Genomic DNA, 56,505 nt, shown 5'->3' with positions numbered 1-56,505 from the left:
CGGACACGGCCGGTCCGGTGGCGCTGTTCGCCATGGGGCTCAGCCTGCGCCGCTTCGGCATCTCCGGCAATATCAGACCGGCGCTGGCGCTGTCGGTGCTGAAACTGTTCGTGATGCCGGCGCTGGTGCTGGCCTTCGTCTGGCTGCTCGGCCTGCCGCCGCTGACGGCCAAGGTCGCGGTGGTGGTTGCGGCACTTCCTTCGGGCATCAACTCCTATCTGATCGCCGTCCAGTTCAACACCGGCCAGGCGCTGGCCTCGAACCAGATGACGCTTGCCACCGCAAGCGCGGTGGTAACCACCTCGTTCTGGCTGACGGTGGTGATCCACGTCTTCGGATAGAGCCGCTGAACGCGGCTCGCTTTTGCTGGCCCAACCCCTATATGCCATCTTGTGATTGCTTGCCCGCCTTTCCCTAGGTAAGAGCAATGCGCCGGCGTGCGGCTCTTGAAGCACGCTTCAACGGATATCCAGAAAAACGGCCGATCAGCGCGCCGAACGGAGGCCAGACCATGCTTCAGAAAACCAGCCATTTCATGCGCCAGGCCAACCTCATCAATGGTGAATGGGTGCAGGCCGACAGCGGCCAGACCATCGACGTCAACAATCCGGCGACCGGCCTCAAGATTGGCACCGTGCCTAAGGCCGGCAAGGCCGAGACCCGCCGCGCCATCGAAGCCGCCGAGGAAGCCTTCAAGAGCTGGCGCAAGACCACCGCGCTCGAGCGCTCGAAGCTGCTGCGCAAGCTGCATGACGCGATGATGGATAATCAGGACGTGCTCGCCGAATTGCTGACCATCGAGCAGGGCAAGTCGCTCACCGAATCCAAAGGCGAGATCGGCTCGGCCGCCAGCTATATCCTCTGGTTCGCCGAGGAAGGCCGCCGCGTCTATGGCGACATCGTTCCGTCGCCATGGGGCGACCGCCGCATCCTGGTGACCAAGGAGCCGGTCGGGGTGATCGCCGCCATCACGCCGTGGAATTTCCCGTCCTCGATGCTTGCCCGCAAGATCGGCCCGGCTTTGGCCGCCGGCTGCACCGCGGTGGTCAAGCCCGCCTCGCAGACGCCCTATTCGGGCCTCGCCTGGGGCGCGCTTGTCGAGGAGGTCGGTTTCCCGAAGGGCGTCGTCAACGTTGTCACCGGTTCGGCCGGCGAGATCGGCGACGAGATCTGCGCCAACCCGCTGGTCAAGAAGATCACCTTCACCGGCTCGACCGAGGTCGGCAAGATCCTGATCCAGAAGTCGGCCGCGACGGTCAAGAAAGTGTCGATGGAACTCGGCGGCAACGCGCCGTTCCTGGTCTTCGACGACGCCGATGTCGATCGCGCGGTTGCCGGCGCCATCACGGCCAAATACCGCAATTCCGGCCAGACCTGCGTGTGCACCAACCGCTTCCTGGTGCAGGCCGGCATCTATGACAAGTTCGTCGAGAAGCTGGCTGCCGCCAGCAACAACCTCAAGGTCGGCTCGGGCCTCGAGGAAGGCGTGCAGCAGGGGCCGCTGATCGACGAGAAAGCGGTCGAGAAGGTCGAGGAATTCATCGCCGATGCGACGTCGAAGGGCGGCAAGGTCGTCGCCGGCGGCAAGCGCCATGCGCTCGGCGGTTCGTTCTTCCAGCCGACGGTGATTTCTGGCGCCACGCCAAACATGCGCTTCATGAAGGAAGAGATTTTTGGGCCGATCGCGCCTGTGTTCAAATTCGAGACCGAGGAAGAGGCGATCGCGCTGGCCAACGACACCGAGTTCGGCCTTGCCGCCTATTTCTACACCGGCGATCTCGGCCGCGCCTTCCGCGTCATGGAAGGCCTGAAATACGGCATGGTCGGCGTCAATGAAGGCCTGATCACCACGCCCGAGGCGCCGTTCGGCGGCGTCAAGGAATCCGGTCTCGGCCGCGAAGGCGGGCATCAGGGCATCGAGGACTATCTCGACACCAAATATGCCTGCTTCGGCGGCCTAGGGCTCTGATATCGATCCCCGGAACAGGGGCAGGCGCGCCCAGCAGTCCACCGTTTCAGACAACGGTGGACTGCTCTATAGCCTTGTCTTGGCGCAAAGCCGCTGCGCACTTTTCCTGGAATTGCCTTAGCCTGCGCTTGCCGGATGATACGCAGCCGGCCTAAATCCACGGATCGGAAATGACATTTCGGGCATGGCAATGAAAGACGGCGAGGTCTTCGGCACGACGCAGGTGGGCGAGGCCGTGCGCCGCTTCACCATCCGCGGCGGCGGCATCACGGCCAACATCATCGGGCTCGGCGCCATCATTCAGGACCTCAGGCTGAGCGGCCATGACGCGCCGCTGGTGCTGGGCTACGACCGATTCGAGCCCTACGAGACCGACCGCGCCTTCTTTGGCGCCGTCGTCGGCCGCTTCGCCAACCGCATCGGCGGCGGCCGCTTCACCATCGCCGGCAACCGCTTCCAGACCGAGCAGAATTTTCTCGGCAAGCACACGCTGCATGGCGGCTCGGAAGGCTTTTTCCGCCGGCCATGGGCCGTCTCGCTGCATGGCCGCGATTTCGTAACGCTGACGCTGCACGATCCGGACGGCGCGATGGGCTTTCCCGGCGCGCTCGACGTCACCTGCACGTATCGGCTGAAGATCCCAGGCACGCTCAGCATGGAGCTGACCGCGACCTGCGAGGAGCCGACGCTCTGCAACCTCGCGCAGCATTCCTATTTCAATCTCGACGACGGCGGCGCCGGCGACATCCTCGACCACCGGCTGATGCTCAACGCCGGCGCCTACACGCCGGTCGATGATGAGATGATCCCCACAGGTGTCGTGAAGCCGGTCGACGGCACGCCCTACGATTTCCGGCAGGCGCGGCCGCTGCGCATGGAAATGGAAGGCGAGCAGCTTCGCTACGACCTGAATTACTGCCTGGCCTCGAGCCGCGGGCCGCTGCACCAGGCTGCCTGGGTGCAAGGCGCCAATTCCGGCGTCGAGATGGAAGTCTGGACCACCGAACCGGGACTGCAGCTCTATAGCGGTCAGTTCGTCGCGCCGACATCGCCGGGGCTCGACGGCCGCCGCTACAAGGCGTTTTCAGGCCTCTGCCTCGAAGCGCAGACATGGCCGGACGCGCCGAACCGGCCTTATTTCCCGCAGGCGACGCTGTGGCCGGGGCAGATCTATCATCAGGTGACGGAATATCGGTTCCGTCTGCCTTAAGGTTTGACGGTATTGAAGTGATGGCCCGGCCTAAGCTTCGATGCTGTTTAACTATCGAATGCAGCTCTCAACGTCTCGAATGGAGCCAACGCGCCGCGAACCTGCACAACCGCGGCAGCGACTTTGTGCGCGCGGCGAGCGGCGGCGGCAGGCGCGTGGCCGGCAAGCCGGGCGGCGAGATAGCCGCCGTTGAAGGAATCGCCGGCCCCCGTGGTATCGACGGGGGCGGCCACATGCACCGCGTCGACAGCTTGTGAAGCGCCGTTCAGCGCAATCAGGGCCGGCTGCTCGCCATTCTTGACCACGACCTCGCCGGTTAGCTTGCGCAGGCGCTTGGCTGTGACCTCCGGGGTCTCATCGCCGAACAGCATCTGCTCGTCCGGAAAAGTCGGCAGCGCAATGTCGGCCACCGCAAGCGCTTCCAGGATCGCGGCCTGCGCCGCTTCGCGGCTCGGCCACAGACGCGGCCGGTAATTCGGGTCGAAGGCAACGAGCGAGCCGGCCTTGCGGGCAGTCGCCACGGCCGAGAGGAGGGTTTGGCGCGCCGCCGCGTCCAGAATTGCCAGGGTGATTCCGGAAAAATAGACAAGCGCCTGGTTTTCAAGGCTTTTTGCCAGTGCTGTCGGATCCGAGGCGAGCTGGCGCGCGGCCGCGTCGCTTCGCCAGTAGGTGAAGGCGCGCTCGGCTCCTGTAAGCGTTATGGCGTAAAGGCCGGGGCGCGCGCCGGCAATGACCGGGCTGTTGCCTATGCCGATGCCGTTCTCGGCAAAGAAAGCGATCTGGTCGTGCGAGAAGGGATCGTCGCCGAAGGCCGTCACATAGGTCGCGGGCCGTTCCGGGCTCAAGGCGTGCAACGCCCAGAGGGTGTTGAAGGTGTCGCCGGCAAAACCCAAGCGCCAGTCCGAACCGCTCCGGCCCGACAGTTCCAGCATGCATTCGCCGATCGATGCGATACCATTGGCCATGCGGGCTTATCCCTTCCTAAGATATTGTTGCTGTAGCTTTTTGCGGCCGGCAGCGCCATGCTTGGCTACCGGCGAATTTTGCGCCAGAAGCGATTTCCCACAGGCAGGGCGGGACGCGACAAGCGGCCCGCGACGTTAGCAGCCGAAGAGGAACGGGCTTGGTATCGATATGGCGTTACATTCTTGCGGGTCTCGGTCTGGCCGTGCTGCTGGTCGGCATCGTGGCCGCAGTCTATCTGACGCTGCCGCAATCGGCGCCCGGACCGGACCTGTCGCGCTCGAAGAAGACGGCGTACGGCCTGTTCGTCGCGAGCTTCGAGCCGGAGCGCGGCGTGGTCCGGCAGGGCGAGCTGCAGTCCTGGCTGCTGACGCTGAAGACCGCCGCCGGCGCGCCGGTGGAGGGAGCCGCCATCACCGTTTCCGGCGGGATGCCGCGGCACGATCACGGCCTGCCGACCAGTCCGCAGGCGACCGACTATTTGGGCCAGGGGCGCTACCGCATCGATGGCGTGAAGTTCACGATGAGCGGCTGGTGGCAGCTGCACTTCGGTATCTCGGCGGCGGCGGGCTCCGATTCCGTCGTCTTCAACATCGTGTTGTGAGCGGGCGATGAGGCGGCTGAACAGCGTTGCGAGCCTCTCGGCCTTAGCCGCTCTCGCCTTGCTGGGCGGCTGCGGCGAGCCGCAGTTCAGCGACGCCGAGAAGAAGACCATCGCGTCGCTGGCGCTGAACACGCTGCCTTCGCTCAAACTCGACACCACCAACCAGTATGCGGATGTGCCGGCGGCTGCCGCGCTCGGCTCGACGCTGTTCTTCGATGCCGGCATGAGCCGCGACGGCACGGTGTCCTGCTCGACCTGCCACAAGATCGACCGCCAGTTCCAGGACGACCTGCCGCAGGCGGTCGGCGTCGGCCATACCAACCGCCGCACGATGCCGCTGGCGGGCGTGGCGCGCGATCCATGGTTCTTCTGGGACGGCAGGCGCGACAGCCTGTGGGCGCAGGCGCTGACGCCGCTTGAAAACCCGCTCGAGCAGGCCGGCAACCGGGCCGCCTTCGCGCATTACATCAAGAAGCGGTTCGGCGAGCGCTATGAGCGCATCTTCGGACCGTTGCCGGACCTTTCCGGCGTGCCGGCCAATGCCACCCCACTCGGCAGCGATGCCGAGAAGGCGGCGTGGAACGCCATGCCCGCCGGCCGGCAAGACGACGTCAACCGCGTCTTCGCCAATATCGGCAAGGCGATCGCCGCCTTCGAGCGATCGATCGAGCCTGAGCAGACGCGCTTCGACCGCTTCGCCATCGATCTGGCCACTGGCGCCAAGCCGGAAGGGAATGCGGCGTTCTCGCCGGAGGAAGTCCTTGGGCTGAAGCTGTTCATCGGCAAGGCCAATTGCATGACCTGCCACAACGGCCCGCGCTTCACCGACAACTCCTTCCACAACACCGGCGTGCCGCCGGTCGACGGCCTGCCGCCTGACCGCGGGCGCGTCGATGCCGTGGCGCAGGTCGGGGCCGATCCTTTCAACTGTCTCGGCAAGTTCCGCGACGGCGACGAGAGCGCCTGCCGCGAGCTGCGTTTCATGGTCAAGGACGGTCCGCAAATCATGCGTGCCTACAAGACGCCGTCGCTCAGGGGGGCCGCAAGCCGGCCGCCCTACATGCATGCCGGCCAGTTCGCGACACTCGAGGAGGTGGTGGCGCATTATTCGAAGGCGCCGCCCAGCGTGGAAGGGGTCTCCGAAGTGCACCCGCTCGACCTGTCCGAGCGCGAGCGGGCCGCGCTGGTGGCTTTCCTCAAGACCTTGTCCGAGTAGGTTAGCGATCCTTTACCGTCTCCATCGCCACGAAGGTCGACGTCTGGGCGACGTGGGGCAGGGCGGAGATGCGCTCGCCGAGCACCCGGCGGTAGGCGGCGATGTCGGTGGTGCGGATCTTCAGCAGATAATCGAAGCTCGACGCCATCATGTGGCATTGCTCGATCTCAGGCACGCCCTGAACGGCGCGGTTGAAGGCGTCGAGCGCTGCCGAGCGCGTATCCGACAGCTTCACCTGGACGAAGGCGACATGGCCTTCGCCCATGCGCTCGCGGTCGATGACCGCGCGATAGCCTCTTATGTAGCCGTCCTTCTCCAGCCGCTTCACGCGCGCCTGCACCGGCGTCTTCGACAAGCCCACCTTCAAAGCGAGTTCAGACATCGAAAGCCGACCGTCGCGCCCGAGCGCGGACAGGATGTTGCGGTCAATGCGGTCCAATTGGTCTTCGATCATCAAAATTGCAGTCGAAATGATGGGATTGGTCGCTATATGTTAGATCGATCAGTCTGCCATGTCGATTTCTTTGGACCGACTGGAATCCGCAGCTGTGCTAGCTTGCGCCATTCGGTCCGGCGACCGCCAGACCGTTCGCTCACGCTCGCTTTCATGGACCCCAACATGCCGCTCGACGCCATCCGCCAGCAGATCCGCGCCAATTATTTGCCCGACGAAGACGAGGCGGTGAAGCGCCTGTCGGCGGCGGCCGGGCTTTCGGCGGAAGAGCGCAAGGCGATCTCGGCGCGCGCGGCCGATCTGGTGCGTGCGGTGCGCGGTTCCACCGATCCAAGGCTGATGGAGGTCTTCCTCTCGGCCTACGGCCTGTCGACCAAGGAAGGCGTGGCGCTGATGTGCCTGGCCGAAGCGCTGCTGCGCGTGCCCGATGCCGAGACGATGGACGATCTCATCGCCGACAAGATCGCGCCGCATGACTGGTCGGCGCATTCGGGCGGCTCGAGCTCCATCTTCGTCAACGCCTCGACCTGGGCGCTGATGCTGACCGGCCGCGTGCTCGACGAGGGCGAGGGCGGCATCGAAGGCACGCTGCGCGCCATGGTGCGCAGGCTTGGCGAGCCGGTGATCCGCAAGGCGGTCGCCGCGGCAATGCGCGAGATGGGCGAGCAGTTCGTGCTTGGCCGAACCATCGCCGAGGCCGTCAAGCGCGGCCGGCCGATGACGCAGAAGGGTTATCTCTATTCCTTCGACATGCTGGGCGAGGCGGCCCGCACCGAAGCCGACGCGCTGCGCTACCACCGCGCCTATGCCGATGCGATCTCCTCGCTCGATGCCGGGTCGAACGGTCCCGACATCCGCTACAATCATGGCATTTCGGTCAAGCTCTCGGCGCTGCATCCGCGCTACGAGGTAGCGCAGCGCGAGACCATGCTGCCGGTGATGACCGAGCGGCTGCTGTCCTTGGCGCTTGCCGCCCGCCATTCGCGCATGGGCCTCAACATCGATGCCGAGGAGGCGGACCGGCTCGACCTGTCGCTCGACGTCATCGAACGCGTGCTGGCCGAGCCGGAACTTGCCGGCTGGGACGGTTTCGGCGTCGTCATCCAGGCCTATGGCCCGCGCGCGGCATTCGCCATCGACTGGCTCTATGCGCTTGCCAGGAAATACGATCGCAAAATCATGGTGCGGCTGGTGAAGGGCGCCTATTGGGACACCGAGATCAAGCGGGCGCAGACGCTCGGCCTGTCCGGCTATCCGGTCTTCACCCGTAAGGCCAACACCGACGTTTCTTATCTCGCCTGCGCGAAGAAGCTGCTGTCGATGACCGACCGCATCTATCCGCAGTTCGCCACGCATAACGCGCACACGGTTGCCGCGATCCTGTCGATGGCGAAGGACCGCGACAGCTTCGAGTTCCAGCGCCTGCACGGCATGGGCGAGGCGCTGCACGAGACGGTGCGGCAGGCCGAGGGCACGCGCTGTCGCATCTATGCGCCTGTCGGCGCGCATTCGGACCTGCTCGCCTATCTGGTGCGGCGCCTGCTGGAAAACGGCGCCAACTCCTCCTTCGTGCACCAGTTGACCGACGAGGAGGTCGAGCCCGAGGAGATCGCGCGCGATCCGCTCGCGGTGGTCGAGACGCAGGGGCCGGCCGCCAATCCGGCGATCGCGCGCCCGGCCGCGATCTTCGGCACCGGGCGCCGCAATTCCAGGGGCTTCGACATCACCGATCCGGTGACGCTCGCGGCTATCGACAAGGCGCGGGCGGCGTTCGCCGGAACGGATCGCTGGCACGCCAAGCCGGTGACGCGCGCCGCCGGCTACGGCCAGCCGCGCCAGATCGTCAATCCGGCCAAGCCCGACGAGATCGTCGGCACGGTGCATGAGGCGGCAGCCAAGCAGGTGGCGACCGCCGTGCGCATCGCCGTCGACGCGCAACCCGCCTGGGCGAAGCGTCCGATTGCCGAGCGCGCCGCGATCCTCAATCGCGCCGCCGACCTCTATGAGGCCAATGCGGTCGAGTTCTTCGCTCTCGCCACCCGCGAGGCCGGCAAATCGCTGGCCGACGGCGTCGCCGAAGTGCGCGAGGCGGTCGACTTCCTGCGCTACTACGCCGCCGAGGCGGCCAATGCCGAAGCGGGCACGCAAGCGCGCGGCGCGATCGTCTGCATCTCGCCGTGGAATTTCCCGCTGGCGATCTTCACCGGCCAGATCGCGGCAGCTTTGGTCACCGGCAATTCGGTCATTGCCAAGCCGGCGGAGCAGACGCCGCTGATCGCCTTCCGCGCCGTGGAAATGCTGCGCGAGGCCGGCGTGCCGGAAGACGTCATTCAGCTTTTGCCGGGCGATGGCGCCTCGGTCGGCGCGCCGCTCACCGCTGACCCGCGCATAGCCGGCGTCTGCTTCACCGGCTCGACCGAGGTCGCCAAGCTGATCGAGAGGCAACTGGCCGAGACCGCTGCGCCGGACGCCATGCTGATTGCCGAAACGGGCGGCTTGAATGCAATGATCGTCGATTCCACCGCGCTGCCGGAACAGGCGGTGCGCGACATCCTCGCCTCGGCCTTCCAGAGCGCCGGCCAGCGCTGCTCGGCGCTGCGCGTGCTCTACGTCCAGAAGGACGTCGAGAAGAAGATGCTGGAAATGCTGAAGGGCGCGATGGAAGCGCTCAATGTCGGCAATCCTTGGGCGATTTCGACCGACGTCGGCCCCGTAATCGATGATGAGGCGCAAGCGTCGATCAGCGGCTATTGCAAGAAGAAGGGGCTGGAAGGCAGGCTGATCGCGAAATTGGAAGCGCCGACAAGCGGCCGTTTCGTCGCGCCGCATGTCTTCCGGGTCAAAGGTATCGAGGAGATGGAGCGCGAGGTGTTCGGCCCGGTGCTGCATGTCGCGACCTTCGACGCCGACGAGATCGACGCGGTGATCGCCGCCATCAACCGCAAGGGCTATGGGCTGACCTTCGGCCTGCACACCCGCATCGAGGGGCGTGTCCAGCATTTTGTCGATGGCATCCATGCCGGCAACATCTATGTCAACCGCAACCAGATCGGCGCCGTCGTCGGTTCGCAGCCCTTCGGCGGCGAGGGGCTTTCAGGCACCGGCCCGAAGGCCGGCGGACCGCATTATCTGCGCCGCTTCCGCAAGGGGCCTGAGGCCGGCACCGAGCTTGGGGAAGGCCACAAGGTGACCGCGACCGAGCTTGCCGACAATCTGCCGGATCCGGCGCTGGGCGGCTGGTCGACGCGGCCGGACCGCGTGGCGATCCTGAGGAAGCATCTGCGCGGCAAGGGCGCGGCGGCGATCGCCGCAGCTGCCAGCCTCGATTTCGGCCAGGTCGATCTGCCCGGGCCGACCGGCGAGGCCAACACGCTGTCGCTGGCACCGCGTGGCCGAGTGCTGTGCCTCGGTCCGGATGCCGAGACGCTGCTTGCCCAGACGATCCAGGCGCTTGCGGCCGGCAATGCGGTGCTGGCCGTGGCGCCGGGCGCGCCGGCGGCGCTGTCGGCGCTGACCGGCAAGGGCCTGCCGCTGGCGGCGATCGACGGCCGGCCCGATCCGGTCGAGGCGCGTTCGCTGCGCGTCGATGTCGTCGCCTTCTCCGGCACGCCGGAGGCGGCGCGCATCGTGCGCAAGGTGATTGCCGAGCGCTCCGGGCCGATCGTCCCGCTGGTCAGCGAGGTGCTCAACCCGGCGGCCTACGCGCATGAACGCGCGGTCTGCGTCGACACCACGGCGGCGGGCGGGAACGCTAGTTTGCTCGCCGCAGCATAGTTCCCAGTACGGCGATTTTGGCCAGTCGGCTATGTCTGCTTAGGCAGTTACATGCCTTGGCGATTGGCCGGAACGCTCATCGCGATCGTCATCCACGGGCGGAGCAAGGAGCGAAGCGACGCGCGGAGACCCGAGGATCCATTCCGTTACATCTGAGCGTTGCAGCGGTGCAGAATTCTGCTCCGCTGCACCCTTCGATAAAGGTCACGGAATGGATCCTCGGGTCTCCGCGACGCCGCTTCGCGGCTGCTTCGCCCGTGGATGACGAGATTGACCCGCCGACAACTTTGAGAATCCCTGTGTCAAGAAACTAGCTGGCGCGAAACAGTCTCGTTGGCAAAGGCATGTTCAAGCGCCCTCGACGACCGAGAAGCCTTCGAACTGCGGGTGGCCCAGATAGTGCACCTTCGAGCCGCCGGCATTGCGATGGGCGGCGCGGAAGTTCTCCGATTTCGTCCAGGCGACGAAATCCTCCTGGCTTGTCCAGACCGTGTGCGAGGCGAACAGCGTGTAGCCCTCGGTCTCATTGACCGGGCCGCGCAGCAGGTGGAATTCCTTAAAACCCTGCATTTCGGAGAGGCTTGAATCGCGGTTCTTCCAGACATTCTCGAATGCTTCTTCCGAGCCGTTCTGGACCTTGAAGCGATTCATGGCGATGTACATTGGCTTCCTTTCGAAATGGACGAATTCTTAGGATGGGAAGGTTTTAAAAGGGGCCGATCCGCGCCTTGAACACCCAGCTCGATCTCCCGGTCTCGGGCGGAATGGGAGGGAACGGTGCCTGCTTGCGCACCAGAGTCAAAGCGAACTGATCGAGCTCGGCGGACCCTGAACTTTCGGCGAGCTGCAGGTCGCTGACGCTGCCGTCGGCCGCGACGACGAAAACCACCCTGGCATTGTTGCGAGCCTTGGCCTGGATCGATTTGGAAACGCGACGGTTGGCGCGGGCAAGCTTCTTCTGGATTTCACCGCTGTAGCGGGATTCCAGGGCATTGCCGGCGGCCTGTTTCTTGCCCTTGCTGGCGACGACCGGCGCGTCGCGCGTATCGCCATCCGCCGTGCCTCGCGGTTCAACGGTTTCGCTTGGCCCCGCCGGCGCGGCTGATGCGCTCGATGTCGCGCTCGGGACCGGCGATTGCTCGGGCTCGGCAGGAGGCGCTTGTGGGCTTTGCGGCTCGATCGCAGGCGTCGGCTTGCTGTCCGTGGGGACGCTCTGATCATCCTGGCGCGGTGTGGCGGCCGCCAGGATATCCGAGGCCGGCTCGTTGACGGCTTCCGGCGGAGGCTGGCGCGCCACTTGCTTACTTGCCGGCTGCGTCGCCTCGGCCGGCGGAGCGGGTTTCGCGGCCTGGCGCTTCACCGGCTGCGGATCCGGGACCAGGGTAACATCCACCGCGCCAGACGCCTGGTCGTCCACGGCGCTGCCGATGACGTTGGCGCCGGACTGGTCGGCGCCCTCAGCCCTGATCGCGTCCGCAGGATCGAATGTCCCCGCGGGTGCGATCAGAAACGCCGCCGCGGCGGCGCCATGGAGCAGGCCGGAGGCGATGATCGCCACTGCCCATCTGCGGTCTCCCGCGGATTGCCGCGTCTGCATGAGCGGCGCGTCCGGCTTGATCGCCGGTTCACTGCCTGCATCGGAAAGGTGATTGATGTCCTGCATGTCTCGCGCCGAGACCTGCCGCACGCGACAAGGAGTTGTCAAATCAAGATCGGTTGCCGCCCATGGCGCTGGGCCGGAAGCAGGCCTCGCCACGGCGCCATGCGGAATGGCCGGATGCAATCCCATCCCTATACGCCGAAAGCGCCTCGGGCCGGAGTCGGCGCAGACTGGGCCCACGCCGGCGCCAGGCCGAGCGACATCGCCAGCGCCGAGGTCAGCAGGCCAAACGATGCCGTCAAGCTATTCATTCCTCAGCCTCCAAAGCGCATGGTTGCCGCCAGCTTCAGGGTGACGCCGGGCTCGTAGAGGACGGCGGTGGTGCCTCCGTTGAGCGGGTTGGTGTATTTGACGTCGAACAGATTGTCGGCGCGGAAGTCGAGCTTGAGATTGTCCGTCGCCTGGTAGCTGGCGAAGGCGTTGACCAGCGTAAAATCCTTGGCAACCGGATTGCCCTTCGGCTTGCCGTTGTACTGGACCTCGCCGCCGACGGTCAGCTTGTCCTGGAGGAAGCGCAGGCCGAGCTGGGCCGTCACCTGCGAGGAGGGGATGGTCGCGAGGTCGGCGCGCTCGCCTTCATAGGAGATGGTGTGGCCGTCGATGATGGAGGCCGACAGGCCGGCATAGCCCCAGCCGGCGTCATAGACGCTTTCCACCTCGAAGCCGTCGATCTTGGCCTTGGCGAAGTTCTGGTATTGGAAGCAGATCGGAATGCCCGGACCGAACGGGCAGCCGCTGGTCGGATCGAAGGGCGAGAGCGTCACGCCGTCGATGTAATCGTCGACATTGTTGTGGAAGTAGGCTGCCTTGAGCCGCAGCGCGTCGCCGCCCTCGATGATGTCGTTCTGCTGGTAGTTGACGCCGAACTCGACTGTCTTGCCGGTCTCGGGCTTCAGGTTCGGGTTGGGCAGGAACGGAAAGCTGACCCCGGCCGGATGGTTGCCGCTGATCAGCGTCTCGGTCAGCGAGGGCGAGCGATAGCCTTCGGCGTAGGTGCCGTAGAACTGCAGGCCGGCCAGACCGGCGCTTTCGAAGGGCGAGACGCCGACCGTGATGCGCGGCGATACTCGGTCGCCGGAGGTCTCATTCGTGTCGTCCTTCAGGCTGTAATGGTCATAGCGCAGGCCGCCAATGACCTCGAGCCACTCCCAAGTCAGCTTGTCCTGGATGTAGGCGCCGGAGACGTTGCGCTTGCCCGACGGCGTGTAGAAGGAGTCGCCGCCGGTCGTGCCGCCGGTCTCGACGTCGTCGCCGACCCAGTCACCGCCATAGGTCAGTTCGTGGGCGACGCTCGCCGTCTCGAAGCGCGACGTGTTCCAGATGTCGATGCCGGTCGTGCCGACATCGAAGGTCGACAGCGAGCCGGCGGGCAGCAGCACGGGCAGGCCGGTGACCGGATCGAAGCGGTTCTGCGCGGTAAGCGTCGTCAGGTCGAGATTGGTTCTGTTGTAGGAGGCGTTGATGTGGAGGTCGAGCCAGCTCCTGGCATCGTCGGTGATGTTGTAGCGAGTTGTGAAAGTGTTAGACTTGAGGTCGACGTCATTCGCCGGCACGCCGCCGCTGGTCTCGGTCCAGCCGTCCTTCGAGCCGACCCAGCCGAGCTTCAGCTCGCTGTTTTCGCTCGGGCGTATGGTGGTCTTGAGCAGGCCGCTCAGCACATTGAAACCGGTGCCGGCAACGGTGTCGCCGCCGCCGTTCTTGTAGTCGTCGTAGTCGCGGTAGACGATGTTGCCGAGAACATCCCAGTTCTCGTTGATCCGGTAAGCGCCGGTCGCGCTGGTGGTCCAGCCCTTCCCGTTGCTTTCATAGCGCCCGGTCAGCGAGCCGGCCCATGTCTCTTCGGGTCTGAGGAAATCGGCGGCATCCTTGGTGTCGAAGAAGACGACGCCGCCGATGGCGCCGGAGCCATAGGTGTTGGCGGTCGGGCCGCGGATGACGTCGACGGATTTGATCAGCTCGGGATCGACATAGAAGGTCGACTGCGTGCCATGGTCCGAGCGCTGGAAATCCTGCCTTGCGCCGTCGACGATCACCGCGACGCGGCCGAAATCCTGCAGGCCGCGGATGTTGATGCTGGAGCTGACGCGGCGCGCGTCGGCCTGCACGGTGACACCGGGCACGCCGAGCAGCATCTCGTTCGGCGTCGTCGCCATGCGGCGGTCGAGCTGCTCCTGGTCGACATGGCTGGCCGAGGCCAGCGACTGGATCGCCGTTTCGCCCGTGCGGCTGATGACGAGGATCTTGTCGAGAAGCGTCCCTTCGGTCGCGGCCTTCTCGTCAGCGTTCTTTTTCTGATCGGACTGCTGCTGGTTGGCCGGCTGCGCCGCTTGCTGCGCTTGCGCGGCGGGCGCGCTGAGCGCGATCGCCGCCGCTCCGGCCATCAATGCGGCGATTGTCTTTGCAATCGATCGAAAGCCCGGCCCCGCACTATTGCCTGCAAGGCCTGTCCGTCCCCAAGTCGCCAACCCCATTGCCCCAACTCCAGATTTCAGGCTCGCAGCTGGCTGGCCGGTGGCTCGCTCGCATTTTTGATCACATCCGGCGTCTTAAATCTTGACTCATTTACTCCGGTAATGCACGACTAGTAAACATGACTGTTAGAGTCAAGAATTGAATCGGCATTTTATGAGGCTGCGGCCAAGGTGGCCGTCAGAGGAAAGGACCGACCCGATGAACACGCACAATCCCAACGATTTCCGCTATCGCGTCCGCCGCCCGGAAGACACGCAGATGCATTACGAAAGGGTACCGTTGGCGGTGAGGACGCTCTCCAGCAACACGCTGTTCCAGGGCGAGCACGAGATCGGCATCGAGCATCACGGCGCGCTCTACCGCCTGAAGATCACCCGCCAGGGCAAGCTGATCCTCAACAAGTGATCGGAACCGGCGGGCGGCAGACGAGCAGAGATCAGACGATACAGGTGGACGAAATGGACCAGCGCGTGAAGCCATCGCCGGAGGAAATCCGGCGGGCGCGAGAAGAAAATCCGAAAATGCGGGAGCGCGATCTCTCGGCGCAACTGGGCATTTCGGAAGCGGAACTGGTTGCAGCGCACAGGGGCTTCGGCACTGTCCGTGTCGAGCCGCGCGTCAACGACCTTTTGACCGGCCTTGAGGCGGTCGGCGAGGTGATGGCGCTGACCCGGAACGAAAGCGCTGTGCACGAGAAGATCGGCGTCTACGACAAGGTCGTCACCGGCAACCACAACGCCATGGTGCTTGGCGAGAACATCGACCTGCGCATCTTCCCGAAGGCCTGGGCGCATGGCTTTGCCGTCGAAAAGCGCGACGGCGGCGAGATCCGACGCAGCCTGCAGTTCTTCGACGCGGCGGGCGAGGCAGTGCACAAGGTGCATCTGAAGCCCGCATCCAATCTCTACGCTTACCAGAAATTGGTGGCGAGCCTCGAATCGTCGAACCAGGAACCGACCGTCGCGATCCTTCCAAGCGCCGCGGAAGGAGAGGATGAAGGGCAGGGCGCGGCTGCCTCGATCGGCGATCTGCGCGACCGCTGGAGCCGGCTTACCGACGTGCATCAGTTCTTCGGCATGCTGAAGACGTTGAAGCTCAGCCGCCGCGAGGCCGTGCGCATGGTGGGCCAGGACTATGCCTGGCTGCTCGACAATGATGCGGTCATCGCCATGTTCCACCACGCTGCGGCAAGCGAGATGCCGATCATGTGCTTCGTCGGCAACCGCGGCTGCATCCAGATCCATTCCGGCCCGATCAAGTCGGTCAAGCCGATGGGTCCGTGGCTCAACGTGCTCGACGAGACTTTCCATCTGCATCTGAGGACCGACCACATCCGCGAAGTCTGGGCGGTGCGCAAACCCACCAAGGACGGCCATGTCACCTCGCTGGAGGCCTATGACGCCAATGGCGGCATGATCATCCAGTTCTTCGGCAAGCGCCATGAAGGCGAAGGCGAGCGGGAAGACTGGCGTTTTCTCGCCGAGAACCTGCCCCGCATTCCCAATCCGACCGCTGCGTGAGGAGGTAGCACCCAATGCGCTTTGCTCTCAGTTTCCGGGCAGCGCTCGCGCCGATGCTCGGCGTCCTGCTTGCCGTCGCCCTGCAGCCGGCCAAGGCGGACGAAGGCATGACAGTCTTTTCGGACAGCTCGCGGATCGTCTCCATAGGCGGCTCGATCACCGAGATCGTCTATGCGCTCGGCGAGGAAGGCCGCCTCGTTGCCCGCGACTCGACCAGCAGCTATCCCGAGGCGGCGGCGAAGTTACCGGATGTCGGCTATATGCGCGCGCTGTCGCCCGAGGGTGTCCTGTCTGTCAATCCGACCGGGATCCTTGCGCTGCAGGGCAGCGGCCCGAAAGAAGCGGTCGACGTGCTGAAGAAGTCGAGCGTGCCTTTCGTCGAGGTGCCGGACCACTACAATCATGAGGGCATTCTCGAAAAGATCCGCGTCGTGGGAAAAGCGCTAGGGGTCGAGGCCAAGGCGGAGAAGCTCGCCGCCGAGACGGACGCGAAGCTGACGGCGGCCGAAAAGCAGACGGCTGCGATCAAAGATCGCAAGCGCGTGCTGTTCGTGCTGTCGACGCAGGGCGGCAAGATCCTTGCCGCCGGCAGCGACACGGCGGCCGACGGCATCGTCAAGCTGGCCGGCGCGGTCAATGCGGTCGAGAGTTTTTCCGGCTACAAGTCGATGACCGACGAGGCGATCGTCAGCGCCAGGCCGGACGTCATCCTGACGATGAAGGGCGGCGGACCGCCGATCTCGGAAGAGGAGCTGTTTGCCAACCCGGCCGTCGCTTCAACACCGGCGGGCGCCGACCGCAAGATGATCAGCATGGCGGGCGGTTACCTGCTCGGCTTCGGGCCGCGCACCGCCGAAGCCATCCATGATCTTGCCGTTTCGCTTTATGGCAACCAGGTCGCGGACTGAGTGGCGATGGCCGAACAGTCCATTGCCGGGGCGGGCAGGGTGATGGCGGTCGATGGCGACCGCTCGGCCCGGGCAAGATTCGTCATAGCGCTCTTGTGCCTGGCGCTGGCCCTTTCCGTATTCCTGTCGCTGACATCGGGCGCCTCCGACGCCTCCGCAGTCCGCGTCATCCGCGGCTGGTTTACGGGCACCATGCCTGCCGACGCGGCGTTGGCCGCGCGCGACCAGTTGGTCGTCTATGATATCCGCATGCCGCGCGTGCTGCTCGGCGTGCTGATCGGCGCAGCGCTCGCCGTCGGCGGCGCGGTGATGCAGGGGCTGTTCCGCAACCCGCTTGCCGATCCCGGCCTGATCGGCGTCTCCGCCGGCTCCAGTCTCGGTGCGGTGGCGATCATCGTGGTCGGCACGACCTGGCTTGCGCCCGTCACGCTTGCGCTGGGCACGCTCGCTTTGCCGCTCGCGGCATTCTTCGGCGGGCTCGCGGTGACATTGCTGCTTTACGCCATCGCCACGCGCCAGGGACGGACGTCGGTCGCCACGATGCTGCTTGCCGGCATCGCCATCAGCGCTCTTGCCATGGCGCTGACGGGCATCCTCATCTTCATGGCCGACGACCGGCAGCTGCGCGACCTGACGTTTTGGCAGCTCGGCTCGCTTGCCGGCGCGACATGGCCGAAGATCGGCACCGTGGGGCCGGTGATCGCGCTGGCGCTATCGGCGACGCCGTTCCTGTCGCGCGGCCTCAACGCGCTGGCGCTGGGCGAAGCGACCGCGGGCCATCTCGGCATTGCGGTGCAGCGGCTGAAATACACGGCTGTTGTTGCGGTGTCGGCGGCGGTCGGGGCTTCGGTCGCGGTCAGCGGCGGCATCGGTTTCATCGGCATTGTCGTGCCGCATGTGCTGCGGCTGGCGATCGGGCCGGACAACCGTTATCTGCTGCCGGCCTCGGCCCTGCTCGGCGCATCGCTGCTTCTCATCGCCGACGCGGTCGCCCGCACCATCGTCGCGCCGGCCGAACTGCCGATCGGCATCGTCACCGCGGTCGCCGGCGCGCCGTTCTTCCTTTGGATACTGCTGCGCAAGCGCGGCGTCGTTGATCTATGAGTTCGCCATGATCGAAGCGCGCGACATTTCGGTGGCGATCGGCGGCAAGCGCATCGTGTCCCATGTTGACTTCGCGGCGAGGCCCGGCGAGGTGACGGCCATCGTCGGACCAAACGGATCCGGCAAGACGACTTTGCTCAAGGCACTGACCGGCGAGCTCGCCTATGCCGGCACCGTCACGCTCAACGGCCGCGACCTGTCAGCGATGAAGCCGGTCGAGGCAGCCACGCTGCGCGCGGTGCTGCCGCAGGCCACGGCGCTGTCCTTCCCGTTCACCGTGCGCGAGATCGTTCGCCTCGGCCTGATCGGCGGGCGCTCCGGCGTGCTGCCCGGCGAGGATGCGCGTTTGCCCGAACGGGCGCTGGCGTGTGTCGACCTCGACGGTTTCGCCGGCCGCTTCTACCAGGAACTTTCCGGCGGCGAGCAGCAGCGCGTGCAGCTTGCCCGCGTGCTCTGCCAGGTGTGGGCGCCGGTACTCGAAGGGCGGCCGCGCTATCTGTTCCTCGACGAACCGGTCTCCAGCCTCGACATCAAGCACCAGCTCATCATCATGAACATTGCGCGCGATTTCGCCCGGCGCGGCGGCGGCGTGGTAGCGATCCTGCACGACCTCAATCTGACGGCCATGTATGCCGACCGAATTTTTGTGCTGCATGGCGGCCAGTTGGCCGCCGCGGGGTCGCCAACGGACGTGCTCAATGACGAGCTGATCGAGAGGGTGTTCGACTGCCGCTTGAAGGTCGGCGCACTGCCTGCCGCGAACATGCCGTTCGTGCTGCCGCAATCGGCGGCGTAGGCTTGGCTGCGAGAGGGGCGCCATCGCTCATGACTTCGTCATTCTAGGGCGGAGCAAGGAGCGCAGCGACGCGCGCAGACCCTAGAATCCATTCCGTGACCTTCGTGCGCCGCGACGATGCAGAAATAGCGACCCTAAAGAGCCAGTGCCTCTTCTGGATCGCTGTATTCTTTGTTCGATGTAACGGAATGGATCCTCGGGTCGCCGCGTCCGCTTCGCTCCCGCTCTGCCCGTGGATGACGAAGTTGACGAGCCTTCCTCGAGAACCAAGCCGCCAGGGCCCGATCACGCTGCCGGGGCGCGCTGCTCGAGAAGGTCGATGCCGAGCAGGCTGCGCACATTCGGGCGCGCGGCGACGAGGTCGGCGATCGTGTAGCGGGAAAGCACGGCGAAGAAGGCGTTGAGCGCCTCGCGCAGCGCCGAATTCAGGGCGCAACTGTCGACCAGCGGGCATTCGGCTGCGTCGTTCTCGAAGCATTCGGCCATGGCGAAACTCTCTTCGGTGACGCGCACGACATCGAACAGGTTGATCTGTTCCGCCGAGCGGCCGAGCCGCACCCCGCCGTTGCGGCCGCGCACGGTCTCGACCAGGCCGGCCTCGACCAGCGGCTGCAGGATCTTGAAGAGGAACAGCTCGGACACCGAATAGGCGGCGGCGATCTCGGGGATGCGGCTCAGCCTTTCGGTGTTAGCGGCGCAGTACATCAGAATGCGCATCGCATAATTGGTCTGGCGCGTGAGCCGCATGATATCCTCGCGAAATATTAGCTTGAAGCCGAATATGGCCCATAGTTTGGAACAATTCCAGACTGGACCGGTACATAGCTGAATAATCGTGTCAACTTTTTGTGCATGCCGGCGCATATGGTGCTCCTGCGCTTCGAACGAGCGTTTTGCCGGCGCGGCCATTAGATAGAAACGGGTGCAAACAGGAAACGGCCTTTCCATGTCACAGTCAGCTTCGGCCCCCGCGCCGGTTAGATTCGACGCCGATGCCAAGGCGAAGCTCTCGGCGTTGCGGCGGACCAAGTTCGTCGCCGCCGCGGCGCTCGCGCTGTGCATCCTCGTCTTTGCGCTCGCCAAGTCCTTCGAGGGCGGCCATCCGTGGCTCGGCTTCGTCGCGGCCTTCGCCGAGGCGGCGACCATCGGCGGCCTCGCCGACTGGTATGCCGTGGTGGCGCTGTTCCGGCGGCCGCTCGGGCTGCCGATCCCGCACACGGCCATCATTCCGGAGAACCAGCACCGGATCGCCGACAATCTCGGCCGCTTCATCGAGGCCAATTTCCTGGCGCCGGAGCCGGTGCGCGAGAAGCTTGCCGAGGTCGATTTCGCCGCTTTGGTCGCAGACTGGCTGGCCGACGCCGAACGCGCCTCCGATCTGTCGCGATTCGTCGTACGCCTGGTGCCGCAGACATTGACGGCGGTGGAGCAATCCGGCTTGCGCGACTTCGTCACCAGCCGCATGCTGGAGCAGATCGAGAAGGTGCCGCTGGCGCCGCTCGCGGCCGATCTTTTGTCAGCGCTGACCGACGATCGCCGCCACCAAAAGCTGTTCGACGAATTCATCCGGGTCGTCGGGCGTTTCCTCAACGACGAGCAGGCGCTGGCGACGATGCGTGAAAAGATTCGCGAGGAACTGCCGTCGCTGTTCAACCTGTTTCGCGCCGACGCCTATCTTCTGAAGAAGATCGTCGCGTCGGCGGGTTCGCTGCTCGATGAGGTGCGGGCCGATCCCAACCATCCGATGCGTGCCGAATTCGACGGCTTCGTACTTGGCTTTATCGAGCGGCTCAGGACTTCGAAGCAATATGCCAGGCGCGCCGAGAAGCTGAAGCGCGATTTCCTCGGACGTCCGGAGGTGCGGGCGCTGGCCGGCGATGCATGGACAAGCCTGCGCCTGTTCATCGAGCAGGACGTCAATGCGCCGAATTCGACGATCCGAGAGCACCTCGCCAACATGTTCGTCGAGATCGGCAGGCATCTGGCCGACGACGCCCAGATCAGGGTCGATATGAACCAGGGTTTCGTCGTGGCGCTGGCTTCGTTCGTCGAGAGCCAGAAGAGCGGGGTGTCGACATTCATCGCCGATCAGGTCAAGCGCTGGGACCTGGCGCAACTGACGCGGCTGATCGAGCTGAACATCGGCAGGGACCTGCAATATATCCGCTTCAACGGCATGATCGTCGGCGGGCTTGCCGGGCTGGCGCTCCATACGGCAGAGCGGCTGTTCCTCGTCAATTGACGCCGGCCCAAGGAGCACTATTCTCCCTCAAGGGCGCCGCATGGCGGCCGGTAGGGAGGCAGAACATGGCAAGACAACCGGAATCGGACTCGTTCCTCGACATGTTCAGCAGGTTCGGCCGCGACCTCAAGCTACCGAATGTCGACGTCCAGGCGATCCTCGACCATCATCGCAAGAACCTCGAAGCCCTGGAAAAATCGGCGAGGGCAAGTGCGGCCGGCGCATCCTCGGTGCTGGCGAGGCAGCATGAGATGGTCCAGAATGCCATGCATGAGATCACGCGGATGGCGCAGAACTATCAGACGCCCGGCAATCCGCAGGACCTGATGAGCAAGCAGGCGGAGTTTGCCCGCAGGTCGTTCGAGACGACGCTGAAGAATGCCAGCGAAGTGGCCGACCTTGTGCGCAAATCCAGCACCGAATCGGTCGAGATCCTGCGCGACCGGATCCGGGATGCGATGGCGGAAATCCGCGCCGGCTACGAAAAGAAATAGGCTACCTGGCGATTTCGGACTCATCACCGACCGATATCCGATGCAACCGGCGCAGGCGTCCGAGCGTTCTCGGCCTGCCCCAAAGCATCAACTCTACCGGCGAAAATCGCGGGGCGGCGAATTGACAGAGGCCGCCGCTTCATGGTCGGGAGACAGGCAAGAGTGATGGGAAAGCCGGGATGACGGAAACACGGCCGAGAACGCCGCCGACCTTCGAACAGTTGCGCATGATGTCCGGGCAGGAGCTCGGCGTGTCCGACTGGACGACGGTCGACCAGCAGCGCATCGACCAGTTCGCCGAATGCACGGGCGACCACCAGTGGATCCATGTCGATCCCGAAAGGGCGAAACGGCAGAGCCCGTTCCGCACCACGATCGCGCATGGCTATCTGACCTTGTCGATCATCGGCGCGCTGGCGCTGGAGATGGGCATCGTGCCGGAAAACACCCAGGCCGCCTTCAACTACGGCTTCGACAAGGTGCGCTTCCTGGCGCCGGTCAAGGCCGGCGCGCGGATCAGGCTGCGCACCACGCTGCTTTCCATGGAGGACCGGGGTCCCGGCCAGTATCTGATGAAGGCGGCCAACACCGTCGAGATCGAAGGCGAGCAGAAGCCGGCGCTGACCGCCGAAACGCTGGTGATGATGTATGAGCGCCGCAAGCGGGCAGGGGCGTAAGGCCTGCCGAGACTGGACTACGCGGCCTTGCGACGAGACACGGCTATCGCCTTTTCGAGCACCTGGAAAATGCGTTCGTCGGCACACTGGGCCACGTTGAAGCGCATGAAGCGAGCGGCGGTATGCGACAGGCTGAAGACATTGCCGGGCGCTAGCACGACATTGTCCGAAAGCGCATGGCGCGCGACGTCGGCGGCGTCGATGCCGTCGGGCAGGCGGCACCAGAGGAACATGCCGGCAGGCTGGTCGATCCAGGGCACGATGCCCATCGCCTTCAGCCTGCCGGCGGTCTCGGCCATGGCGCGCGACAGGCGCGTGCGCAACTGCTCGACATGCTTGCGGTAGCTTCCGTCCTTCAACAGGGTCAGCACCAGTTCGGCCGCCAGCCGGGCGCCGCCGAATGTCGTGGCGATCTTGAGATCGGTCAGGCCTTCCATCCAGTCGGCTGGTGCCGCGATGAAACCGCAACGCACCGAGGCCGACAGCGTCTTGGAGAAGGAGCCGATCTGCACGACGCGCTGCAGCCCGTCGAAGGCCGCGAGCCTCGGAGCAGGGCTATCCTCGAAGTCGGCGAAGATATCGTCCTCGACAATGGTGAGGTCCGCCTGGTCGGCGAGCTTCAGGAGCCGATGCGCGGTGACCGGCGACAGGATCGCGCCGGTCGGGTTGTGGATGCCGGAATTGGTGATGTAGAGGCGTGGCCGGTGCTCGGCTAGCGCCTCGGCGAAAAGCTCGATGTCCGGCCCCGAAGGCGTGTAGGGCACGCCGACAACCTTGGCCTGATGCGCGCGCAGCAGCGCATGGAAGTTGAAATAGCAGGGATCGTCGACCAGGACCGCATCGCCGGGCTCGATCAGGAAGCGGCACAGAAGGTCGATCGCCTGGGTACCGCAGTCGGTCAGCATGATCTGGTCCGGCGAGACCTCGACGCCATGGTCGGCCATGCGCCTTGCCAGCAATTGGCGCAGCGGCGGCAGGCCGAGCGGCGTGCCATAGTCCGCAAGCGTCACGTCGTCGGCACGGGCAGCAGCGCGCAGCGCCCGGCGCAAGGCGGCCTGCGGCATCCAGGACGCCGGCAGCCAGCCGCAGCCGGGTTTCAGCATCTCCTCGCCGGCTTCGAGCGACTGCCGCGACACCCAGAGCGGGTCGACGGCTCGGTCCAGCCGAGGGCCGATCTCGGCCAGCGACAACGGCGCGAGCTGGCCGGCGGCGTAGAAGCCGGAGCCAGGCCGCGAACGGATCGTGCCTTCCGCCGCAAGGCGCTCATAGGCTTCGACCACGGTCGATTTTGAAACCTGCATGGATCTGGCCATGGCTCGTATCGACGGCAGGCGGGCTCCGGGCGTCAGCATGCGCGCCGCGATCCGCTGGCGGATTGCCGTCATGACGGTTTCGACGAGTGTGGCGCCACTGGCATTTGGGCCTGATGCGTCCATCTGTACTTCTCTGTAGGCCATTACAGTTTTGTCGAATTGTACTCCATTGTATCTGGCAACACCATGGCCCGCGCCGGTACGGGAGCACAAACGGAGCGGATGATGGAAAAGAGTTTTGACGGCTGGCTCAGCGGCTTCATCGGGGTGCTGATCTTCAGCGGGTCGCTGCCGGCGACGCGGGTGGCGGTGATGGATTTCGATCCGACCTTCCTGACGTCGGCCCGGGCGGCCATCGCCGGCCTTCTGGGTATCGCGATGCTGCTGCTGTTTCGCGAGAAGCGTCCGGAGCGCAGCGACTTGATCTCGCTGGCCGTCGTGGCGCTGGGTGTCGTGGTCGGCTTCCCGTTGCTGACGGCGCTGGCGCTGAAACATGTCACCTCGGCGCATTCCATCATCTTCGTCGGCCTGCTGCCGCTGGCGACTGCGATCTTCGGCGTGCTGCGCGGCGGCGACCGTCCGCGCCCGGCTTTCTGGCTGTTCTCGTGCCTGGGAAGCGCTTTAGTGGCGGGCTTCGCTCTGGCGCAAGGCGTGACCGCGTCGCCGGTCGGCGACGGGCTGATGCTCGGCGCCATCATCGTCTGCGGTCTGGGCTATGCGGAAGGCGCCAAGCTGTCGCGCAAGCTCGGCGGCTGGCAGGTGATCTGCTGGGCCTTGGCGCTGTCGCTGCCGGTGATGCTGGCGTTGAGCTTCGCGACACTGCCGCCATCCTTCGCCGCCATCGGTTCGAGCGCCTGGATCGGTCTCGGCTATGTCTCGCTGTTCAGCATGCTGATCGGTTTCGTGTTCTGGTATCGCGGCCTGGCACAAGGCGGCATCGCCGCCGTCGGGCAGCTGCAGCTGCTGCAGCCCTTCTTCGGCCTGGCGCTGGCGGCGAGCCTGTTGCATGAGCAAGTCAGCCCGCTGATGGTGGTCGTGACGCTTGGCGTCGTGGCCTGTGTGTTCGGGGCGAAGAAGTTCGCGCGGTAAAGCGCCTACGGATTTGTTTTGACGCAATTCCGGACGGAAAACCGTTTCACACTCTTCCTGGAATTGCTCAGAACTTCGTTACCACCCCGATGCCGATGCCCTCGAAGCCGCCCACGGCCATCAGCGCGGCGGGCGCCTCTTCGAGACTGATCTTCTTGCCCACCAGAAGCTCGGGCTTCAGCTTGCCGGTGCGGATCATCTCCATCATCGCGTTGTAGCGATAGGCCTGCATGCCGTGGCTGCCTAAGATTTCGAGCTCGAACGCGATCACCTTGTCCATCGGCACCTGCGGGCGGGCATGCTCGCCCAGCATCAGCCCGACCTGAACGTGGCGGCCGCGCCGGCGCAGATTCGAGATTGAGTTGAACGAAGTGGTCGGGTGCCCGAGCGCGTCCATCGACATATGCGCGCCGCCATTGGTGATCTGCTTGACGGCCTTGACGACGTTCGGCGTCGTCGAGGCGTTGATGGTCGCCACCGCGCCGATCTTTTTGGCGAATTCCAGCTTCTCGTCGGTGAGGTCGATGGCAATGACATTGGCGCCCATGGCGCTGGCGATCATGATCGCCGAGAGGCCGACGCCGCCGCAGCCATGCACCGCGACCCATTCGCCGGGCGTCACCCGGCCCTGGTCGACGATGGCGCGGAAGGAGGTGACGAAACGGCAGCCGAGGCTGGCGGCGGTGGCGAATTCCATCTCTTCGGGCAGGCGCACCAGATTGGTGTCTGCATGCTCGATGCCGACATATTCGGCGAACGAGCCCCAGCCGGTGAAGCCCGGCTGCGTCTGATGCTCGCAGACCTGATGGTTGCCCGACGTGCATTCGAAGCAGCGCCCGCAGCCGACGGCGAAGGGGACCGTGACGCGATCGCCGGCCTTCCAGCGGCCGACCTGCTTGCCGACGGCGACGACGATGCCGGCCAGTTCATGCCCGGGGACGTGCGGCAGCGTGATGCCGCCATCATGGCCCATCCAGCCGTGCCAGTCGCTGCGGCACAGGCCGGTAGCCTCGACCTTGATGACCACGCCGTCCGGGGCGGGCTTCGGATCGGGCACGGTCCGTATCGTCGGCGCCTCGCCGAATTTCTCGTAAACGACGGCTTTCATGGGGAGTCCTTCGATTCGTTACTCGGCATCGATCTGGTTCTGCGGCGCAGCCTTCTGGAACGCCGGCAGCGTCATGCAGGCGGCGTTGATGCGCGCAATCACCGGGTAGGGCGCCATGTCGACGCCGAAGCGGGCATTGTTGGCGACCTGGGCGGCGAGGCAGATGTCGGCAAGGCCCGGCGCATCGCCGTGGCAGAAGGTGCCGGTCTCAAGCGACGAAGCCAGAATCTTCTCAAGCGGCTGGAAGCCTTCGTTCACCCAGTGGCGGAACCAGTTGACGACGTCCTCGTCGCCGGCGCCGAACAAACTGCGCAGCGACGTCAGCACGCGCAGATTGTTCACCGGGTGGATGTCGCAGGCGATCATCTGCGCCAGCATCCTGACGCGGGCCCGACCCAGCGCATCTTTTGGCAGCAGCGGCGGCTCCGGTTGGATCTCGTCGAGATATTCGATGATCGCCAGCGACTGGGTCAGAAGCGTGCCGCCGTCCAGAACCAGCGCCGGCACCAGCCCTTGCGGGTTGATGGCGCGATAGGCGGGCTCGAGATGCTCGCCATGGCGCAAGTGGTGCGGCACATAGATGTAGCTCAGGCCCTTCATCTCCAGCGCGATCCGCACCCGGTAGGAGGTGGAGGAGCGGTAGTAGTTATGAAGGACGAGGTCGCTCATGGCCTCGGCTGCCCGATGGTCACCGCGATCTCGCCGATGCCGTCGACGCCGCCGGTGATCCTGTCGCCGGCCTGGACCGCGCCGACGCCGGCCGGCGTGCCGGTGAAGATCAGGTCGCCGGGCCGAAGCTCGACCGCTTCGCTGCAGATCGCGACGATGTCGGCGATCGGCCAGATCAGTTCGGCGAGGTCGCCGTCCTGCTTCACCGCGCCGTTGACGGCAAGCCAGATGCGGCCTTTTTCCGGATGCCCCGATTTCGCGGCCGGAACCAGCGGCCCGCAAGGCGCGGATTGGTCGAACGCCTTCGACCAATCCCAGGGCCGCGCCGCCTTCTTGGCCTGGTCCTGCAGGTCGCGGCGGGTCAGATCGACGCCGACGCCATAGCCCCAGACGTGGGCGAGCGCGTCTTCGCGCGGAACGCGGAAGCCGGCCTTGCCGACGGCCACGACCAGCTCGATCTCGTGGTGCAGGTTCGAGGTCAGCGGCGGGTAGGGGATCTCGGCGCCGCTGTCGACCACCGCGTCGGCCGGCTTGGTGAAGAAGAAGGGCGGGTCGCGCTCGTCATTGCCGAGCTCGCGCGCATGCGCAGCGTAATTGCGGCCGACGCAGAAGATGCGGCGCACGGCGAACCGCTCCGCCGAGCCTGCGACGGCAACCGAGGCAATCGCCGGGGGCGGAAGGACGAACTCTGGCATGGGCGGTCTCCGTGCTGGCATGAATCGTTCGCACCTTCAGCCGATTTCGACGGGCGAGCAAGGCTCGATGGCCGCGAACATGTTGGCCCTGTCGCTTCACCGACAATGCCGTATACCATTGGGCGATATACTATTTGCCAATAATCTGGCCATGGTCACGAGACTATCCTGTGCCGGCCGAAACCGAACCGATGCCTGATCCTAAGCAATGACCGCCGTCAACGATCGCGCCCGCTTCCTGATCATCGACGACCACCCGCTGTTTCGCGAGGCGCTGCACAGCGCCGTGCAGATGGCCTATCCGGACGTCGACACGGTCGAGGCGCGTTCGATCGGGGAAGCGATCGAGCTTCTTGCCGACGCCAAGCCGTTCGACCTCGCGCTGCTCGATTTGAGCATGCCCGACGTGCATGGCTTCGAGGGGCTGTTGCAGCTGAGGACCCGCTATCCGCGGCTGCCGGTGGTGATCGTGTCGGGCTATGAGGAGCCGAAGATCATCTCCGAGGCGCTTTCCTATGGCGCCGCCGGCTTCATCCCGAAATCGGCCCGCAAGAGCGATCTCGCCGCGGCCATCCGCTCTGTGATGGACGGCGCCGTGTATGTGCCGGAAAATTACGAGGGCCAGCCGCCCGACCCCGACAGCACCGACCGCGCCGACATGGTGCAACGCCTTGCCAGGCTGACGCCGCAGCAGCTGAGGGTCCTGCAGATGCTGCGCCAGGGCATGTTGAACAAGCAGATCGCCTACGAGCTGCAGGTGGGCGAGACCACCGTGAAGGCGCATGTCTCGGAGATTTTGCGCAAGCTCAACGTCTACAGCCGCACGCAAGCGGTGATCGAGGTGTCGAAACTCGACAATGCGGAACTGTTTCGGGACCAGGCGGGGTTTTGACGTTTGTGCTCGACCAGCAGGTGATCACCCTGAAAAAGCATGCCGGTCCGCAATTCGAGTGGGCGCTTCTGGAGTTCGGCCGGCCGAGTGGGGCATACGGCAGGCAGGGCGCAAATGACGGTAGCCTGTCAGGATTGACTTGCCGGTCCGAAGCGGGTCATTTCCGTTGCCCTGGGGAGGTGGCGGCGGATGGACACTCTACATTTACAGCCGGGCCAAGATCACCTTGAGAAGATCGCAAAGACGAATGATCCCCTCCGAGGGATCATTGAACTCGTCTGGAACTCGCTTGATGGTGACGCGATCGATGTGTCCGTTGAGTTCGACCGGAACCCACTAGGCGGCCTGCAGGCGATCCGGGTTGTAGACGATGGGTCAGGTATGCGCGGCGACGCGCTCCGGACCGAATTCCATCAGCTTGGCGAATCGTGGAAGAAATCGACGCCGCGTACGCCTAAGTACAGCAGGGCTATGCACGGGAAGGAGGGCAGGGGGCGACTGCGCTTCTTCTCGATTGCGGGGCTCGCAGTATGGAAGTCGACTTACGATACGCCAGAGGGAATGCAGCGCGTAACCGCCCAGATAGAAGCGGCCCAACTGGCCAGGTGCGACGTCGAGGATTCCGCCGTCACAGACGAAACGACTGAAACCGGCACCATTGTGGAGCTTTCGAGGCTTAAGGATACCTATGACTGGCTCTTAAGCAGGGAGGCCTTCCTCCTCTTTAGCGCAACGTTTGCGCCATACATCCTGCAGTACCCGAACGTATCCATACGATACAACGACGAGAAAATTGTGCCTTCGGCGTCCGTAAAGTTGGAGGCAGAACTTCCGGTTGGCCCCATACAGGGGCTCAAGGAGCCGGTTACCGATCTGCGCCTCAAAGTCATTGAATGGAACGGCGCGATCCAAGATCGCAAAATCTATTTCGGCACCGACGAAGGTATTGCTCTGGCGTCCCAGCCGGCCGGCGTTACAGCGCCCGGGTTCGAATATTCAGCATATGCATACTCGACTTTCTTTCGAAGGATGCATGATTTGAACATGCTGGAGCTTGGAGACCTAACGGATCCTGACCTACAGATCGTCTTAGATCATGTTCGCAGTTCGTTGACCGACTACTTTAGAACTAGACAATCTCAGAATGCCATCGGACTGATTGATGAGTTAAAGGCCGAAGGAGCCTATCCCTACGAGGGCGAGCCCCAGAATGATGTCGAGGTAAAAGAGCGACAAGTTTTCGATATCGCCACGTATGCGGTTTCCTCCTACTCAAGGACTTTCAAACGGGCGGACGTCTCGATGCGTCGGATGACTCTGACGCTCCTGCGCGAAGCGCTTCGGCACAATCCAGAATCAATAACCATGATCCTGAAGGCGATTGTTGATCTGCCGAAGAATAAACAAGACGAGTTTTCGTCCTTGCTCGAAAAAACAAACTTGGGGAACATAATCTCAGCGTCGAGCCTCATTGCTGATCGAGTTACCGCACTTGAGGTTATTAAGGGGATGGTTTTCGATCCATCTCGCCGCATTTCTACTAGAGAGCGCGGCGAACTCGACGTCATCGTGCAAAGCAACACATGGATTTTCGGAGAAGAGTTCCATATTTCATTGCCCGAGATCGGCTTGACACGGGTAATGCAGCGGGTCGCTACCGAGCTAGGTAGGCCTAAGCGAAAAGAACAGGTCAAAACGCCCGATGGTCAGATTGGTCGCGCGGATGCCTTCTTGGGTCGCGCAATACCTTACCCCGATCAGAACCATAAGGAGTTCCTTCTCCTTGAGCTAAAGCGGCCATCTTTGGTGGTTGGTCGAAAGGAAATGGATCAACTCGAATCCTACGCTGTCACCATCACGGGCCAGCCGGAATATCTGGACAATTCGACGGCTTGGACCTTCTTCCTGATGACCACGGCAATCGAACCCAAACAAATGCATCGGGTTACGCAAGCCAACAGGCCGCCGGGCCTCTTTTTGGACATGCCTAGAGCGAAGGTCTGGTCAAAACATGGAGCGAAGTCCTCAGAAATGCTGAGACAAGGATCAGGTTTATACAGGACCAGCTGAAGATTGAAGTAAGCGACCAGGAGATAGACCGTCGGATCACGGAATTGCGCGGATCCATCCTGAAGCAAAAGCAAGACGACGCGTAAAGCGGCTTCGCCGTACGCGAGCAATTACCTTAGCCACCCTTGAGACGGCTCTATCTTAGGAAATCGCAGGACATGACCTGCCAACGCGCTTCCGCGCGATCGCACCGCCATGCCAGCAGGCCGCCCTCCTCAAGACTCTGGAAACCATGTTGCCTCGGCCGCTACGGCAGCCCTTTTCGCTGAACTGCGGAGCCGCGGCTTTCCGGATGACTTTATCGCCGCCGCACTTCTGGTTGGCGCAAGGAGCCTGATCCGCGGCCTGCCGGACAAAGCACCGTGCCCGCATGCCTAGTCTAAGCCAACAAATGCGCCAGCAGCGCGCGCAGTTGCGCCGGCTTCAGCGGCTTGCGCATCAGCTCTATGCCGGCGGCGCGGGCGGCTTTGGCGACGGGTTCGGAGCCGTCGGCGGTGACGATCAGCGCCGGCACGGTCCGACCGAGATAGTCGCGCACTTCGGCGATCGTTGACGTGCCGAGGTCGCCGCCGTCGAGATGCTGGTCGGCGATGACGATGTCGGGCACCCAGGCGGTGTCGCCGAGCAGGTCGAGCGCATCGTCGGTCGAGGTGGCGGCGCGCACCAGGCATTGCCAGCGCTCGAGCAGCGAGGTCATTGCCGAGAGCACGTCCATGTCGTTCTCGACCAAGAGCACCTTGGTGCCGAACAGGCCGTAGCCGCGCGGCCGCTCCATGTCGGCGGCGGCCACCGCCGGTTCAGCCGCGGCCATGCCGACAGGCACATCGATATGGAAGATGGTGCCGCGCCCAACCTTGGAGGAAAAGGTCACCGGATGGCCGAGGGCGGCCGCCATGCGGCGCACGATCGCCAGACCAAGCCCGAGCCCGCCGGCGAGCCCGGCGTCGGCAAGCGTGGACGTGCCGCGGTGGAATTCCTCGAACACCGCCTCGCGCTGGTCCTCGGGGATGCCGCAACCAGTGTCGGCGACGTCGATGCGGATGGTGTCGCCGCGATGCCTTGTGCCGACCAGGACCCCGCCGGAGCGGGTGTAGCGCAGCGCGTTGGAGAGGATGTTCTGCAGGATACGCCTGAGCAGCGTGCGGTCGGAACGCACCGCGACATTGACGGGGCGGAATTTAAGCGACAGGCCTTTCTTTGCCGCTTCCGGAAGGAAATCCGAGCGCAGCGAGGAGAACAGCGCCTCCAGGCTGACGTCGACGACTTCCGGCTGCACCACGCCGGCGTCGAGCTTGGAGATGTCGAGCAGCGTGCGCAGCAGGTCTTCCATCGTCTCCAGCGAGCGCTCGACCTGGCGCACCAGCTTCCTGCCTTCATCGCTGGCCTGGACCTCTGCCAGCGCCGAGACCGACAGATGCGCGGCATTCAGCGGCTGCAGCACATCGTGGCTGGCTGCGGCCAGGAACCTGGTCTTGGAGAGGTTCGCCAGTTCGGCGCTCTCCTTCGCCGCGCTGAGGTCGATGTTCGACTGCTCGAGCCGGCGCAGCGTCGCGTGCAGTTCCTCGGTGCGGTTGCGCACCCGGTTTTCCAGCGAGATCGCGGTCTGGAACAGCGAGAAGGCGTTGCCCTGCTGGTCCATCGAGCGCTCGACGCGGCTGACCAGCGCGGCGTTGATCTTCTTCAGCTTTTCGAGGTCGTCGATGTCGCGAAGCGGCATCTGCGCTCACTCAGCTGCCTGGCGCTCGCCGAAGGCGATGCCGGTAAAGGTCTGGTTGAGGTGCATCGAGCGATACTGCTCGCCATAGGTGCCGAAGCCGATGACCTTGTTGGTCCGGTAGAGCTCGGAGATGTCGCGAAAAACCTGGCGGTTGCGCGCGTCGAGCCGGCGCAGCACGCAGTCGAAACCGAGGATCATGTCGATGCCGCCGAGCCGATGCTCGACGTCCTGGAGAGCCGTGCGCGTCGCTTCGACCATGTTCTTGGGCTGAGCGATGGAAAGCACCACGCCGTCGTCGATGGCGCAGAAGAAGGACAGCGAGCCGTCGGGATGCATGCGCTGGATCGAGCGGCAGTAATATTCGCCGCCGACCTTCACCACCACGGGGTGCGAGGCAAAGCTCAGCGGCGTCAGCGTCTGCGGCACGATGCCGACGGAGGCGGCATATTCTTCCGCCGCGTTGGTGGCGTTGAACTCGCGCACGACACGATGGTCCGGGTCGGAAGCCGTCACCACCAGCTTCTCGTCGGTCGGAATGAAATTGTCGGTCTTGAAGACGTGGAAGGGGATCTCGGTCGCGACCAGCACGACGATGGCGCTGTCGGACGAGACCGTGCCGTTGGCGATCAGCCTCGTCGTCTCGAATTTCAGGTCGTCGCCGGCCGAGCCGCCAATCAGCGGAATGTCGTCCAGCCCCCAGTGGATGGCCGAGGTAACCGCTTCCTCGGCATAGGACAGCCCGTCGATGAAGCAGAGCGCGAATATGTTCTTGGCCCGATCCTGGCCGACGCGCCCGCGCAGCAGGCGCCGCAGCGAGGCGACCTCGCCGGTGATCCGGTCCATGCCCGACGAGGAGAGGTTCTCGACCATGGTGGCGACGGTCGAAAACGATGCCGACGGCAGAAGCAGGGCAAGGACATGTCCTTCCTCCAGCCCCTGCGGCGTGATCTCGCCGGCGGTCGAGCAGCCGGCATAGGCAAGCGACGGCGCGTGTACCTTCAACGCCTGCGCGAGCGCCGCGGCGTCGACCAGGCTCTGGGAGAAGAACAAAAGCGCGAAGCCGGCGTCGACGATCGCCGCTTCGGCCGCGATGGCCCGGGCAAAAACATTCGGATCGGGCTCATCCGTGGTGAGCGCCGAAAGGCCCGATGCATAGCGTGTGCTAGAACTGGCCAGCCGCCTTCTCCGCAATTCCTCCAACGCTGATTATGCGTGTCTTTTCTTATGCGTGTCAGGCACGCTTCGCGTCGAGGGCATCTTTGCCCTCAATCCCTGATTTGGCAATGGGCCGGGCGGCACGCTCAACAGCTTGTCGGCCATGACCGAAAGTACAAGGGGCGAAGCGCTGGCAGCACTGTTTTGCCCGTTGTACGGTACGCAAATAGCGCCGCTGCCGAAGCACAGGCACGGCATCGGCAAGGTGAGGACCAAGGTTAATACCCAGGGAGGCTGCATGTCGGACGTGTCGTTGACTGTGAATGGGAAACGGGTCAGCGGTAGTACCGAAGACCGAACGTTGCTGGTGCATTTCCTACGAGAACATCTCGGCCTCACCGGAACGCATGTCGGCTGCGATACCTCGCAATGCGGCGCCTGCGTCGTGCATGTCGACGGCCGGGCGGTGAAGTCCTGCACCATGCTCGCCGCTCAGGCTTCGGGCTCGAGCATCGTCACCATCGAAGGGCTGGCCGACGGTGCCGAGCTGCATCCGGTTCAGGCCGCGTTCAAGGAGCATCACGGGCTGCAATGCGGCTTCTGCACGCCGGGCATGATCATGGCCGCGACCGATATGATCGCGCGCCACCCGCAAGGCCTCGACGAAGCGATTGTGCGCGCCGAGCTCGACGGCAATATCTGCCGCTGCACGGGCTACCACAACATCGTGAAGGCGATCCTCGCCGCATCGGAGGCGATGTCGAAGGGCGCCAAGGGCAAGGCGAAGCAAGCAGCTTAGGTGATGAATGGTCAATGGTGAATGGTGAATAGAGCCGCCGGCTCTTCTCCTTTTCGCCATTCACCATTTCACAATTCACTGAATTCCGGAGGAATTTCCGCAATGGGTATCGAAGGCGTCGGCGCCCGCGTGGCGCGCAAGGAAGACAAGAGGTTCATCACCGGCGGCGGCCGCTATGTCGACGACATGGTGGTCCCCGGCATGAAGCATGCGGTATTCGTGCGCAGCCCGCACGCGCATGCGCAGATCAAGAAGATCGACGTGAAGAAGGCGCAGGCCATGCCGGGCGTCATCGGCGTCCTGACGGGCAAGGAGCTCAAGGCCGACGGCATCGGCAATCTGATCTGCGGCTGGATGATCCATTCCAAGGACGGCACGCCGATGAAGATGGGCGCGTGGTCGCCGCTCGCTGTCGACAAGGTGCGCTATGTCGGCGACGCCGTGGTGGTCGTCGTCGCCGAGACCAAGGGCCAGGCGCGGGATGCGGCCGAAGCGGTCGAGATCACCTATAAGGAACTGAAGGCCGTGGTCGATGCCACGAAGGCGATCCAACCCGGCGCGCCGCAGATCCATGCCGAGGCAGAGAACAATCTGATCTTCGACTGGGAGCTCGGCGACGCCAAGGCGACCGACGCGGCGATCAAGTCGGCGGCCCATGTCACGCGCATGAAGATCGTCAACAACCGGCTGGTGCCGAATGCGATGGAGCCGCGCGCGGCGCTCGGGCATTACGACAAGGCGGAAGATCACTATACCTGCTGGACGACGTCGCAGAACCCGCATGTCGCGCGGCTGGTGATGAGCGCCTTCTACAACGTCGCTCCGGAAAACAAGCTGCGCGTGATAGCGCCGGATGTCGGCGGCGGCTTCGGCTCAAAGATCTACATCTATCCGGAAGAGATCGTCTGCCTGTGGGCATCGAAGAAGACCGGCGTTCCCGTGAAATGGGTGGCCGACCGCACCGAGAGCTTCCTGTCGGACGCGCATGGCCGCGACCATGTCTCGACCGTCGAGATGGCCTTCGACAAGGACAACCGCATCACCGCTCTCAAGGTCGATACGATAGCCAATCTCGGCGCCTATATGTCGCTGTTCTCGTCCTGCGTGCCGACCTATCTCTACGCGACGCTGCTGTCGGGCCAGTACAACATCCCGGCGATCCACGCCAATGTGCGCGCCGTCTACACCAACACGGCGCCCGTCGATGCCTATCGCGGAGCAGGGCGGCCGGAGGCCACCTATGTGCTCGAGCGCACGATGGAGACCGCGGCGCGCGAGCTTGGCGTGTCGCCGGCGGAACTCCGACGCCGCAACTTCATCACGTCCTTCCCGCACCAGACGCCGGTGATCATGAACTATGACGCCGGCGATTATAACGCTTCGCTCGATGCGGCGATGAAAGCCGCCGACTATGCCGGCTTCACCAAGCGCCGCGCCGACGCCGCTAACGAGGGCAAGCTGCGCGGCATCGGCATGAGCTGCTATATCGAGGCCTGCGGCCTGGCGCCGTCATCGGCGGTCGGCTCGCTCGGCGCCGGCGTCGGCCTCTGGGAATCGGCGGAGGTGCGCGTCAATGCCGCCGGCACGATCGAGGTGCTCACCGGCTCGCACAGCCATGGCCAGGGCCATGAGACGACATTCGCGCAACTGGTCACCCAGCGCTTCGGCGTGCCGATCGACTCCGTCTCGATCGTGCATGGCGACACCGACAAGGTGCAGATGGGCATGGGCACTTACGGCTCGCGTTCCGGCGCCGTCGGCATGTCGGCCATCGTCAAGGCGCTCGACAAGGTCGAGGCCAAGGCCAAGAAGATCGCCGCGCATCTGCTGGAGGCGGACGAGGGCGACATCGTCATCGAGAATGGCGAGGTCAAGGTCGCGGGCACCGACAAGAGCCTGCCCTGGTTCCAGGTGGCGCTTGCCTCCTACACCGCCCACAATTTGCCGGCGGGCATGGAGCCCGGGCTAAAGGAGACGGCCTTCTACGATCCGTCCAATTTCACCTTCCCGGCCGGCTGCTACATCTGCGAGGTCGAGATCGATCCGGAAACCGGCATGACGGAGATCATCCAGTTCGTCGCGGCCGACGATTTCGGCAACATCATCAATCCGATGATCGTCGAAGGGCAGGTGCATGGCGGCATCGCGCAGGGCGTCGGCCAGGCGTTGCTGGAAGGCGCGCATTACGACGCCAGCGGCCAACTCCTGACGGCAAGCTACATGGACTACACCATGCCGCGCGCGGCCGACCTGCCGTCCTTCAAGGTCTCGACCTCGAACACGCCGTGCCCGGGCAATCCGCTCGGCGTCAAAGGCTGCGGCGAGGCCGGCGCCATCGGTTCGCCGCCGGCGGTCATCAACGCCATCACAGATGCGCTCGGCGTCGTCGACATCGCCATGCCGGCGTCGCCCGCCACGGTGTGGTCGGCCATTCGGGCGAAGCATTGAAAAGCGAATAGCGAATAGGGAGTAGCGAATAGGGAAGAGGAGAGCGATGCGGCGGATAAGTAATCCTACTCGCTATTCGCTACTCCCTATTCGCTTTTTCCCCGAAGGGAGAAAAGAGACATGTATTCCGTCAACTACCATCGCGCTTCCTCCGTCGCCGACGCCGCAAGGCTGCTGAAGAACGGCGACGCCAAGCTGCTCTCCGGCGGCATGACGCTGATCCCGGCGATGAAGACGCGGCTCGCGGCACCGTCGGACCTCGTCGACGTCTCGCGGCTGAAGGACCTGCAGGGCGTCAAGGTGTCCGGCAAGACCGTGACCATAGGTGCCGCGACGACGCATTACGACGTCTCCACCGACGAGAAGCTGAGGAAGGCCTGCCCGGCGCTTGCACATATGGCATCGCTGATCGGCGACCCGGCCGTGCGTTACAAGGGCACGATCGGCGGCTCGATCGCCAACAACGATCCGGCGGCCGACTATCCGGCGGCATTGCTGGCGCTGGGCGCGACGATCGTCACCAACAAGCGCGAGATCGCGGCGGACAAGTTCTTCAAGGGCCTGTTCGAGACAGCGCTGAAGGACGGCGAGATCGTCACGGCGGTGAGCTTTACCGCTCCCGCCAAGGCGGCCTACCAGAAATTCCGCAACCCGGCTTCGCGCTACGCCATCGTCGGCGTGTTCGTGACCAAGGGCAAGGACGGGGTGAGGGCGGCTGTGACAGGCGCCGGCGAGGACGGCGTTTTCCGCTCCAAGGAAATCGAGGCAGCGCTGGCGAAGAATTTCGACGTCGCGGCACTCGGCGGCCTCAAAGTGTCGGCAAAGGGGCTGCTGAGCGATATCCATGCTTCCGCCGATTACCGCGCCAATCTGATCCCGGTGATGGCCAAGCGCGCCGTGGCTGCTGCCAACGCCTGAACGGCGACGCCATGCATGAAAGAAGGGGCCTCGCGGCCCCTTTTTCTTTCGCTGCGGCAATGGTTTAGCCGCAAACGCCTGTCGAAATGCGGCTTCGCACTTGCACAAAGTTATCCCGCACTGCAAAATAAATCTGGCGGGAATACCAGATGGTCCGGGGTGCGGGCAATGTTTCGCATGCGGACCTCGAGTCGCGAAGGCACGGTATGACCGACATCTCCGCAGCGTCCGTTGTCCTGCCGCGGACCGCGACCGACAGGGAAGCCAGGGCAAGACTGGCCTATCTCGACGGTTGGCGAGGCCTGTCGATCGCCATGGTGCTGGTCGGCCATTTCTTTCCGGTCCCAGGGCTCAATCTCGGCGTGCTCGGCGTCGAGTTCTTCTTCGTGCTGAGCGGCCGGCTGATGGGCGAAATCCTGTTCATCGAGCGCTTTCCGCTGAAGAAATTCTTCAAGCGCCGCTTCTCGCGCATCTATCCAGCGCTGCTAATGTTCGTGATTGCCGCCATGATCGGCCTGACCGGAACCTTCATCGCCTTCAAGTGGAAAGCGGCGCTGACGGCGCTGACCTTCACCTACAATTACGCCGGCGTCCTGATCACCCGCGCCGGCGCGCTCGACCACATCTGGTCGCTCTGCGTCGAGGAGCATTCCTATATCCTGCTGGCGCTGATCAGCGTGGTGGTTACGGGTCGGGCGAACGTCGTGCGGCTGCTGGTGGTGCTGGCGCTGCTGGCAATGGCCAACGGCGCTATTTCGTACGGGGTTCTCGGCATGGGCTACGAGACCAGTTACTGGCGGAGCGACGTGCATATCGCCTCGATCCTGCTGTCCGCGGCGATCTGCCTGCTCAAGGCCGACGGGCGTCTGCCGGCTTTCCTGCAAAACCGGCATGTGGCGCTTGCGGCGGCGGTTGGCGGCGTGTTGCTGTTCCTCGATCCGGTGCCGACCACGATCCATTATCTTGTCGGCGTGCCGCTGCTGGCGCTCGCCGTCAACACGCTCGACTTCGCGGGCGGCTATCTGACGGGGCCGTTGTCGTCCCGGCCGATGGTGATGCTCGGCCTGTGGTCCTATTCGCTTTATCTCTGGCAGCAGCCTTTCTACAAATTCGTCGATGAGCACGGTCGCGCGCCGATCCCGATGCTGGCGGCTGTATTCGCCTGCGCGCTCTGCAGCTATTACATCGTTGAAAAGCCAGCGCGCGGTTGGCTCAACCGCAATTGGTGAGCGCTCTCAGGCTGGCGTGGCCGCCTTCTGCGCGGCGAGATAGCGGCGAAGCCCGGCTTCGCCGCGCGGCGTGGTCCAACGATGGTTCCAGGCGAAGGCTGGTCTCAGAATCGGCGCCAGCAGCTTGAGGATCGGCCTCTCGACCGTGACCTGCCAAACCAGATCGACATGGGTGCCTGCTCCGGACGGCGACAGCTCCGCCCGCCACAGGCCGTCGAAATCGCCGAAGGTCTTCACCACCACCAGCCGGCCGGGCTCGAGCTCGGCCGCCTCGATGATGAAGTTCAGCTCATAGGGCAGGGCGCCGCGCGCTCTCGCTTTGGCACGGGCACCGACGACGCCTTTGCCCTTCCTGTCGAGCGGCTCGACCTCCTTATAGGCATCGCCCCACCAGAGCGGCAGGAGCTCGGCGTCCGAGAGCACGTCCCAAACTTCCTGCGGCGTGCCTTCAGGGATGTCCCAGCTTTCGTCGAAGCGGAAGACATTGCTTGCCATGACGTCGCCCCAGCCAGCGGAGCGGCCATATTAGCTGCGGCTTGTTTTCCTTGCCAGCGGCTTCGGAGGCATCTTCAGGCGACGGGCTTCGCCCAATAGCGCACCGACTTCTTGCCGCCGTGGATCACCGCATCGCCGACTTCGGCGAAGCCGGGCGCTGCGTGGAAGGCGTCGGAGGCCGGATTGGGCGGATCGGCGTTGACCTCGCAGGTGACGATCGCGTGGCCGGCGCGCCGGGCATGCTCGAACAGATCCTCGTAAAGCCGTCGGGCGTGGCCACGGCCGCGCGCCCCGGCCGCGACCACCACACGGTCGACATAGACAAAGCGCGGATAGCGCTCGCGGAACCAGAGGAAGTTCGGACTGTCGTAGCTTGCGTCCTGGTCGAAGCATAGGATGAAGGCTTCGAGCGCGCCGATCCGGCGGGTGTAGAAAGCCTCGCCGAGCAGGAAGGAAAGCCGTTCCGGCTCGAGCCAGGACAGCTCCGCCGCATGCTCGTTGTTGAGCGCGAGGATGGTGGGCTCGTCGGCGGGCGAGACGCGTTCGATCGGCAGCAATTCCTTGCTCATCACTTGCGCCATCAAGCTCTCGCGGCCGCGATCGTCGCAGCCACCTTGGCTTGATCGGTCACCGTGTTGCGGTATTCGCGGTCGAGGTCGTTGCCGCCCATGCCGACATTCGGGTTGCGGTAGCGCATGGCGCTCGGCACGTCCGCAAGTGCTGCAAAATGCATCTCGGTCAGTCCCGTACGCCTGCGGACCTCGCCAATCGTGTCGGGGGCGAGTGCGCCACAGCCGAGTATGATGATGCGCGAGCCGGCCTGGCGAACGAGTTCCGCCAGAAGCCCGACGCCTTCGACCGCCGTGTCGCGCTGGCCGCTGGTCAGCACACGGCCGACCTTGCAGCGGATCAAGGCCTCGAGCGCCTCGGCCGGATCGCGCGTCATATCGAAAGCGCGGTGGCAGGTGACGTTGAGCGGGCCGGCAGCATCAACCAGCGCGCGCATGCGCGCCTCGTCGATGGCGCCGTCGGCGGTCAGGCAGCCGACGACGACCCCGGCGACGCCCAGCTCGCGCAGCATTTCGACATCGGCAAGCATCGAGCGGTATTCGGCCTCGCTGTAAAGGAAATCGCCGCCGCGCGGTCGCACGATGACATGGAAGGGGATGGTCGCGCTTTCGAGCGCGGCGCGCACCGTGCCCAGGCTCGGCGTGATGCCGCCTTCGATCAGGCTGGCGCAGAGCTCGACCCGGTCGGCGCCGGCGGCCTGCGCGGCGAGCAGCCCGTCAATGCCTTCGACGCAGATTTCGATCAGGGGGAGTCGGGCGTGGGTCACCAATGTCCATCCATGTTTCAACAGATCGCCAGCCCTAGCATCGCGGCCATTGCCGCGAAAGCCGCAACGATCGATCCAGGGTTCGGCGGTGATTATCGAGGCTCGGTGCAGAATGCCGTTGACATTTATAACTGTCAGGTTATAGATGACCCATAGCTGGTGAGTTATTGATGTAATGGGAAGCACGGCGTGCCGCCTGGAGATGGTGAAGAGGATCGCACAAAGACCGGCCTGAGGACTGTCGTCACCTGGACGCTGACGCCGACCGAAACCGGCACCCATCTGCGCGTGGAACAATCGGGCTTCAGGCCGCGGGATGCACAGAGCTATCGACGCGCCAGCCGTCACTGGAAGCGCTGTCTCGCGGCTTTGCAGAAATTGTTGGAACAATTGGACAAGGAGGATGCCATGGACGATATCGCCAAAGATCCGACGAAGGATGAAACCAAATCGATCGTTGTCGAGCGGCTCATTCCACACGGCGCCGACAAGGTTTGGCGTGCGCTGACGTTTCCGCATCTCGTTGCCGAATGGCTGATGGAAAATGACTTCGCGCCGGTCGAAGGCCATCGCTTCACCTTTCGCGCAAAGCCCGTGCCCGGCTGGTCAGGCGTGACGAACTGTGTGGTATTGAGGGTCGAACCGCCAAGGCTGCTCGCCTACAGTTGGGGCGACGGCAGCGAGTCCGACAGTGGCCTGAAGACGGTGGTGACATGGTCGTTGACGCCAGAAGGCGATGCCACCCGGGTACGGATGGAGCAATCCGGCTTCAGGCCGCAGGACGAGCCTGGTTACAAAGGCATGGGAAGCGGTTGGCCGCGCATCCTGGAGCGGCTTGAGCAGGTTGCCGCCCGGCCGGGCTGATCCCGACATTTGCGCCGGCATGTGGTGCAAGTCCCCTGATGCGTCTGCATCCAGGGCTCGCAGAAAAACGTCTGAAGGAGACCGACGATGGAAGCAAGATTGAAGAACCCGGTGATGCTCATTCCCGGCGCGCTGCAGGCGCTGCTGGCGCTCGACAAGTCGACCGAAGCCGGCGGCTTGCCTTATGTGACGCGCAAGCTCGTTCATCTGCGTGCCAGCCAGATCAATGCCTGTGCCGTCTGCGTCGACATGCATGCGCGTGAATTGAAGAAGGCCGGCGAGAAGGACGAGCGGATCTTCGCCGTGTCGGCATGGCGGGAGACGCCTTATTTCACCGCAGCCGAACGCGCGGCGCTTGCGCTTGCAGAGGCCGCGACGCGCATGGCCGACCGTTCCGATGCGGTGCCGGACGACGTCTGGGACGAAGCGGCGCGCCACTATGACGACAAGGCGCTCGCCGCCCTGGTGATCCAGATCGCGCTGATCAATGCGTTCAACCGCCTGAACGCCACCACGCGGCAACCCGTGGGCGCTTGGGGATAAGGTGGGAGGAGGGCGCCCGCTCCGAAGCGGGCCTCTCGCCGGCTACTGTTTCAGGATCGTGTTCTTGGCGCCTTGCTCGACCTGATCGATCACCAGCAGCTTTACCGGATCGGTGCCGATATTGGTGGCCTGGTGCCACTGGCCGATCATCTCGACGATGAAGTCGCCGGTCTTGTAGGTGTTGGCGGCACCGGTCTCGACATTGGCGACCCTGAGCGTGCCTTGCTCGACATAGGCATAGCGCGGGAAGGGGTGCTTGTGCACCGGCAGGGTAGCGCCGGGGGCTATCTGGTATGACGAGACTTGAACCTCGACATTCTTTTGCGGCAGCGTGATCGGCTGGCCCGATGCGGTCGTCGTCTTCGCCGCCAGCGGCGTCACCACGACCGGTGTGTTGCCGCTGTCCAAGGCGTTGGCCGCGGTCGCGTAGACGGCGGCTATCGCCAGCAATGCCAGTATTGTGATGTTGCGCATAGTCCCCTCCAAATTGCCGCACCATCGCCCGACATTGACGCACAAGCATCCTTTTGCAAGCGGCTCTGTTACACGGCGGGGCTGTCCTGCCGTTTGGCTGTCCCAGACTTCGGCGGTCGCAACAGCAGGGCGAGCGGCACGAGCAGCGCCGTCGCTACTGCGCAATAGAAGAAGACATCGACATAGGCGAGCAGCGAAGCCTGGCGGCCGATCTCCTGGCCGATCCAACCCACGGCCTGTTGCCTGGCCTCGGCCAGCGGCGAGCCTTCGGCGACGAAATGGTCGGTTACCTGGCGAAGCGTCTGCTGATAGGTGTCGCTCGACTGTGCAGTGTGGCTGACCAGCACCGACTGATGGAACTGGGCGTTCTGGGCAATCACCGTGTTGGACAGCGACACGCCGATGCTGCCGCCGAGGTTGCGCGCGACATTGATCAGCGAGGACGCCTGATCGGTCTTCTGCGGCGGCAGGCCGACATAGGCGGCGGTCGAGATCGGGATGAACAGGAACGGCAGGCCGATCATCATATAGACGCGCGCATAGGCGAAGAAACCGAAGCTGGCATCGGGCGTCAGCGAAGTCGTGTGCCAGAGCGCGACCGCGACCACCGACATGCCCAGCATGATGAGATAGCGCGGCTGAACGATACCGGCGGCAAAGCCCGAAATCGGCATCAGCATCAGCATGGCGATGCCGCCCGGCATCATCGACAGGCCGGATAGGGTGGCGGTGTAGTCGAAGGTCGTCTGCTGCAGCTGCGGCAAAAGCTGGGTGGTGCTGAAGAGCACCGCGCCCACCGCCATCATGACCAGGAACGACATGCCGAACTGACGGCTGAAAAGCAGGCGGATGTCGACGATCGGATCGCGCCTCGTCCACTCCCAAGGAACAAGCAGCAGGAACGACACCGCCGAGATCACGGCGAAGATGGTGATGAAGGTCGAGGCGAACCAGTCGTTGCGCTGGCCCTCATCGAGAAAGACTTCGAGGCAACCGAGCGCCATCGCCACCAGGATGAAGCCGATCCAGTCGACCTTCAGCCCCTTGCTCAGCCGCTCGCGGCGCTCGCGCTCGAGAATGTCGGGCTCGATCACCAGCCATTGCACGAGCGCCAGCGACATGATGCCGAACGGCACATTGATGAAGAAGATCCAATGCCACGAGAAATTGTCCGTCAGCCAGCCGCCGATGGTCGGGCCGACCGTTGGCGCAACGATGACCGCAATGCCGTAGAGGGCAAAAGCCTGGGAGCGCTTCTCCGGCGGAAAAGTGTCGGCGAGGATCGACTGCTCGCTCGGCGCCATGCCGCCGCCGCCGAGCCCCTGCAGGATGCGGAAGGCGATCAGCGTCGGCAGATTGGGGGCCAGTCCGCACAGCAGCGATGCGAGCGTGAATGTGGCCACGCAGATCATGTAATAGCGCTTGCGGCCGATGACGCTGGCGAGCCAGCCGCTGACCGGGATGATGACGGAGTTGGCGACGAGATAGGTGGTGATCACCCATGTGCTTTCATCCATGCCGGCGGCCAGGCTGCCGGCGATGTTGCGCAGCGCGACATTGGCGATCGAGGTGTCGAGCACCAGCATGAAGGTGGCGATCGAGACGACGATCGCGATGAGCCAGGGGTTGCGCCCGCCGGCCGCCGACCGGCTTTGGTCGCCCTGGACTGTTGCGGCATCGCTCATCTGACCTTGACCGTCGGCACCACAGACATGCCGGGACCGAGATAGACGCCGGGCGGCTGGTCGAAGACGATCTTGACCGGCACGCGCTGTACCACCTTGACGAAATTGCCGGTGGCGTTTTCGGCCGGGAGCAGGCTGAACGCCGTGCCGCTGCCGGCCTGGACGCTGTCGACATGGCCATGGAAGGTCTTTTCCGGATAGGCGTCGATGGCGATGTCGACGGGCTGGCCCGGCCGCATCAGGTCGAGCTGCGTCTCCTTGAAGTTCGCCTTCACCCAGACGTCCTTGGGCACGAACATCATCAGCACCTGGCCGGGCTGCGCATAGGTGCCTTTCGCCGCCGTGATGTTGGTGGCATGGCCCGCCACGGGCGCCGTGATCATCGTGCGGGCGAGAGTGGTCCTGGCCTGATCCTCGGTGGCTTCAGCCTGCCGAAGCTTGGCCTCGGCGCTCTTGCCTTGTGCCTGCAGAACCGCAACCTGGCTTTTCGCCGCCTCGGCATTGGCGTTGGCGGCATCGAGCGCTGCCTGGTCCTGGCGCAAGGTCGAAGCGGCCTGCTGTGCCTGTTGTTGCGTTGCCGTGCCCTTGGCGAGCAGCTCGCGGTTGCGCTGGTCCTCGGATTTGGCGAATTCGAACGCAGCCTGCGCCTGGGCCACCTGCTTTCCGGCGACATCGATCTTGGCGTTCTGCGCCTGGGTCTGGGCCTGGACATTGGCGATCTCGGCCTGCGCCGCCGCCACGCCGGCTTGTGCCTGCTTGAGCGAGGCCTGGTAGTCGCTGTCGTCGATGCGCAGAAGCACGGCGCCGGCCTCGACCGGCTGGTTGTCGGTCACGGCAACGTCGGTGATGCGCCCGGCAATTTCCGCGCCGACCGTTACCGTTCGCGCGTCGATGAAGGCGTCGTCGGTCCATTCATAGTGCCGTGCGTTCCACCAGATCACCACCGCCGCGACGACCAACAAGACGAGGATCGCGATGAGCGTCGCTATGTAGGGGTGGCGTTTGATGAGACCGGGCTTGTTGCCGTCGGGCGAACCGTCATTCGCCTGCCTGTCTTGCGCCTGCTCGTCGTCGCGCTTGTCTTCTACGGGTCTGTCTTCGACGCGCTTGTCGTCGCCCGGCGGGCGTTGCTGCCGATCGGACCGCGGCTGAGCACGCGATTCTTCGGCGGGAGCGGTTTCGCGCTCTTTTCTGTCAGTTTTTGCGTCCAAGGCAACGGACCCCAGATATCGTCAACCCCCTCTCGCAGCAGGGTCAACGGGTGTTTTCCGCAAAGGTTCCTGTCGCTGGATGCCGGGTTCACCTCAGTCCCGCCGGAGGCATTGGCCTGCAAATGGATGATGGCAGCGTCGCTGCGCGAGTAATAGGATCGTCGCTGCGACCGAAACGTCAGGGAGGGGCTGCTCATGCAGTCTCCGATGGAAAAGGACAAAAGCTCAACTCGGCCATTGCCGGGAGAAGCGGAACGTCGGGCGAGGCTGCAAAAAATGCAGGGGCTGCGAAGCCTGCGATCTTACGGCTCCTGCCTTCGGCTTGACCCAAGCGCCCAGTTTCACGATCTGATCGATTGTACCGCGCTGCTGGAACTGTTGAATGAAGGCGACGACGGACATCGACGGCGAACCGCCGCGCTCCCAAGCCACCTGGCTTGCTAGCCTCGCACCGGCGCCGCCGGCCCTGGCAAGCAGCGGCGAACGCTTACAAGTCAGGCGGCTGCATCCCACAGCAGGACATTCGAGCCCGCCTACCGTTGGCATTCTGTTCGACCGCGGGGATAAGCTCAATCGACCCTAAATCATCGCGTGATCTGCCCGGTCCCAAGCCGCGCAAGGACAAGCAACGCGAAATCCGAAATGCTGCCGCCCGACAACACCAACGAATGGGACCGGAACAAGGTCCATGGCGAGGGGGACAGCATTGGGATCGAAGAGGACGAGGCCTAGCCGGCGACGACAGCGGGTCGTTACCTCGGCGAAGCGGCCCGGCAAGGCTGGCGGGGTAGAACCTGTCAGGCCGGGCCTGACCAGCAAGGCTCGCAACGCTCCGGCTGAGATCGAGCCTATCAGCCCGACCCAAGATTCTTGCCATACAAATGCAGGATGCCTAGCCGGCCAGTGGGAACCAAGACCCGCCTTGCCAATAAATCGACGGCTGTTCCTGGAACTACTGTGACCGAACTGCCCGTGCGAGTGTAGACGTTTGGCGGCTGCAGCCGTCTTCGCCGACGGTGAATGGAAGTCCGTTGTAGGCCGCCACTCAATCCAACGGGATTGGCGGATAGGCTGCTGAGTGCAAGCTGCGTTTGTACCTCGCCAAGATTTCCTCTTCGATTTCGTCGATCGCCAGCGTTAGTGCACGTTGATTGTTGGCGTCGACGTCAATGATCGACCGGCCGCGCGCCGTCAGCAAGCCGCATACGCGCGCCACGACGGTGGCCGACTGAAGCCTTTTGTCCAATCCGGTTTCGAACAAACGCTCGGCAAAGGTGTGGCTCTTCTGTCTCCGGTCAAGCCGCTCGATGAGAAGTTGCTCGCAGGCGTCGATTCTAACCACCACGTCCGACTCCGGGATGAAATCCAGCGCGTGTGCAAGGCACGTCTCATCTGCTGTTCCACTGAAGCAGGCGAGCATCGAAACCGCCTGAACGAAGGCTTCGTCGAAAATAAGAATTTCCTCGCTCGCGGCAGATTGGCGCCATGCGCGGGCAAGGCGGAGAACGTATTGACTTAGCCTGATGCGCCAGATCACGTTTCTGGGAGGCAGTGTGTGCACCAGGTTTGCGCGAATTCTGAAGTCGACGGCATTTGCGGATGGGCGACAGGCCATGCCAATCGAGCGTGCAGCCGCGCGAGCGACTCGACACATCGCAGTGACAATGCCGCCGGGGTCCAGCATGGATCGGTGAACAACCCGCCGGTCAGTGAGAACAATCCGTGCAGGGTGTCCGTGAGCCCGCAACTGTTCATAGAGCGCATGCGCAAATGTCGTTTTGCCTGACCCAGCCGGACCTGCGAATTCAACAATCATGCGTTAGGAACCCCGCTGGCCTGGCTACATGTCGTATCGGGGGACCATCTTCGGCGACCGCAGCTCCTGAGCCATTTTCGCCGCCTGGAAGGTTGTCATCAGAACGTAGGTCGTTTCACCTTCGGTCGAGTTTATGGCCAAGACCACGCGGCCAATCTCGTCACTCATGGCGCAAGACCAGTCTTCGACAGCAATCGCTCGTTTCCAGGCCATTTGCCCCTGCCTTTCCTTCGCAAGGTTATTTGGCCTCGTGAAGACCAGCAATTTGGACTGAATGCCCATTCCGTTGGGCCTAACGTCGTTGTCTGCGTTAGTTCAATTGGTGAGCAATCGAGATGCCAGGCTTCAGATTTGGCGGAATTACGGTGGCTAATGATCAGAGCCAGCGCTCCTGGAGCAATGTGAGGCTGCACCGTCACTGTAATTCGGGCGCAACCGCCTTGGTTGTTTGCAACGCGTGGGAACGTCTCGAATGACTGCGCGTTCTTTCGTCACGGTCACATTTCATTGGGACCTAACCGGAGGATATTCAAATGAAAATCAAGATGCTCTGCATGAGCGCAGTTGCGCTCGCAATGATGGGTAGTGCCGCGATGGCCGGTAGTAGCACCGGCACGTCTGCGCTCGACGACCCGGCCAAGATGTCGCCGTTCTTCACCGACGCTGGCATGAAAACATTGAGAACCGAGGCGGATTTCAAGACTGCCTGGATGGCCATGAAGCCGGATGAGCGTACAGCGATTTTGAAAGACTGCGGCGACGCAACCATCAACAAGGCGCACGCGGACTTCTGCGCGATGGCCAAGAAGATGGGAGGCTGAAGCTTCCCCTCTATGAGCACATCACACCGTTCTCCCGCTAGGGAATGATCCCAATGCGCTCGGGTGACGGGTTGAGGCGGTCGATTCCGCATGGATGCGGCCGCCGTTTAAAACCCGCTGCCTTGCCATGGGGCGGCGGGTTTTTTTGGCGGGCGCCTGCCCTCAATTCTGCATCGCCAGCATCTGGAAACAGACAACAATCAGACGGTTTCGGCACAGTCGTGGATGCGCTTGACGGACATTACCTTGAGGTTGAACCTCGAGCGTGCCGGAATGTGGACCGCTGGGGAAAGGCCGGGCTTTGAAAACGTCGAGATACAAGGCGTTCCGAGTGGAACTTGGCTCCCCGGGCCGGATTCGAACCAGCGACCAACCGGTTAACAGCCGGTTGCTCTACCACTGAGCTACCGGGGAACGGAGGCTCTGACGTGAGTGGCGCAGCCTATAGCAAACACCTTTCGGCTTTGCAAAGAAGCATTTCGCAATTTTTCTCCAGTTTTTGATGCGGCTATTTGTGCCATCGTCCGGCGCGCCCACATATGAAGGGCTTCACACCGGCACGGAACAAAGCGGCCGGTTGTCGTCTTGACATGGCTTAGGCAGCAGATGGATCTGGCTTGAATGACCGCAGCGGATGATGACAACGCCCCAGCGCGGAAGATTTCGATCTTCGGCCGCGAGTTCACCATGCCGCGCTCGCGCGGCTGGCGAATCGCGATCGGCATGCTGCTTACGCTCGGCGGGCTTCTGGGCTTTCTGCCGATACTCGGTTTCTGGATGATTCCGCTCGGTCTCCTGGTTCTATCCTATGAATTCGCGATGATCCGACGCCACCGGCGGCGTTTCGTCGTCTGGTGGGAACGCCGGCGGCGGCCCGACTGAGAGCACGGGGCGGCCTCCGCCGCAGTGATTCCGGACCCATGAAACCGATTGGTAATCACCACTTTGGCGCTCGATGCGAAAGCGCCGGGAATGACGCGCGAGCGCTTGACGACCTTTGAGCGCCAACATAATGAGTTCGCTCGGAACGCCGGGAGCATTGCGAGGCCTCGTGGCGGAGTGGTTACGCAGAGGACTGCAAATCCTTGCACCCCGGTTCGATTCCGGGCGAGGCCTCCAGATGCTTGCGGGCTCCAGCGCAATCGCGCCGGAGCGGGGTTCCGGTTGAAGTTTTGGCCGCGCGCCTGGCGCGGGGAGCGGATTGTTGGGACATGAACGCTGATTTCTCCGAACGCCGCGTGAAGATGGTCGACGGCCAGATCCGCACCACGGACGTGACCAGCGCGCCGCTCATCGAAGCGATGCTGAGCGTTCCGCGCGAGGCCTTTGTCGGCGCCGGACAGCAGGATCTGGCCTATATCGATGAAGACATCCGCATTTCCGACGGCGCCGACGGCAGCGGCGCACGCTACCTGATGGAGCCGTCGCCGCTCGCCAAGCTTTTGCAGCTGGCCGAGATCGACGCGAGCGATTCGGTGCTCGATGTCGGTTGCGGCACCGGCTATTCCGCCGCGTTGCTGTCCAGGCTCGCGCGTTCCGTCGTCGCGCTGGAGAGCGATGCAGCGCTGGCGGAGGCCGCGAAATCAACACTTTCCCGCCTTGGCTGCCAAAACGTCACGGTCGTTACCGGGCCGCTGCCGCAAGGGCAGGCCGCCAAAGGCCCCTACAACGTCATCTTCATCGGCGGCAGCGTCGAGGAAGTGCCGCAGGCATTGCTTGACCAGCTCGCGGAAGATGGACGCCTGGTTGCGGTCGAAGGGCGTGGCAACTCTGGCGTGGCCCGGCTGTTTGTCAAGGCAGGGGGGGTTGTAACCGGAAGGCGTGCCTTTAATGCGGCAATTAAGCCACTACCGGGCTTCGAACGTGCTCACGCATTTGAATTCTGAGCGTTTTTGCCTTGCAGCGAAGGCGCTGTCATGATCGCTTGCGCCTGACAATCGTTGCTGATTTGGTTAACCGGGTGTTTTTGGGAGGCCGTCAGCGGGGGAACGATAAACAACGCGGCGCTGGCCGATCCGTAAGGGTAGGTTGGCGTGGCGTGGTTCCCATGCAAAACGAATGAGGGATATAACGTGCCGCCTCTACGCAAGAGTATTTTAGTAGCTATCCTTGTTTCGGCCACCGCGCTTTCGCCGCTGGCCGCCTCCGCCGAAACCATCACGGGCGCGCTCGCCAAAGCCTATCAGTACAATTCGCAGCTCAACGCGGCCCGCGCCGGCGTTCGCGTCACCGATGAGGGCGTGGCCATCGCCAAGTCGGGCTGGCGCCCGACCGTCACCGGTTCGGCTAACATCGACTACACCAGCACCCACGCACAGGGCTCCACCCAGAACATCACCACGGGCAACTTCGGCATACAGATCAACCAGACGCTGTTCGACGGGTTTCAGACCAGGAACAATGTCGCTGCCGCCGAATCGCAGGTGAAGGCCTCGGTCGAAAGCCTGCGCAACACCGAAGAGAACATCCTGTTCAACGCGGCCAGCGCCTATATGGACGTGATTCGCGACCGCCAGGTCGCGGCGTTGACCGAGCAGAACCTGCAGTTCCTGAGCGAGCAGGCGCGCGCCGCCCGCTCGCGCTTCGAGGTCGGCGAGGGCACCCGCACCGACGTGGCCCAGGCCGATGCCTCGCGCGCGACGGCCGTGGCGCAGCTGAGCGCCGCCCGCGCGACGGCGCTGGCGAGCGCCGCCACCTATCACCAGATCGTCGGCGACGAGCCGGGCAAGCTCAAGCCAGCCTCGCCGCTGGGCAAGCTGCTGCCGGGTAGTGTCGATTCGGCCTTGGCCATCGCTTCCGCCGAACATCCCGCCATTCTTGCCACACAGCATCTCGTCGATGCCGCGGCTTTTGCGGTGAAGTCGTCGGAAGGCGCGCTGCTGCCGCAGGTGACGGCCTCGGCCGGCATTTCGGACAATTACAGCCACTCCTCTCCCGCTTCGATCACTCGCCCTAACGGCAGCTCGACCTCGGCCAATATCGGCGCGACGCTGACCATTCCGATCTATTCGGGCGGCCGGACCTCGGCGGTTGTGCGGCAGAACAAGGAGTCGCTTTCGGAAGCGCGCATCCAGATCGACGTCACCCGCGATCAGGTGCGCCAGGCTCTGGTCACGGCATGGACGCAATACACCGCGGCGCGCGAAACGGTAGCTGCCAACAGGCAGGTGATCGATGCCGCGCAGCTGGCGCTCAACGGCGTCATCGAAGAGCGCAATGTCGGCCAGCGCACGACGCTGGACGTGTTGAACGCGCAGAACGCAGTCATCACCGCCAAGATCAACCAGGCCAGTTCCGAGCGCGACGTGGTGGTGGCGAGCTATGCCATTCTCCAGGCTATGGGCCGGTTGTCGGTGGATCGGCTGGGCCTGGCGGTCACCAAATACAGGCCGGAAGAGCATTACAACGCCGTCAAGGACAAGTGGTTCGGACTGCGCACGCCCGACGGGCGCTGATTGCCGACAGCATGCTTCCTGCAAACGCCGCGTGTCCGATGGATGCGCGGCGTTTGTCTTTCCGGGAGGCTCATCGGGCTGCGCGCCGCCTAATCTGTTGAAATCCAACGTGTCCCCAGATTGGGGATTCTCGGATGACGATCGGTCGGTTACGCTGTTTCCATTGATTCGAATTCCGGCCCGGGCAGGACGGAATTCTTGGGCGGGTCAAGTTCTTGAACGGTCGGTTCTGGAACAGGTCAAGTTCTTGGACAGGTCACTAGGGCGGCGGATGTGACGATGGCGACGGCAAGCAGCGCGCAGCGCGAACCTTCCATGGAAGAGATACTGGCTTCCATCCGAAGGATCATCGAAGACAGCGACACCGGGCGCAAGCAACCGGCCGAGGCCGGCGAGCTGCGCCAGGATCTGGAGCCGGCCGCGGCTGGCGCGCCCGCTGTCGAGGTTGATGCCTTTCGTTCCGAATTGCATGCCGACGTCCGCAAGCCGCCGACGCTGGCGGAGGTCCAGGCGCAGCTTGCGGCGACCGATCCGGTGCTGCCGCGCGCCGCCCGCGCCGAGCCGGTGAAGACTGCGCCTACGGCTGCGCCGACAGTTGAGCTTGAGAGCGCTGCGCCGGGCGCGCAGGCGGCCGCAGGCAAGCCAGCCGCGGCAAATGCGCCGCAGACGGCCGAGACCATTGTCGCCGACTGGCGGCGCGAAATAGCGGCGGTCGGCGGCAGCACGGTCACCGCGAGACCGGCCATCCGGGCCCCGGAAGCCGCGCCGAAGGCCGAGGTCGAGAAGGAAGAGCCGGCGTTCGAAGATTCCGCGCCTGTAGGCGCGTCCCGGGCCTCCGAACCGGAGGCGCAGCCGGCCCGGCCCGCTATCCTTTCCGAGCATACGGGCCGGCAGGTCGCAGCGGCCTTTGGCGAGCTTTCCGATGCTTTTGCCAGCCGCGGCAAGAAAAGCTTCGACGAGATGGCCGAGGAGATGCTGCGGCCGATGCTGCAGGATTGGCTCGACAACAACCTGCCGACGCTGGTCGAAAGGCTGGTACGCGAGGAGATCGAGCGCGTGGCGCGCGGGGCGCAGTAACCGCCGCAACATGCAGGCTGACAAGCGCCGCCTTGGGGCGGCGCTTTTGTTTAAGGTGCCTGGATGAACGCGTCTGTCCTGGCTTAGCCGGCATTGCCGCTGGCCGCGGCAGACCTATCTGTGGAAGCGATCGCTGCGCTCGCGGTTGACTCGGCCAAGACCTTCCGATTTACACCGGACGCTTGTTCCCGACAGTTCGGACCTCCTCCATGCTTGATAAGACCTACGACGCCAAAGCCGTCGAGCCGAAGATCGCCAAAATCTGGGAAGAGGCAGACGCCTTCCGGGCCGGCGCCGGCGCGGACGAAGGGGCCGAAGCCTTCACCATCGTCATCCCGCCGCCGAACGTCACCGGCTCGCTGCATATGGGCCATGCGCTCAACAACACGCTGCAGGACATTCTGGTGCGCTTCGAGCGCATGCGCGGCAAGAACGTGCTCTGGCAGCCCGGCATGGATCACGCCGGCATCGCCACGCAGATGGTGGTCGAGCGTCAGCTCATGGAAAAGCAGATCCACCGCCGCGATCTGACGCGCGAAGAGTTCATCGAGAAGGTTTGGGAGTGGAAGGCCGAATCCGGCGGCGCGATCTTCAACCAGCTGAAGCGGCTCGGCGCCTCGGCCGACTGGTCGCGCGAACGCTTCACCATGGACGAAGGCCTGTCCAAGGCCGTGCTCGAAGTCTTCGTCACCCTCTACAAGGAAGGCCTTATCTACAAGGACAAGCGCCTTGTGAACTGGGACCCGAAGCTGCTCACCGCCATTTCCGACCTCGAGGTCGAGCAGCACGAGGTGAACGGCAATCTCTGGCACTTCCGCTATCCGATCGACGGCGAGGCGTTCGACCCTGAGAACCCGAAGACCTTTATCACGGTCGCCACGACGCGTCCCGAAACGATGCTCGGCGACACGGCCGTGGCCGTGCATCCCGATGACGAGCGCTTCTCCGGTCTGGTCGGCCGCAACGTCGTGCTGCCGATCGTCGGCCGCAAGATACCGATCGTCGCCGACGAGTATTCCGATCCGGAAAAAGGCTCCGGCGCGGTCAAGATCACGCCGGCGCATGACTTCAACGACTTCGAGGTCGGCAAGCGCCACAAGCTGCCGGCGATCAACATCCTGACGGTCGAAGCGGCCATCAAGCTGAAGGACAATGAGGACTTCCTGGCCGGCCTAGAGGTCACGCCGGAGCGCCAGGCGGTATGGGACGAGCTGGATGGGCTCGATCGCTTCACGGCGCGCAAGAAGATCGTCGAGCTGATGGAGGCCGGCGGCTTCCTCGACAAGATCGAGCCGCACCGGCACACCGTGCCGCATGGCGACCGCGGCGGCGTACCGATCGAGCCGTTCCTGACCGACCAGTGGTATGTGAATGCCGCCGAGCTCGCCAAGCCGGCGATCGCCTCGGTGCGCGAGGGCCGTACCAACTTCGTGCCGAAGAATTGGGAAAAGACCTATTTCGACTGGATGGAGAACATCCAGCCCTGGTGCATCTCGCGCCAGCTCTGGTGGGGTCACCAGATCCCGGCCTGGTACGGACCGGACGGGCACGTCTTCGTCGAGAAGACCGAGGAAGAGGCGCTCGCTGCCGCCATTGAATATTACCTCGCGCTGGAAGGGCCGTGGAAGGCCTGGGTCGAGGATAAGCTCGAGAACTTCCAGCCCGGCGAGATCCTGACCCGCGACGAGGACGTGCTCGACACCTGGTTCTCGTCGGCGCTGTGGCCGTTCTCGACGCTCGGCTGGCCCGACCAGACGCCGGAGCTCAAGACCTATTACCAGACCGACGTGCTGGTGACCGGCTTCGACATCATCTTCTTCTGGGTCGCCCGCATGATGATGATGGGCCTGCACTTCATGGACGAGGAGCCCTTCCACACCGTCTATGTACACGCGCTGGTGCGCGATAAGAACGGGCAGAAGATGTCGAAGTCGAAAGGCAACGTCATCGATCCGCTCGACCTGATCGACGAATATGGCGCCGATGCGCTGCGCTTCACGCTGACCGTCATGGCGGCGCAAGGCCGCGACGTGAAGCTCGATCCGGCGCGCATCGCCGGCTACCGCAATTTCGGCACCAAGCTGTGGAACGCGACGCGCTTCGCCGAGATGAACGAGGTCGCGCGCAACGACGAGTTCTGGCTGAACGACGCCAAGCTGCCGGTCAACCGCTGGATCCTGACCGAGCTGACGCGGGCGGCGCGCGCGGTCACCGAAGGCATCACCAGCTATCGTTTCAATGAAGCGGCGGGTGCTGCCTACCGTTTCGTCTGGAACCTGTTCTGCGACTGGTACCTGGAACTATTGAAGCCGGTTTTCATGGGCACGGACGAGGCTGCCAAGGCCGAGAGCCGGGCCTGCGTCGCCTTCGTGCTGGACGAAATCTACAAGCTCCTGCATCCGATGATGCCGTTCATGACCGAGGAATTGTGGGCGCAGACCGCGGGCGAGGGCAAGGAGCGCTCGTCGCTGCTTTGCCACGCCGCGTGGCCGTCGCCCGACTTCGAGGATGAGGAGGCCGCCGCCGACATCAACTGGCTGGTCGATCTCGTCTCGGGCGTCCGCTCAGTGCGCTCGGAGATGAATGTGCCGCCGGCGGCAATCGCGCCGCTCACGGTGATCGGCGCCAACACGCTGACGCAGGAGCGGCTGGAGCGCCACGCGCAGGCGATCAAGCGGCTGGCGCGTGTCGGCAATATCGCGCTCGGCGATGCGCCGCCGCAAGGTTCGGCGCAGATCGTGATCAACGAGGCGACGGTAAGCCTGCCGCTCGGCAGCCTGATCGATCTCCAGGCCGAGGCCGCGCGGCTGCAGAAGGAACTGGCGAAGGTCACCGAGGAAATCGCCCGCCTGCACAAGAAGCTTTCGAACGAAAAGTTCGTCGCCAACGCACCTGAAGAAGTGGTCGAGGCAGAGCGCGAGAAACTCGCCGAATATCGCGAGGCGCAGGAGAAGCTTTCGGTGGCTTTGACCAGGGTCCGCGACGCCGGCTGAACGGCAAGATTCGCCGCCGCTCCGAAGGCGCTTTCCGGTACGTTAGCTGCCTCGAAAATGCGGCTGCCGCTACGTTAATTTTGACGTAAACGGAAAGTTTGCGCCCCATTGTTGCCATAATGTAACAATGAGGGCCGTCAGACCCAAAACCGGCTGTTTTTGCCCCGTTTTTGGCAGTTTCCCCGGATTCTTTCGAGCCTTTGACGCCGGTTCGCGCGACTTAGGCGCCGATTGCGGCGTCGATGACCATGGCAAAAATAGGTGCTGTCAAGATGTACATGTACAGCTCCTGAAATCGTTGTTGCGTCGTTAACCCGAATTGGTTCTAGCTTGAGCGACTTGTATTTGGGGAGGGATTTCCATGAACATTTTGCGAGTCAAAGCGCTGCTGGGGGCAGGGTGCTTTTCGATCGCTTTGGCCGGCGCCGCAGTCGTCCCGGCGCATGCCGGCGGCCTGGAGCGTGGCTGGTACGACATCGATCTGCTTTTCGATCCGGCACAGGTCACGGGCGAGGTCACCGGCACCTATGTGATGCCGCAACGCGACCTCAAGAATGTGAGGGATGCGGATCCTTCTGACGGCAATCTCAATGCACTGGGTAGATCGAGCACAGCCCGCGACACTGAAAGCTATTGGGTGCCGAGCGTGGGTATCAAGGTTGGCATGGGTCCGATCGATTGCTTGGGGGACTACTCCCAACCGATCGGTGCATCCAGCAATCCGGGCGCCAACTGGGCGGGTGCACAAGGGAACGTCAATACGCAGGTAAAGAGCGAAGCCTTTGGTGCGACCTGCTCGTACAAAATGGACCTCGGCAAGGGCCAGTTTCGCTTCATTGGCGGCGTGTTCCACGAGGATGTTTCGGGCTTCAAGGAACAGCTGGTTGCTCCCATTCCGGCAATATTCGGTACGGGCATCGGACGTCTTGATCTTGAGGGAGACGGATGGGGATGGCGCGCGGGCGTAGCTTATGAGATTCCAGACATCGCGCTGCGTGCCAGCCTGGTTTATAATTCGGCTGTCAAGCTCGATGATCTAAGCGGAACGCTTGATCTGACCCAGGTTCCAGGGTTCATCAATCCGTTAAACCCATTTTTGGGCAGGGTCACCGATGTCAGCGGTTCCTCGGAGGTCCCGCAGTCAGTGGAGCTCAAGCTGCAGTCCGGCATAGCTCCCGGCTGGTTGGCCTTTGGGTCCATCAAATGGGTGGATTGGAGCGTGCTGCAGAGCATTCCTTTCTGCCCGACGGGTGTGGCAGTTTGCACGACGACCAGTCCTACGCGGCTTACATCTCTCGACTTGCTCTATCGTGATGGCTGGACGGTTGCCGCAGGCATCGGCCACAAGTTCAACGATCAATGGAGTGGGGCTGCAGGGATCACTTGGGATCGCGGCACGACTACCGGTCTCAGCGCTCAGACAGATACCTGGACGCTCAGCGCTGGCGTGGCTTATACGCCGACTCAGAATGTGGAAGTCCGTCTAGGCGGCGCCTTGGGCGTGCTAACCAGCGGGCATATCCACTCGGTCGTTGGTTCTGACGGCGTTACCTACGGCACGGACTATACC

The 56,505-nt window shown here is 63.8% G+C and carries 50 protein-coding genes, 2 tRNA genes and 1 pseudogene (2 of these 53 cut by a window edge); 32 read left to right on the top strand and 21 right to left on the bottom strand.

What is annotated here, in order from left to right; all coding sequences use genetic code 11:
• The 3 genes from LB552_RS03000 to LB552_RS02990 form a co-directional block, all read left to right on the top strand.
• Positions 1–341, top strand: partial view of an AEC family transporter gene (locus LB552_RS03000; protein ID WP_224601792.1) — the 3' portion only. 610 nt of this gene lie to the left of the window's left edge; only the last 341 of its 951 coding nucleotides appear in the window; its start codon lies off the left edge, out of view; the stop codon is at positions 339–341.
• Positions 342–511: 170 nt separating this feature from the next.
• The gene (locus tag LB552_RS02995; protein ID WP_224522660.1) at positions 512–1,969 is read left to right on the top strand and encodes an NAD-dependent succinate-semialdehyde dehydrogenase; all 1,458 of its coding nucleotides are present in this window, start codon (positions 512–514) and stop codon (positions 1,967–1,969) included.
• A 184-nt stretch (positions 1,970–2,153) separates the two neighbouring features.
• Positions 2,154–3,179 carry an aldose epimerase family protein gene (locus LB552_RS02990; RefSeq protein WP_224601790.1) on the top strand — a complete coding sequence of 342 codons (1,026 nt, stop codon included), beginning with the start codon at positions 2,154–2,156 and terminating at the stop codon, positions 3,177–3,179.
• Between the two features lie 47 nt (positions 3,180–3,226).
• Here the strand turns inward: LB552_RS02990 and LB552_RS02985 are convergent, their stop codons facing one another.
• Positions 3,227–4,144, bottom strand: a complete 918-nt coding sequence (locus LB552_RS02985; protein WP_224601788.1) for a sugar kinase — start codon at positions 4,142–4,144, stop codon at positions 3,227–3,229.
• 158 nt (positions 4,145–4,302) lie between these two features.
• Between LB552_RS02985 and LB552_RS02980 the strand changes: the two genes are divergently transcribed.
• Together LB552_RS02980 and LB552_RS02975 are read left to right on the top strand one after the other, a co-directional pair.
• Positions 4,303–4,746 carry a FixH family protein gene (locus LB552_RS02980; RefSeq protein WP_224601786.1) on the top strand — a complete coding sequence of 148 codons (444 nt, stop codon included), beginning with the start codon at positions 4,303–4,305 and terminating at the stop codon, positions 4,744–4,746.
• Between the two features lie 7 nt (positions 4,747–4,753).
• On the top strand, positions 4,754–5,962 hold the full coding sequence (locus LB552_RS02975; protein WP_224601784.1) for a cytochrome-c peroxidase: 1,209 nt from the start codon (positions 4,754–4,756) through the stop codon (positions 5,960–5,962).
• A 1-nt stretch (position 5,963) separates the two neighbouring features.
• Here LB552_RS02975 and LB552_RS02970 read toward each other — a convergent pair whose 3' ends face one another.
• Positions 5,964–6,416 carry an Lrp/AsnC family transcriptional regulator gene (locus tag LB552_RS02970; RefSeq protein ID WP_224601782.1) on the bottom strand — a complete coding sequence of 151 codons (453 nt, stop codon included), beginning with the start codon at positions 6,414–6,416 and terminating at the stop codon, positions 5,964–5,966.
• Between the two features lie 165 nt (positions 6,417–6,581).
• On the opposite strand from LB552_RS02970, the gene putA reads away from it, so the two are divergent.
• Complete coding sequence (putA, locus tag LB552_RS02965) at positions 6,582–10,190, top strand: bifunctional proline dehydrogenase/L-glutamate gamma-semialdehyde dehydrogenase PutA (RefSeq protein WP_224602260.1); 3,609 nt, start codon at positions 6,582–6,584, stop codon at positions 10,188–10,190.
• 348 nt (positions 10,191–10,538) lie between these two features.
• Here putA and LB552_RS02960 read toward each other — a convergent pair whose 3' ends face one another.
• From LB552_RS02960 to LB552_RS02950, 3 genes are all read right to left on the bottom strand, one after another.
• On the bottom strand, positions 10,539–10,853 hold the full coding sequence (locus LB552_RS02960) for an antibiotic biosynthesis monooxygenase family protein (protein WP_224601780.1): 315 nt from the start codon (positions 10,851–10,853) through the stop codon (positions 10,539–10,541).
• Positions 10,854–10,896: 43 nt separating this feature from the next.
• Positions 10,897–11,853: an energy transducer TonB gene (locus LB552_RS02955; RefSeq protein WP_224601778.1), complete on the bottom strand. Its 957-nt coding sequence runs from the start codon at positions 11,851–11,853 to the stop codon at positions 10,897–10,899.
• Between the two features lie 251 nt (positions 11,854–12,104).
• Positions 12,105–14,321, bottom strand: coding sequence for a TonB-dependent hemoglobin/transferrin/lactoferrin family receptor (locus LB552_RS02950; RefSeq protein WP_411965404.1), 2,217 nt, complete (start codon positions 14,319–14,321; stop codon positions 12,105–12,107).
• 199 nt (positions 14,322–14,520) lie between these two features.
• On the opposite strand from LB552_RS02950, the gene hemP reads away from it, so the two are divergent.
• The 5 genes from hemP to LB552_RS02925 are packed head-to-tail and all read left to right on the top strand — an operon-like array spanning position 14,521 to position 18,650.
• Positions 14,521–14,727 carry a hemin uptake protein HemP gene (gene hemP / locus LB552_RS02945; protein WP_095765558.1) on the top strand — a complete coding sequence of 69 codons (207 nt, stop codon included), beginning with the start codon at positions 14,521–14,523 and terminating at the stop codon, positions 14,725–14,727.
• Positions 14,728–14,780: 53 nt separating this feature from the next.
• Positions 14,781–15,842: a hemin-degrading factor gene (locus LB552_RS02940; protein WP_224601775.1), complete on the top strand. Its 1,062-nt coding sequence runs from the start codon at positions 14,781–14,783 to the stop codon at positions 15,840–15,842.
• Positions 15,843–15,856: 14 nt separating this feature from the next.
• Positions 15,857–16,750, top strand: a complete 894-nt coding sequence (locus LB552_RS02935; protein WP_224601773.1) for a hemin ABC transporter substrate-binding protein — start codon at positions 15,857–15,859, stop codon at positions 16,748–16,750.
• A gap of 6 nt (positions 16,751–16,756) precedes the next feature.
• Positions 16,757–17,854: a FecCD family ABC transporter permease gene (locus tag LB552_RS02930; RefSeq protein WP_224601771.1), complete on the top strand. Its 1,098-nt coding sequence runs from the start codon at positions 16,757–16,759 to the stop codon at positions 17,852–17,854.
• A 7-nt stretch (positions 17,855–17,861) separates the two neighbouring features.
• Positions 17,862–18,650 (top strand): heme ABC transporter ATP-binding protein, encoded by a 789-nt coding sequence (locus tag LB552_RS02925; RefSeq protein ID WP_224601769.1) that lies wholly within the window; start codon positions 17,862–17,864, stop codon positions 18,648–18,650.
• A 285-nt stretch (positions 18,651–18,935) separates the two neighbouring features.
• On the opposite strand, the gene rirA is transcribed toward LB552_RS02925, so the two are convergent.
• A complete protein-coding gene (rirA, locus tag LB552_RS02920) occupies positions 18,936–19,397 on the bottom strand; it encodes an iron-responsive transcriptional regulator RirA (protein ID WP_224543590.1) in 462 nt (153 codons plus the stop codon).
• A gap of 199 nt (positions 19,398–19,596) precedes the next feature.
• Here rirA and LB552_RS02915 point away from each other — a divergent pair, with 199 nt between their 5' ends.
• From LB552_RS02915 to LB552_RS02905, 3 genes are all read left to right on the top strand, one after another.
• Complete coding sequence (locus LB552_RS02915; protein WP_224601766.1) at positions 19,597–20,892, top strand: DUF445 domain-containing protein; 1,296 nt, start codon at positions 19,597–19,599, stop codon at positions 20,890–20,892.
• Positions 20,893–20,957: 65 nt separating this feature from the next.
• Positions 20,958–21,386 carry a phasin family protein gene (locus tag LB552_RS02910; protein WP_140627182.1) on the top strand — a complete coding sequence of 143 codons (429 nt, stop codon included), beginning with the start codon at positions 20,958–20,960 and terminating at the stop codon, positions 21,384–21,386.
• A gap of 179 nt (positions 21,387–21,565) precedes the next feature.
• Positions 21,566–22,063 carry a MaoC family dehydratase gene (locus LB552_RS02905; RefSeq protein ID WP_140627184.1) on the top strand — a complete coding sequence of 166 codons (498 nt, stop codon included), beginning with the start codon at positions 21,566–21,568 and terminating at the stop codon, positions 22,061–22,063.
• A gap of 17 nt (positions 22,064–22,080) precedes the next feature.
• On the opposite strand, the gene LB552_RS02900 is transcribed toward LB552_RS02905, so the two are convergent.
• A complete protein-coding gene (locus LB552_RS02900; RefSeq protein WP_224601764.1) occupies positions 22,081–23,499 on the bottom strand; it encodes a PLP-dependent aminotransferase family protein in 1,419 nt (472 codons plus the stop codon).
• Between the two features lie 102 nt (positions 23,500–23,601).
• On the opposite strand from LB552_RS02900, the gene LB552_RS02895 reads away from it, so the two are divergent.
• Positions 23,602–24,465, top strand: coding sequence for a DMT family transporter (locus tag LB552_RS02895; RefSeq protein WP_224601763.1), 864 nt, complete (start codon positions 23,602–23,604; stop codon positions 24,463–24,465).
• A gap of 67 nt (positions 24,466–24,532) precedes the next feature.
• Here the strand turns inward: LB552_RS02895 and LB552_RS02890 are convergent, their stop codons facing one another.
• Genes LB552_RS02890 through LB552_RS02880 form a run of 3 tightly spaced genes read right to left on the bottom strand, consistent with a single transcriptional unit; the run spans position 24,533 to position 26,937 of the window.
• The gene (locus LB552_RS02890; RefSeq protein ID WP_224601761.1) at positions 24,533–25,573 is read right to left on the bottom strand and encodes a zinc-dependent alcohol dehydrogenase family protein; all 1,041 of its coding nucleotides are present in this window, start codon (positions 25,571–25,573) and stop codon (positions 24,533–24,535) included.
• Positions 25,574–25,591: 18 nt separating this feature from the next.
• Positions 25,592–26,242 (bottom strand): maleylacetoacetate isomerase, encoded by a 651-nt coding sequence (gene maiA / locus LB552_RS02885; protein ID WP_224601759.1) that lies wholly within the window; start codon positions 26,240–26,242, stop codon positions 25,592–25,594.
• Positions 26,239–26,937, bottom strand: coding sequence for a fumarylacetoacetate hydrolase family protein (locus LB552_RS02880; RefSeq protein WP_224601757.1), 699 nt, complete (start codon positions 26,935–26,937; stop codon positions 26,239–26,241). Before LB552_RS02880 ends, maiA begins: the two co-directional genes overlap by 4 nt.
• A gap of 208 nt (positions 26,938–27,145) precedes the next feature.
• Between LB552_RS02880 and LB552_RS02875 the strand changes: the two genes are divergently transcribed.
• Both LB552_RS02875 and LB552_RS02870 read left to right on the top strand, forming a co-directional pair.
• Positions 27,146–27,829, top strand: a complete 684-nt coding sequence (locus tag LB552_RS02875; RefSeq protein WP_140846130.1) for a response regulator — start codon at positions 27,146–27,148, stop codon at positions 27,827–27,829.
• Positions 27,830–28,018: 189 nt separating this feature from the next.
• The gene (locus LB552_RS02870; RefSeq protein WP_224601756.1) at positions 28,019–29,899 is read left to right on the top strand and encodes an ATP-binding protein; all 1,881 of its coding nucleotides are present in this window, start codon (positions 28,019–28,021) and stop codon (positions 29,897–29,899) included.
• A 379-nt stretch (positions 29,900–30,278) separates the two neighbouring features.
• Here the strand turns inward: LB552_RS02870 and LB552_RS02865 are convergent, their stop codons facing one another.
• Both LB552_RS02865 and LB552_RS02860 read right to left on the bottom strand, forming a co-directional pair.
• The gene (locus LB552_RS02865; RefSeq protein ID WP_224601754.1) at positions 30,279–31,616 is read right to left on the bottom strand and encodes a hybrid sensor histidine kinase/response regulator; all 1,338 of its coding nucleotides are present in this window, start codon (positions 31,614–31,616) and stop codon (positions 30,279–30,281) included.
• Between the two features lie 6 nt (positions 31,617–31,622).
• The gene (locus tag LB552_RS02860; RefSeq protein ID WP_224601752.1) at positions 31,623–32,807 is read right to left on the bottom strand and encodes an FIST signal transduction protein; all 1,185 of its coding nucleotides are present in this window, start codon (positions 32,805–32,807) and stop codon (positions 31,623–31,625) included.
• 262 nt (positions 32,808–33,069) lie between these two features.
• On the opposite strand from LB552_RS02860, the gene LB552_RS02855 reads away from it, so the two are divergent.
• The 4 genes from LB552_RS02855 (at position 33,070) to LB552_RS02840 (ending at position 38,165) form a co-directional block, all read left to right on the top strand.
• A complete protein-coding gene (locus LB552_RS02855; protein WP_224601750.1) occupies positions 33,070–33,570 on the top strand; it encodes a (2Fe-2S)-binding protein in 501 nt (166 codons plus the stop codon).
• Between the two features lie 102 nt (positions 33,571–33,672).
• The gene (locus LB552_RS02850; RefSeq protein ID WP_224601748.1) at positions 33,673–36,018 is read left to right on the top strand and encodes a xanthine dehydrogenase family protein molybdopterin-binding subunit; all 2,346 of its coding nucleotides are present in this window, start codon (positions 33,673–33,675) and stop codon (positions 36,016–36,018) included.
• A 120-nt stretch (positions 36,019–36,138) separates the two neighbouring features.
• Positions 36,139–36,936 carry an FAD binding domain-containing protein gene (locus tag LB552_RS02845; RefSeq protein WP_224601746.1) on the top strand — a complete coding sequence of 266 codons (798 nt, stop codon included), beginning with the start codon at positions 36,139–36,141 and terminating at the stop codon, positions 36,934–36,936.
• 206 nt (positions 36,937–37,142) lie between these two features.
• The gene (locus LB552_RS02840) at positions 37,143–38,165 is read left to right on the top strand and encodes an acyltransferase family protein (RefSeq protein WP_224601745.1); all 1,023 of its coding nucleotides are present in this window, start codon (positions 37,143–37,145) and stop codon (positions 38,163–38,165) included.
• Between the two features lie 6 nt (positions 38,166–38,171).
• On the opposite strand, the gene LB552_RS02835 is transcribed toward LB552_RS02840, so the two are convergent.
• The 3 genes from LB552_RS02835 to LB552_RS02825 all read right to left on the bottom strand — a co-directional run bounded on the left by LB552_RS02835 (position 38,172) and on the right by LB552_RS02825 (position 39,996).
• The gene (locus tag LB552_RS02835) at positions 38,172–38,660 is read right to left on the bottom strand and encodes an SRPBCC family protein (RefSeq protein ID WP_224601743.1); all 489 of its coding nucleotides are present in this window, start codon (positions 38,658–38,660) and stop codon (positions 38,172–38,174) included.
• 74 nt (positions 38,661–38,734) lie between these two features.
• Positions 38,735–39,241, bottom strand: coding sequence for a GNAT family N-acetyltransferase (locus tag LB552_RS02830; protein WP_224601741.1), 507 nt, complete (start codon positions 39,239–39,241; stop codon positions 38,735–38,737).
• Positions 39,241–39,996 (bottom strand): copper homeostasis protein CutC, encoded by a 756-nt coding sequence (locus LB552_RS02825; protein ID WP_224601739.1) that lies wholly within the window; start codon positions 39,994–39,996, stop codon positions 39,241–39,243. The genes LB552_RS02830 and LB552_RS02825 overlap by 1 nt, the downstream gene beginning before the upstream one ends.
• Positions 39,997–40,227: 231 nt before the next feature.
• On the opposite strand from LB552_RS02825, the pseudogene LB552_RS02820 reads away from it, so the two are divergent.
• The 3 genes and pseudogenes from LB552_RS02820 to LB552_RS02810 all read left to right on the top strand — a co-directional run.
• A pseudogene (locus tag LB552_RS02820) lies at positions 40,228–40,392 on the top strand (SRPBCC family protein); the annotation flags it as partial.
• Between the two features lie 12 nt (positions 40,393–40,404).
• Complete coding sequence (locus LB552_RS02815; RefSeq protein ID WP_224602259.1) at positions 40,405–40,860, top strand: SRPBCC family protein; 456 nt, start codon at positions 40,405–40,407, stop codon at positions 40,858–40,860.
• A gap of 87 nt (positions 40,861–40,947) precedes the next feature.
• A complete protein-coding gene (locus LB552_RS02810) occupies positions 40,948–41,403 on the top strand; it encodes a carboxymuconolactone decarboxylase family protein (RefSeq protein WP_095764997.1) in 456 nt (151 codons plus the stop codon).
• A 42-nt stretch (positions 41,404–41,445) separates the two neighbouring features.
• Here the strand turns inward: LB552_RS02810 and LB552_RS02805 are convergent, their stop codons facing one another.
• The 5 genes from LB552_RS02805 to LB552_RS02785 form a co-directional block, all read right to left on the bottom strand.
• Positions 41,446–41,877 carry a cupin domain-containing protein gene (locus LB552_RS02805; protein ID WP_224601737.1) on the bottom strand — a complete coding sequence of 144 codons (432 nt, stop codon included), beginning with the start codon at positions 41,875–41,877 and terminating at the stop codon, positions 41,446–41,448.
• A gap of 68 nt (positions 41,878–41,945) precedes the next feature.
• Entirely contained in the window at positions 41,946–43,562 is a 1,617-nt protein-coding gene (locus tag LB552_RS02800) for a DHA2 family efflux MFS transporter permease subunit (protein ID WP_224601736.1), read from the bottom strand.
• Positions 43,559–44,773, bottom strand: coding sequence for an HlyD family secretion protein (locus LB552_RS02795; RefSeq protein WP_224601734.1), 1,215 nt, complete (start codon positions 44,771–44,773; stop codon positions 43,559–43,561). Before LB552_RS02795 ends, LB552_RS02800 begins: the two co-directional genes overlap by 4 nt.
• 1,045 nt (positions 44,774–45,818) lie before the next feature.
• Positions 45,819–46,589, bottom strand: a complete 771-nt coding sequence (locus LB552_RS02790; RefSeq protein WP_140840505.1) for a hypothetical protein — start codon at positions 46,587–46,589, stop codon at positions 45,819–45,821.
• A gap of 24 nt (positions 46,590–46,613) precedes the next feature.
• Positions 46,614–46,871, bottom strand: coding sequence for a hypothetical protein (locus LB552_RS02785; RefSeq protein WP_224601732.1), 258 nt, complete (start codon positions 46,869–46,871; stop codon positions 46,614–46,616).
• A gap of 251 nt (positions 46,872–47,122) precedes the next feature.
• Between LB552_RS02785 and LB552_RS02780 the strand changes: the two genes are divergently transcribed.
• Entirely contained in the window at positions 47,123–47,410 is a 288-nt protein-coding gene (locus tag LB552_RS02780) for a hypothetical protein (RefSeq protein WP_095765001.1), read from the top strand.
• Between the two features lie 339 nt (positions 47,411–47,749).
• Here LB552_RS02780 and LB552_RS02775 read toward each other — a convergent pair.
• A tRNA-Asn gene (locus LB552_RS02775) sits at positions 47,750–47,824 on the bottom strand.
• A 207-nt stretch (positions 47,825–48,031) separates the two neighbouring features.
• On the opposite strand from LB552_RS02775, the gene LB552_RS02770 reads away from it, so the two are divergent.
• The 7 genes from LB552_RS02770 to LB552_RS02740 form a co-directional block, all read left to right on the top strand.
• Entirely contained in the window at positions 48,032–48,292 is a 261-nt protein-coding gene (locus LB552_RS02770) for a hypothetical protein (RefSeq protein WP_095765002.1), read from the top strand.
• Positions 48,293–48,455: 163 nt separating this feature from the next.
• Positions 48,456–48,529, top strand: a tRNA-Cys gene (locus LB552_RS02765).
• Between the two features lie 92 nt (positions 48,530–48,621).
• Positions 48,622–49,296: a protein-L-isoaspartate O-methyltransferase family protein gene (locus LB552_RS02760; RefSeq protein WP_140840488.1), complete on the top strand. Its 675-nt coding sequence runs from the start codon at positions 48,622–48,624 to the stop codon at positions 49,294–49,296.
• Between the two features lie 186 nt (positions 49,297–49,482).
• Positions 49,483–50,865: a TolC family outer membrane protein gene (locus LB552_RS02755; RefSeq protein ID WP_140840487.1), complete on the top strand. Its 1,383-nt coding sequence runs from the start codon at positions 49,483–49,485 to the stop codon at positions 50,863–50,865.
• 279 nt (positions 50,866–51,144) lie between these two features.
• The gene (locus LB552_RS02750) at positions 51,145–51,942 is read left to right on the top strand and encodes a PopZ family protein (protein ID WP_140840486.1); all 798 of its coding nucleotides are present in this window, start codon (positions 51,145–51,147) and stop codon (positions 51,940–51,942) included.
• 209 nt (positions 51,943–52,151) lie between these two features.
• The gene (locus LB552_RS02745) at positions 52,152–54,935 is read left to right on the top strand and encodes a valine--tRNA ligase (protein WP_224601730.1); all 2,784 of its coding nucleotides are present in this window, start codon (positions 52,152–52,154) and stop codon (positions 54,933–54,935) included.
• Positions 54,936–55,296: 361 nt separating this feature from the next.
• Positions 55,297–56,505: the 5' portion of an OmpP1/FadL family transporter gene (locus tag LB552_RS02740; protein ID WP_224601729.1), read on the top strand. 60 nt of this gene lie beyond the right edge of the window; the window shows 1,209 of its 1,269 coding nt (coding positions 1–1,209); it begins with the start codon at positions 55,297–55,299; its stop codon lies off the right edge, out of view.

The sequence above is a fragment of the Mesorhizobium sp. CA7 genome, assembly GCF_020165015.1.
In the GTDB taxonomy this organism is placed as follows: domain Bacteria; phylum Pseudomonadota; class Alphaproteobacteria; order Rhizobiales; family Rhizobiaceae; genus Mesorhizobium.
The sequence above is the reverse complement of the archived record's forward strand: the minus strand, read 5'-3'. Positions and strand labels throughout refer to the sequence as shown.

What these genes read in the sequence shown, in the direction of transcription:
- maiA (WP_224601759.1), bottom strand. Translation starts at nt 26,242, where the DNA reads ATGAGCGACCTCGTCCTTCATAACTACTACCGCTCCTCCACCTCCTAC.
- LB552_RS02910 (WP_140627182.1), top strand. Translation starts at nt 20,958, where the DNA reads ATGGCAAGACAACCGGAATCGGACTCGTTCCTCGACATGTTCAGCAGG.
- LB552_RS02805 (WP_224601737.1), bottom strand. Translation starts at nt 41,877, where the DNA reads ATGCGCAACATCACAATACTGGCATTGCTGGCGATAGCCGCCGTCTAC.
- LB552_RS02950 (WP_411965404.1), bottom strand. Translation starts at nt 14,321, where the DNA reads ATGGGGTTGGCGACTTGGGGACGGACAGGCCTTGCAGGCAATAGTGCG.
- LB552_RS02915 (WP_224601766.1), top strand. Translation starts at nt 19,597, where the DNA reads ATGTCACAGTCAGCTTCGGCCCCCGCGCCGGTTAGATTCGACGCCGAT.
- LB552_RS02850 (WP_224601748.1), top strand. Translation starts at nt 33,673, where the DNA reads ATGGGTATCGAAGGCGTCGGCGCCCGCGTGGCGCGCAAGGAAGACAAG.
- LB552_RS02855 (WP_224601750.1), top strand. Translation starts at nt 33,070, where the DNA reads ATGTCGGACGTGTCGTTGACTGTGAATGGGAAACGGGTCAGCGGTAGT.
- LB552_RS02970 (WP_224601782.1), bottom strand. Translation starts at nt 6,416, where the DNA reads ATGATCGAAGACCAATTGGACCGCATTGACCGCAACATCCTGTCCGCG.
- LB552_RS02760 (WP_140840488.1), top strand. Translation starts at nt 48,622, where the DNA reads ATGAACGCTGATTTCTCCGAACGCCGCGTGAAGATGGTCGACGGCCAG.
- LB552_RS02750 (WP_140840486.1), top strand. Translation starts at nt 51,145, where the DNA reads ATGGCGACGGCAAGCAGCGCGCAGCGCGAACCTTCCATGGAAGAGATA.
- LB552_RS02770 (WP_095765002.1), top strand. Translation starts at nt 48,032, where the DNA reads ATGACCGCAGCGGATGATGACAACGCCCCAGCGCGGAAGATTTCGATC.
- rirA (WP_224543590.1), bottom strand. Translation starts at nt 19,397, where the DNA reads ATGCGGCTCACGCGCCAGACCAATTATGCGATGCGCATTCTGATGTAC.
- hemP (WP_095765558.1), top strand. Translation starts at nt 14,521, where the DNA reads ATGAACACGCACAATCCCAACGATTTCCGCTATCGCGTCCGCCGCCCG.
- LB552_RS02925 (WP_224601769.1), top strand. Translation starts at nt 17,862, where the DNA reads ATGATCGAAGCGCGCGACATTTCGGTGGCGATCGGCGGCAAGCGCATC.
- LB552_RS02990 (WP_224601790.1), top strand. Translation starts at nt 2,154, where the DNA reads ATGGCAATGAAAGACGGCGAGGTCTTCGGCACGACGCAGGTGGGCGAG.
- LB552_RS02840 (WP_224601745.1), top strand. Translation starts at nt 37,143, where the DNA reads ATGACCGACATCTCCGCAGCGTCCGTTGTCCTGCCGCGGACCGCGACC.
- LB552_RS02905 (WP_140627184.1), top strand. Translation starts at nt 21,566, where the DNA reads ATGACGGAAACACGGCCGAGAACGCCGCCGACCTTCGAACAGTTGCGC.
- LB552_RS02865 (WP_224601754.1), bottom strand. Translation starts at nt 31,616, where the DNA reads ATGCCGCTTCGCGACATCGACGACCTCGAAAAGCTGAAGAAGATCAAC.
- LB552_RS02895 (WP_224601763.1), top strand. Translation starts at nt 23,602, where the DNA reads ATGGAAAAGAGTTTTGACGGCTGGCTCAGCGGCTTCATCGGGGTGCTG.
- LB552_RS02930 (WP_224601771.1), top strand. Translation starts at nt 16,757, where the DNA reads ATGGCCGAACAGTCCATTGCCGGGGCGGGCAGGGTGATGGCGGTCGAT.
- LB552_RS02960 (WP_224601780.1), bottom strand. Translation starts at nt 10,853, where the DNA reads ATGTACATCGCCATGAATCGCTTCAAGGTCCAGAACGGCTCGGAAGAA.
- LB552_RS02800 (WP_224601736.1), bottom strand. Translation starts at nt 43,562, where the DNA reads ATGAGCGATGCCGCAACAGTCCAGGGCGACCAAAGCCGGTCGGCGGCC.
- LB552_RS02845 (WP_224601746.1), top strand. Translation starts at nt 36,139, where the DNA reads ATGTATTCCGTCAACTACCATCGCGCTTCCTCCGTCGCCGACGCCGCA.
- putA (WP_224602260.1), top strand. Translation starts at nt 6,582, where the DNA reads ATGCCGCTCGACGCCATCCGCCAGCAGATCCGCGCCAATTATTTGCCC.
- LB552_RS02815 (WP_224602259.1), top strand. Translation starts at nt 40,405, where the DNA reads ATGGACGATATCGCCAAAGATCCGACGAAGGATGAAACCAAATCGATC.
- LB552_RS02955 (WP_224601778.1), bottom strand. Translation starts at nt 11,853, where the DNA reads ATGCAGGACATCAATCACCTTTCCGATGCAGGCAGTGAACCGGCGATC.
- LB552_RS02790 (WP_140840505.1), bottom strand. Translation starts at nt 46,589, where the DNA reads ATGATTGTTGAATTCGCAGGTCCGGCTGGGTCAGGCAAAACGACATTT.
- LB552_RS02870 (WP_224601756.1), top strand. Translation starts at nt 28,019, where the DNA reads ATGGACACTCTACATTTACAGCCGGGCCAAGATCACCTTGAGAAGATC.
- LB552_RS02810 (WP_095764997.1), top strand. Translation starts at nt 40,948, where the DNA reads ATGGAAGCAAGATTGAAGAACCCGGTGATGCTCATTCCCGGCGCGCTG.
- LB552_RS02975 (WP_224601784.1), top strand. Translation starts at nt 4,754, where the DNA reads ATGAGGCGGCTGAACAGCGTTGCGAGCCTCTCGGCCTTAGCCGCTCTC.
- LB552_RS02890 (WP_224601761.1), bottom strand. Translation starts at nt 25,573, where the DNA reads ATGAAAGCCGTCGTTTACGAGAAATTCGGCGAGGCGCCGACGATACGG.
- LB552_RS02940 (WP_224601775.1), top strand. Translation starts at nt 14,781, where the DNA reads ATGGACCAGCGCGTGAAGCCATCGCCGGAGGAAATCCGGCGGGCGCGA.
- LB552_RS02785 (WP_224601732.1), bottom strand. Translation starts at nt 46,871, where the DNA reads ATGGGCATTCAGTCCAAATTGCTGGTCTTCACGAGGCCAAATAACCTT.
- LB552_RS02745 (WP_224601730.1), top strand. Translation starts at nt 52,152, where the DNA reads ATGCTTGATAAGACCTACGACGCCAAAGCCGTCGAGCCGAAGATCGCC.
- LB552_RS02900 (WP_224601764.1), bottom strand. Translation starts at nt 23,499, where the DNA reads ATGGACGCATCAGGCCCAAATGCCAGTGGCGCCACACTCGTCGAAACC.
- LB552_RS02780 (WP_095765001.1), top strand. Translation starts at nt 47,123, where the DNA reads ATGAAAATCAAGATGCTCTGCATGAGCGCAGTTGCGCTCGCAATGATG.
- LB552_RS02830 (WP_224601741.1), bottom strand. Translation starts at nt 39,241, where the DNA reads ATGGCGCAAGTGATGAGCAAGGAATTGCTGCCGATCGAACGCGTCTCG.
- LB552_RS02995 (WP_224522660.1), top strand. Translation starts at nt 512, where the DNA reads ATGCTTCAGAAAACCAGCCATTTCATGCGCCAGGCCAACCTCATCAAT.
- LB552_RS02880 (WP_224601757.1), bottom strand. Translation starts at nt 26,937, where the DNA reads ATGCCAGAGTTCGTCCTTCCGCCCCCGGCGATTGCCTCGGTTGCCGTC.
- LB552_RS02875 (WP_140846130.1), top strand. Translation starts at nt 27,146, where the DNA reads ATGACCGCCGTCAACGATCGCGCCCGCTTCCTGATCATCGACGACCAC.
- LB552_RS02835 (WP_224601743.1), bottom strand. Translation starts at nt 38,660, where the DNA reads ATGGCAAGCAATGTCTTCCGCTTCGACGAAAGCTGGGACATCCCTGAA.
- LB552_RS02935 (WP_224601773.1), top strand. Translation starts at nt 15,857, where the DNA reads ATGCGCTTTGCTCTCAGTTTCCGGGCAGCGCTCGCGCCGATGCTCGGC.
- LB552_RS02985 (WP_224601788.1), bottom strand. Translation starts at nt 4,144, where the DNA reads ATGGCCAATGGTATCGCATCGATCGGCGAATGCATGCTGGAACTGTCG.